Source organism: Syntrophomonas zehnderi OL-4, from assembly GCF_000983115.1.
In the GTDB taxonomy this organism is placed as follows: Bacteria; Bacillota; Syntrophomonadia; order Syntrophomonadales; family Syntrophomonadaceae; genus Syntrophomonas_B; species Syntrophomonas_B zehnderi.
Genome location: NZ_CGIH01000021.1, coordinates 1 through 42,087 on the forward strand (window position 1 = coordinate 1; position 42,087 = coordinate 42,087).

Here is a 42,087-nt window from a genome sequence, read left to right on the forward strand (position 1 = left end):
ATATCAGCAGCCTTTTTTATTTTTAAATATTATTTAAGTTATGCAAGGGTTTCGCTTTAGGCTCTGGCGGCCAGTGTTTCTGCCAGGGCCTGAAGTTTCATATTGTTTCTTTCGGCATCGTAGAATGTTTCGTCTACGAGATCTCCTTCAATAATAGTCACCGGTACATCCAACTGCTTTTGAACATGTTCCGCGATGTAGCGCATCGTGATGGAAAAGGGCTTGCAACTTTGGGCATAGGCAAATATCCCGCCTTCCAGTTCGTAATCCCGGAAGATCTTTTCGGTTGCTTTTGCTTTGTAGCTGGGATTATGATTTAAGATCATCGTGGCCACTCCTTCCGCCACACTATCCAAAGGTCGCTGGGCATCGAGGCGGTCAAAAGAAAACATATCAAAATAGCCGCTGGTTACTAGGCACAGCCCCAGGCTTTCCAATTTTTCCGACAGTTGCCGGATGGCAAACCAGTACGGGATACCATCCCAATAAATGCGATATTGTATGTTGGACATCGGAACGATCTTATCAGCGATGCGCTGATTTAATTCTTCAGTCATCAAACGATAATGCTCAGCCGCTTCAGGCAGGTAGCGCAGAGCTAAATTAGGAAAATTATGCCCCATGATATCGAAAAACGTAGCCGGTACAGGATTATGCTTGTTGGCTTCTAGCATAGCCATATAATATTGAGAACTGCGTTGGCCATTGGCGACTATTTCCTGCAAACGATCATAATCAAACTTCTTGCCGGTGAATTCTTCCAGATAAGTTATCAGATCCAAACACTGGCGCTTAACATTTTCTGTAAGGTCCTTTTCGTTGTAGGCGGGAATTACCAAGGGACAATCTATCGTGAATAGAGGAATTTGCCAAAGATGGCTGAGATGTTCCCACCATTTTGTTACCATAATGCAACTGCCGTTGGAAACCAAAAGAAAATCCGGCCTAGCCAGTTCTGTGTAGGTTGACATCCCTTCCAACTGAGCAATGGAAGCCCCCAGACTGTTGCGGCAGTATGTGCACAGATGATGTTCATAACCGCGTGTTTCAGTTATTTCACAGTGTCCATGGGCTATATGTCTGGCACCGCAGGTGGCGGCATAAGCCTCGGGGAATTGTACGCAAAAGTCCATTGCCCATAGAATCTCGGCCGGGGTTCCGGCCGATACCCAGGCAATCGGTTGGGATTTGGTTTTTTCTATCTCGAGTGCGCCTCCGTAATGAGCCGCTATCAATCCTGCCAGACGTTTCTGGCCTTCCAATCTTCGAACCAATTGGTATCCTGATTCTGCCATGCTTCTTGCCTCCTAACTTTTCATTACCTAAAAAACCTTAAGGCTTGCTGTCATGCTTATATTAAAAAATAATTGTCAATCTTGCAGTTTTCTGGCCAAAAGGGCTGCGCCCAGGGCCGTTACAATCTGGGGGTCATCTGGGACTGATATCGGGCGTCCCAGCATACGTTCCAATAATTGCACAATGGCCGCATTTTTAGCCACCCCTCCAGTCAAAACGACTTCAGCTTGCGGGTCGGGATTCACAGAGCTGATTAGTCCATATACACGGCTGACGATCGATTCATGCAGTCCGGCCGCGATGTCTTCCTTGTCGGTCTGGCGCGCAATCAAGGATACGATTTCAGTTTGGGCGAAAACCGTACAAATACTGCTTATGGTTACTTTGTTCTTTGATTGCATCGATATATCGCCTATTTCACTTACCGGCACGCCCAAAGTCTGGGCGGCTACTTCAAGAAACTTGCCGGTTCCGGCTGCACATTTATCATTCATGGCAAACTGCATAACCCGACCTTGGTCGTCTATTTTTATGACTTTGCTGTCCTGCCCTCCAATATCTACCACCAATGAGGCGTTGGGAAACAAATGATGAACCCCCGCAGCATTACATGTAATCTCGGTTATGGTAGTTGTTGCAAAAGGGATGCTGATCCGCCCATAGCCGGTTGCAACGATGCGGTCAAGATCTTCAATTTTCAAACCGGCTTTATCACATGCTTCCTTTAGAACCTGTCGGCTTATCGCGTTTATCTCAATCCCGGTAGACTGCAGGGCGTAAGAATAACTGTCTGTATCTCCTAGTATAACGGCTTTTGTTGTAGTAGAACCAATATCAATACCGGCAGTAATCATACTTGTCTCCTCCGTTACTTGTCTCCTTCGCTAAATAAAACGTAAGCTTTCTTCAAAAGCCTGAACTCTGGTGCGGATCGCTTCCAGAGGGCCAGAGCCATGTTCGGTAATTATTGATACGTAAGGGATCGCTTCTTCTTCAAAACGTTTTTTCATCAAAACGAATTCCATATCGTAAGGGTCGCAGTACATCTCTTTTAATACTACTATGCCTTTCGCCTGCCCCTGCCTCATTAAATCGATAACGTAATCGGCATAGGGCGAGAAACTCTTGCCAGTTTCAAGCCAGTTTTCAGGAAAGTGGTAGGTTGTACAAGGGATTGCGTTCATATAAAAATCAATAAACGCATCTATGGGGTCTCCGCTGGCCGAAACGTCTTTACTAAAATACCTGCCGCCGGTAAAGAAATCGTCATCAACCACAACCATGCCGTTAGCCTCGATCAAATCCAGGACTTCTGTTTCCGGCATTGAACAGGGATGTCCGATGGTAATGACCCGCAAGCTTTGGCTTGCCGCTGCATCGGACTGCTCTATCTGGGCTAACAGTTGTCCTAATAATTCGTTATGTTCCTCTCTGGGGATAAACATACTAGCCGCAACGATGCGCGCCATATCGGAAGCACTTACGATTCCCGGACGCGCTTTTCTTAAATCGTTTAATTTACGCATCATGGCCCGGGAATCATTATATACCTTAATACTTGCTCGCAGTTTTTCGTCAGTGATTTTATTCCCGGTGAATTCTTCCAGACTGGAAATCAGCCTTTCGAGTTCACTGCGGAAAAACACCTGGGTGGACTTGTCCAGTTTATAGGGACGCCACATCTGATGAAAGAATTCGACCGGGTAATCCAACTGCCAGACTTCCAAATAGAATCTTACCTGATCACATACATAGATCGCCGCTATCCCATCGAGAAAATCGTATTTTCCTTTTAATAGGCTGTCAAAAGAACTGCGTACCTGATCACACGCATTGGTCATCATATGACCATCTCCAAGGGTAATTGGTTCATCACTGCCGAATAAGGTTACCGGCAGTGCGCCAGCCGCATGGATAATCTCTTCCGGAAAATACATCGGCAGACATCCGATAATTTTTATGTTGCGGGTTGCTTTTAGTTGTGCAGCCCTTTCATAGGGGCGCTCACAATAGTCTTTAAACTTAGTGAGTATATCCTCCATCTTCATCCCTCCAAATTGGCATGTTCACGTTCAATGAATCGTTTTATCGCTGTAGGATTGCAATAACTTATTACTTACTTGCCCTATTGTCCAGCTACCTAAATGCTAGGTATTTGGGGTTGGGTTTATCTATACAAACCATAAAATCATTATACATCATTACTGATACCAACTACATCCCCTAAAGATTAATAATTTTCAGACAGCCTTGGGGGCGTTTGGCTGCCTCCAGCCGCCATGGTGTGAATCTGAAAAAGAAGATATAGGTGGTTTCCTATACTCCTCTTTATTTCAAGGTTCTATATTTTAGCATTATTTTTTCGGCTGTTTTAATACCATCGACTGCGGACGACATAATACCCCCGGCATAACCTGCTCCTTCCCCCAGCGGATATAAGCCTTGGATATTGGCTTGCGCATTTTCATATCGGTTTATTCTTACCGGGGCAGAACTTCTGGTTTCCACGCCGGTCAAAATACTATCCGGTATAGCAAAGCCTTTGATTCTGGTATCAAAATAGACCAGCGCTTCTTGTAGGGTTTCAACAACATAATGAGGCAGGCAATTTTTAAGTGGGGCGAATACCACTCCCGGTTGGTAGGTAGGCTCTACCCTACCCCACCGGGTACTGGGCAGATCAGCCAAAAAATCTCCGGTTAGTTGAGCCGGAGCCCGATAGCTTTCTCCGGCTATTTGATATGCCAGCCTTTCCCATTTCCTTTGAAATTCAATACCTGCCAGGGGATGGGGGCTATTAAAATCTGCCGGTTTTACACCTACCAGTATAGCTGCGTTAGCATTTTTCCCATCTCTTTTCGACTCGCTCATGCCATTGGTAACCACTCCTTGTTCTTCCGAAGCCGCAGCTACCACATAGCCACCGGGACACATACAAAAAGTATACGCTGATCTTCCCCTGGGAGAATGATAGACTAGCTTGTAATCAGCGGCTCCCAGGGCAGGATGTCCGGCCGCATCACCGTATTGGGCTTGGTCAATGAGTTTTTGGGGGTGCTCTATTCTAACCCCAATAGAAAAAGGTTTTGGGCTCATAGCAACGCCCCGGCGCAGAAGTACCTCGTAAGTATCGCGGGCACTGTGACCTATTGCCAGTAAGACAACCTGGCTGTAAAGTTCCTCACTGTCATTAATGATTAAGCCTTTTATATTTCCATCCTGTATGATAAAATCGGTTACTTTGGCTTTGAACCTCACTTCTCCGCCATGAGCCATAATCTCATGCCTTATGTTTTTAACTACTGTCTTGAGTATATCTGTTCCGACATGAGGTTTGCTTTTATATAATATTTCTGCCGGTGCGCCGGCTTTAATGAACTCCTCTAATACAGTACGACATCTTTTATCATTTATTAATGTGGTAAGTTTGCCGTCAGAAAATGTGCCCGCTCCACCTTCGCCAAACTGCACGTTGCTTTCAGGATCAAGCTCTCCTCTATGCCAGAAATTATTAACCTTTTTAGTTCTGGTTGCTACATCCTCGCCCCTATCGAGGATGATGGGATAATAACCATTCCTGGCCAGGAGCAGCCCGGCAAAAAGACCTGCCGGCCCCATACCTACAACCACTGGTCGAAAAGCCATATCTTCTGTTCCCACTGGCACACCTTTATAAGACAGATCAGGAGTCGAGATTATTCCTGAGGAACTATGTTTTCCCAGGATTCGCTTTTCATTGTAAACCTCTACATCTACCGTATATACGAAAAGTATCTTATCTTTTTTTCTGGCATCAATCGATTTTTTAAAAATATTAAAATCAATCAGTTCCTTAGGACTGATTTTGAGTTGGATTAATATTTCATTTCGTAAAGCCTGTCTTTCAGTTTCAGCATCGGCAGCTTTATCTATTCCTATCTTCAGATCAGAAAGCCTGAGCATGTTTCTACCTCCTGTTTATGCAACCTGTTTGCGAAACATCATAGAGCCGCACATTGTCCCGCTATATATCCGGACGACCAGGCCCATTGCAGATTAAAACCACCGCACTGCCCGTCAATATCTATAATCTCACCGGCAAAAAACAAGCCTTTAACCAATTTGGATTCCATAGTATCTTGATTAATTTCCCTGGTATCCACACCACCTGCGGTTACCTGGGCACTAGGCCAACTCTTGGTTCCTCTGATCCTAAACCGCCAATCGATCAAAAGATCGATTATCCTTTCCTGCTCTTTAGCTGATAAATTAGCCACCGGTCGCCCGACATCACTAATACCCGCTTCCATCAGCACCACCGGAATCAACCTTTTATTAATAAAACCCACCAGGCTAAAGTCGAGCGGTTTTGAGGAACTTATTTGCCAGCGTTTTTTTAATAATTTTCTTAACTCATCCTTGGACATCGTATCCATTATAGTTATTTTTAAAAACGGTTCCTGACCTGCCTTTAATAGTTCTCCCGCTTTCCGGCTGATCTGTAAAATAGGTGGACCAGATATTCCATAATCAGTGAACAGAATATCTCCCCGGTCTTTAGCCACAGATTTATTATTATGAATAATTTCAGCAGTCCCTACAAATTTAACTCCATCCAGGCGTTTTAAAAACGGACTTTCTAATTTTAATTGCACTAACGCCGGAAAAATGTCTACAATGGTATGCCCCAGCCGAGCCGCTAAATCATAGCCACTGCCATCGGAGCCGCTGGCAGGCATAGCTTTGCCGCCGGTAGTAATGATGACCCGATCCCCTTTGTATATTTTCCCACCTACCAAAGCGACTGAGAATTTATCGTTTTTTCTGATATCCTTTACTTGGGCATCACAAACAATATTAACCCCCAGTTCATTTAGTTCATACAAAAAAACGTCCAGAATACTTGAAGCCTGGTCAGACATAGGAAAGACCTTCCCAAATTCCTCTACTTTATGGGCAATACCTAATTTTTCAAAAAATAAAATAGTATCATCTGCGGTAAATTGTGATAAGGCACTGTATGTAAACTTAGGGTTGTTGCCATGATAATACCCTGCATCCGCATTTATATTGGTGAAATTGCAACGGCCATTTCCGGTAGCCAGGATTTTTTTGCCTATCCGTGGGTTTTTTTCCAGTATGGTAACATCAGCGCCCTGTCTGCGGGCGGATATAGCGGCTATCATACCTGCCGCTCCTCCGCCTACAACTATGACCTGCTTGTTTTTCTTCATAAATGTTTACTCCTGCACATTATTCAATCATCTTAACATCAGTTTACTCAAAAAGCCTGCAGTTGATAAGCAGATCGTGGTAGACCCAATGCAAAATAGTAGACCGGGAAAACCAATGGTATTCCCGGCCTATATGTATTTAATATATACAAGCATACCTGCTTCCTTAACCCAACCTGCTAGTTAAAGGTCAAATGTTAATTTCCCCTCTGCGTGGGGGGCGGGGTCCATAAAATTGGTAATAGTTGCACTGTATTCGGCCATTATACAGTTTACGCCGTCGGTCTGCCGGACGTCCCAACAGATTCTCGAATTTCTGATGGGCTGTAAGCACATAAATAGACCAGCTATCCAAATCTTTTATGACTTCGCCCATTTCCCGGTATATTTTTTCAACACTAATCTTATCCTCTAAGCGTTGACCATAAGGAGGATTGCAGATAATGCAGCCATATTTATCACTGCTGCGCAGATTCACAATAGGTGCCTGCTGAAAATGTATATGTTCGGCCACCCCTGCCTGGCGGGCATGATAACGAGCCAGGCTTAAAACCTCTTGGTCGATATCTGTGCCACGGATGCGCAGTTTTTGATCCCTTTTTATCAATTCCCGGGCTTCATCCCGCGCTGCTGACCATAGCCGGGAAGAAATTACAGGCCATTTTTCCGCGGCGAATTGGCGATTTATGCCCGGAGCCATATTAAGTCCAATCATGGCAGCTTCAATGGGAATAGTACCTGAACCGCAAAACGGGTCTATGAGAATCCTCTCACTATCCCAATAACTTAGTTCTATCAAGGCAGCCGCCAGGGTTTCCTTTAATGGAGCCGGAGCACTTAATTTTCGGTATCCTCGTTTATGCAGACCAGCACCGCTGGTGTCAATAGTCAGGGTAGCTATATCCTTAAGTAAGGCTACTTCTATTGTGTAACGGGAACCATTTTCAGGAAACCATTGTAGATGATATTCCTCCTTCATTTTCTCCACTATGGCCTTCTTAACGATAGCCTGGCAGTCAGATACGCTGAAGAGTTGTGATTGCACTGATTTACCTTCAACCGGAAAATTGGCATCCCGCGGTATCCAATCGGCCCAGGGCAAAGCGCGGGTTCCCTGAAATAATTCCTCAAAAGAGCGCGCCTCAAATTCACCTATCTTTAAAAGCAAACGGTCTGCGCACCTTAACCACAGGTTCAACCGCGGGATAGCTGCCAGGTCAGCCTTAAAGGTTACCTTGCCGTTTTCTACCGTGATATCATCATAACCCAGGCCTTTGATCTCCCGGGCAACGATAGCCTCCAGCCCAAAACCTGCCGTGGCAATAAGCTCAATTTCTTTTTGCATTCAATTCACCTGTCAAAATAAAATCAGTTTTATAACGTTAATTATAGCCAACGTTCTGCCGGTCGTTTATTTTGCAAATCATACCTGTATTGGCTTTAAACCAAAGTTCATATAGGCATATACTATGTCGATAACTTAATAAATAATAGATGCGGCAAATAATACTAATACGTCACTATTATGGCATAATTTAATTGTTTCTTTCAATCTCCTGCTTGACCCTTAAAAATAATTGCCCCAGTGCATAAGCAAACTTTTATCATTATCAGGTTGATAAGGTATCAATAACACATTGCCCAGGTCTTTCACTTGAATATAATGAGGAGGAAATTATATGCGCATTGCGTCTATCAATGGGGATCCCCGGTAAGGATTGAAAGAACCAAAAAGCGCAAATAGACTGCTTGCGTATAGACTTCTCGATCTTCAACATAAACGTTGTTGACAATCGTGGCTGGATTACTTATACTAGCGTAAATACATTATTTAATTTCACTTAGTCAGGCCAAATGGCCGGGCCTTAAAGGCAGCGGATTAAAGCCGTGGGACTACAATAACTTGTTATTGCAGTTCCGCGGCTTTTTTAGTATTACGTAAAGAGGTGGATAATTATGAATGCAGTGACCCGTTCCATTAGCGATTTCTTGATAAAAAGAACTATAAAAGACGTGGAAAATATTAATGAAGTAACCGATCCCAACCAACGTCGAGCCTTTGCCTATCTGGAGGCATGGTTGAGTATAATTGGCAATATTGTCTTAGCGATTATGAAGTTTGCATTTGGTTTCGTATTAAACAGCATTTCCTTGATTGCAGACGCTGTGCATACAGCGTCAGATGTGCTTACTTCTCTGGTGGTTATCTTCGGATTCAAACTTTCCAGTTTGCCTGCGGATGAAAAACATCCCCATGGTCACGGAAGGATCGAGTTTATTGCTACATTGATTATTGCCATTATGTTAATTTTCGTTGGAGTGAAGTTCGGATTTGATTCTTACGAAAGATTAAAAGCCAATACCCCGGTAAAGGGAAGCTATCTGGTGGTCGGCTTGATGCTTTTAGCCGCCTTGCTAAAAGAGCTTATGTCCCAAATATCAATTGATTTGGGCAACCGCATATCTTCGGGAACGCTTATCGCAGATGCATGGCACCATCGTACCGATGCCATTGCCTCTGTTTTAGTTGCAATCGCTATATTAGCCTCGGGCTTTGGCTACTATAAAGCCGATGCGATTTTAGGCTTTGGTGTCTCCGCTTTAATCATTTGGACCGGCATCGAGATTTTCAGAGATTCTTCCTCCAAGCTGATCGGGGAAACCGATTCGGCTGACATTGATACAGTGGAGCAATTGGCTTTATCCATTGCAGGTGTTCATAGCACCCATGATGTAGCCATTCATGATTATGGCAATACGAAACAAGTAGTCATCCATATTGAGGTGGATGAAAGTTTGACTATGATCAGGGCCCATGAAATTGCTGAGGAAGTAGAACAAATTGTTAACCAAAAGATGTTTGCCTCTACGACAGTCCATGTAGACCGCATAGAAGAATACGACCCGCTGTAAAAAGCCGGTTTTTGGTGAATCTTCTTCAGTTTTCCTATTAGGTTTAGTTTTCATCCCACCATTCCAATAAATAATCTCCCCGGCAGGGATTCCATTTGCGCCACCAACCCTGATCCATGGGGTCGAATATGGGAGGAGCTATACGACAAAGAACATCTTGCACCCCCAGGCCAGACGGTTACAGCTATTCTTCAATATTGCCGTGTCCTAACAAAGACCTGAGCAATTATTAATATCCTTCGTCCAGTTTGAAAATGATCTGGTGAATGCCCCCGAATATGTGCGGGGGCTTTTTTTCTGCATAATATATAACTAAAAGTTATTATTAATATTATTTTTACTATGTTATTATTAATACTATAAAGAGAGGAGTGTGGAAAATGTCCCAACCAAAAGTAGAAAGTTTTTTAAATATTAGGCCGGATAATATCGTAAAGATTAAGGAAGCTAAGGAAAATGGAACAAAAGTCGTAGGCATATACTGCACCTACTGTCCAGAGGAATTAATTTTAGCTGCCAAAGCTATTCCGGTAGGTCTGTGCGGTACTAAAGAAGAACCTATCGCGGCAGCTGAGGAAACATTACCTCGCAACTTATGTCCCCTAATTAAATCTTCTTACGGTTTTGCCATAGAAGATACTTGCCCCTTTTTCCATTTTTCTGATTTAGTAATAGGTGAAACCACTTGTGATGGAAAAAAGAAAATGTTTGAAATAATGGATGAGATAAAACCAGTCTACACTATGAAATTACCTAATGTGCAGGATTTAGATAGCGCCTTTGAATTATGGGTTAGCGAAATGAGGCGTTTGCGTACTCATCTGGAAGAAGCTTTAGATGTTACGATTACCGATGATGATATATGGGCGGCTATTAAAACTATAAATAATGAAAGAAAAGCAGCTAAAAATGTTGCCGATTTAAACCAACAAGACCCACCACCTTTAACAGGTACAGAACTTTTGACTGTAACCTGGTCAAGAAGCTTTGCGGCTGATAAAGTTGAACTTACAAATATGTTAAACGATTTTGCCGCCGAGGTTAAAAAAAGACCAATAATTGAAAACGGCGTGAAAAAGCCACGGGTATTATTAACTGGTTGTCCGGTAGGGCTGGGAACAGAAAAAATAATCAAAATAGTTGAGGATTTAGGCGGCAACGTAGTAGCGATGGAAAATTGTACTGGCTATAAGACTTTAGAATTACAAAGTGATGAAACATTATCTGATCCTATTGAAGCATTAGCTCGAAAATATATAAAAATCCCTTGTTCTTGTATGTCCCCTAATCCGTATCGTCTACAACTAGTAGAAAGAATGATACATGATTTTAAGGTAGATGCGGTTATAGATTTAACTTGGCAAGCCTGCCACACTTATAATATTGAAGCCTACACCATACAAAAATTGGTACGGAAAGCCGGGGTTCCATATTTACAATTAGAAACTGATTATTCTAATTCTGATATGGAGAGTTTAAAAGTGCGGATCGAAGCAGTAATGGAGATGGTGGAATAATGGCGACTTTAGGACTAGATATAGGTTCGGTGGCTGCAAAAGGCGTTTTGTTATATAAAGGTCAAAGGTATAACTCTGTTATACCTACTGGTTGGAGTCCCTTAGATTCGGGTAATGCTATTATTAATTCTTTATTAAATAAAGCCAATATAGAAAAAGAACAAATTGACAATATGGTAGTAACCGGTTATGGGAGAGCTGTCCATCAAGCTCACAATAAAACAGTGACGGAAATAAAATGTCATGCTCGGGGTGTAGCTGCACTATACCCCGAGGTAAGGACAATTATAGATATTGGCGGACAAGATAGTAAAGTTATTAAAGTAAATGATGAAGGCAAAGTATTAGATTTTGCTATGAATGATAAATGTGCTGCCGGTACAGGACGATTTTTACAAGTAATGGCTAATGCTTTAGGTATGGATGTTAGCCAGTTGAGTGAGGCCGAAGATTTAGAAGAAACGGTAAAAATTAATAGTATGTGTACAGTATTTGCCGAATCGGAAATGGTTAATCTTTTAGCCAAAGGTACTTCTAGGGGCGGCATAATAGCAGGCTTACATGATTCAGTCGGGCAAAGGGTAGGTGCTATGGTAAAAAGATTAGGTATCAGCGAGCAAGTGATATTTACAGGCGGTGTAGCGATTAATAAAGGAGTTAAAAGGGCGTTGGAAAAAGAGTTAAGTGTAAACTTGCTTGTTCCTGAAGAATGTCAATTTACAGGAGCCTTAGGAGCTGCTTTGATAGCCCAGGAATCAAATGATTAGATATATTTAGGCAGCTTGTATGGATTTTGCCAGCAAATAATTGAACTGGCAAACTGTAAATTTTAAAAAAATCCAACCTGCCCGGAACGTAGATAGTGATAGGACAATATTTTTTGCCCTTCGGGTATGATTTAGCTGGCCTTCATGGATAAAGCTACTTTCCCCCGCTCCCGGTCAACTGACAACACCTGTACTTCTACCACATCCCCTACAGCTACAATTTCCATAGGATGACGGATGAAGCGCTCTGTCATCTGGGATATATGCACCAGGCCATCGTTTTTTATTCCTATATCCACAAAGGCGCCGAAATCCACCACGTTTCGTACTGTTCCGGTCAGGGACATCCCGGGAGTAATGTCCTCGATGCTCAGCACATCGGTGCGAAATACTACCGGAGGCAGTTCTTCGCGCGGGTCACGGTGCGGTTTCAAAAGACAATCAATTACGTCTTGCACGGTAGGTTCCCCTGCGCCCAGACTCTGAGCCAGGGTTGCGGGATTAAGGGCGCCCAGTTTAGTTGCCAAGGCAGGTGAGCCTATTTCTTTCTGGGCGGCACCAGCAGTTTCCAGGATACTTAAAGCCAGTTCGTATGATTCCGGGTGAATAGCCGTGCTATCCAAGTGATTGTCCGCCTGGTATATGCGTAGGAATCCGGCGGCTTGCTGAAAGGTTTTGGGGCCTAACTTTGAAACTTTCAGCAGTTCCTGACGGTTTTTAAATTTGCCGTTCTGGTCACGGTACTCCACGATTTTATGGGCTACTGTGGAAGAAAGGCCGGACACGTATGTTAAAAGCGAAACAGAAGCAGTGTTAAGTTCTACTCCCACCTGATTAACCGCCGATTCGACTACGGTGTTCAGACTTTGATTAAGTTCCTTTTGGGGCAGGTCGTGTTGATATTGCCCTACTCCAATCGCCCGAGGTTCAATCTTAACCAGTTCCGCCAGGGGATCCTGCAGACGGCGGGCAATGGATACCGCACTGCGCTGAGCTACATCTAGATGTGGGAATTCCTGGGCTGCCAGCGGGGAAGCTGAGTAAACACTGGCTCCAGCCTCACTGACAATAGTATAGGGAATCTGCAACTGCTTATTTTTAATCATATCGGCTACAAACTGCTCCGTTTCCCGTGAGGCCGTACCATTGCCAATAGCGATAGCAGTAACGTTATATTTTGTAATTTGGCGGCTTAAAATTTCCTCGGCTTCAGTTATTTTTCTTTGGGGTGGCGTAGGGTAAACCACTCCCACCTCCAGCATTTTCCCGGTATCATCGACAATGGTCCATTTACAGCCGGTGCGGTATGCCGGATCCAAACCCAGGATAGTTTGCCCCTTGACCGGCGGCTGCATTAATAGGCTGCGCAGGTTTTTGGCAAATACCGTTATGGCTTGTTCTTCAGCTTTTTCGCTTAATTCACTGCGCAAATCCCTTTCGATGGATGGCTTAATCAGCCGACTATAGCTATCCTGAAGCGCCTGCTCAAGATATTGTGCAGTGACTCCGGGCTTAACGTAACGGCGGTTTAAATATTCTATTATTTTGTCAATCTCCACAATAACCGAAACCTTAAGAATCTCTTCCCGTTCACCGCGGTTTATAGCCAATATTCGGTGGGGAGGTATTTTGTTGACCGCCTCCTGGTATTCATAATACATGCGGTAGGTTGAATCCACATTCTTATCTTTAGCCGCTACTGCCAGTATTCCCTGTTTGCGGCTGTACTCCCGAATCCATCCCCGCGCGGACGCGTCTTCGGATACCTGTTCAGCTACAATATCCATAGCTCCCTTAAGAGCAGCTTCGATAGTCGTTATTTCGCCTGAAAGGTAACGGTCAGCTTCCTCTTCAGGTTTCCCCTGCTGCGGACAAGCCAGCAGAAAGTCGGCCAGAGGCTGCAGTCCTCGGGCACGTGCGGTTGAAGCCCGGGTCTTACGTTTAGGGCGGAAGGGCAGATAAATGTCGTCTATTTCCACCAGCTTACCAGCCTGCCGTATCCGGGTTTCCAACTCCGCAGTGAGTTTACCCTGTTCCTCTATCAAACGGATTACTTCTGCTTTTCTTTGTTCCAGATGGCGATAAAAATTCAGTCTTTCCTCGATTAAGCGGATTTTGTTTTCATCCAGACCCCCGGTTACCTCTTTACGGTAACGGGCGATAAAGGGCACCGTATTCTTATCATCCAGCAACTCCACTACAGCTTTTATTTGCCTGAGCGATATATGGGTTTCTTCCAAAATGTGATTTAGTATCTGTTCCATAATACTTACTCCTTTATCAACTATCCGGCTCAAAATGTATTCTATATACCAGAGTAATCTATCTATCCGATCCTCAATTATAATGCCACATTTAAATAACATACGATATCATTGTTTATCATTTTAATAATATACCGTATTAAACACCATATTTCCAACGTCAACATACAATTTCCAGTGAAAAACATCTCACTGCTTAGCCAAATTGACATTTGTGAAAAAAGTCATTACCATGAGATGGAAGCATCCGATTTGTGGCAATTTTTTTATAATATATTTTTCAAAATACGCATAGGGAGGCTGAAAGAAAAAATGACTGATAATAACTTGAAAAATACCTACCGACAAAAACTAATCTCATTTGAAGAAGCCGCTCAAAAAGTTAAATCCGGGGATTTCGTGGCAACTGCGCTGGGGCTGGGATCCTGTTCGATTGATTTCTTTGAAGCTGTTTTAGACCGATATGAAGAACTGCATGACGTTAAGTTGTCAGATTCAGTGCAATTGCGACCCTGCCGTCTATATGATCCGGTTTTTATGAATAATATTAAAGACCACATACAATATGTACCTGCTTTCGGTTTGGCCACTATTCGTGAAATATATGGCTCCAACTGTGATTATCTGGTTAACAATCTCAGCGACAGCGGAGCTAAAATGATTCAGCGCACCGATGTGTTTATCTGTCAGGTTACTCCTCCCGACAGCCGCGGCTATATGAACCTGGGACTGAGTAACGATTATTCTCTTGAAATGCTGGAAAACCGCCGGGTTGGCCCGTTGCGACTGGCGATAGGTGAAGTAAATGACCAAATGCCGGTGGTGTATGGCAAGAATTGGGTACATATAAGTGATTTTGATTATCTGATTGAACATTCCTCGGCTCCACCGACATTTAAACGCAATCCGCCTAGCGAGATTGAAACAACCATAGCCGCATATGTGTTGGAATTGATTAATGATGGCGATACGATTCAGATGGGCTTGGGCGGAATAACGGAATCAGTCTTTGCCGGGTTGGAGAATAAACGCGGACTGGGTGTTCATTCGGAGATGCTGCCGATGGGGTTACCGCGCATGGTGGAAGAAGGCATCATTGATAATAAAAACAAACCCTTTGACCGCGGCATCTCTGTGGGCACCTTTTGCCTGGGCGATGAGGAGATGTATGAATATGTCTCCGAAAATCCCGCTGTTGAGATTCATCCCGGCTACTATGTCAATAAAGCGCCCTTGATCGCTCGCATACCTAATATGCTGGCCGTAAACAACGCACTGATGATTGATTTCAGCGGCCAAATTACCGCCGAAGGGCTGGGTCATCGCATGATCAGTGGTTCCGGGGGACAATTAGACTTTGTTTTGGGCAGTTTTTGGTCAGAAGGCGGGAAATCGGTAACAGTGATGCGTTCAGCCCGTCAAGGAGCAGATGGACAACTAACATCATCCATTGTACCGGGATTACCCACCGGAACTCCGGTAACAGTTCCCCGTACCTTTGCCAATTATGTCGTCACTGAATATGGTATAACCGATTTGCGCAACAAAACCCGTCAGGAGCGTGCTCATGCGCTGATCAATATTGCGCATCCAGAACTTAGATCAGAACTGCGCTGGCAGCTACAAAAAGCTTTCTACTAATTGTCTGATACGAGGTACAAGGAAGTAATTATCCGTATTTCACTTTATATTTGACCATAATGATTGTAGTTTAATGGCCAGCCCCGCAAAATTTGGATGTTCTACAATATCTTCGTCCATACCGGAGGCAACCAAGGAGTATACACCATCATGCCAGGCAAAACACTCGAGGGTTCTTTCCTGGGGATCAACCAACCAATAATGGTGTACTTCGGCCTGTTTATAAATCTGCATTTTTTGCAACCGGTCTTTGCGGCGGCTGGAAGGTGATAAAATCTCTACAACCAGTTCAGGTGCCCCGTCGATACGGGCATCTTTTACTATTTGCGGCTGTTCACCCGATACGTAGAATATATCCGGCTGGACTACATTATAATCAAGCAGGGTAACATCCAAAGGTGCGTCAAATATCTCTCCTTCATAATCAACTCCCCAAAAATAATCCTCCAGTATCCTTTGCAGCCTGCGAGATACTCGCTGGTGCACAACATTGGGTGAAGGTTCTCTAATCAGCATCCCGTCAAGTATTTCGTAGCGATAGCCCGGCTCTTCCGGAATAACCAGGTAGTCTTGATAGGTGAGCTTTTTGGTCGGTTTGGTATCATAAGGAGCAAAATTTTCCCTGACGTCACCACGCAGGGCATTAATTACATCGTCCAGCTTATAGCGGTATTGCCTGCTGCCTAGTTCAACACACGGTATCTTGTTTTCACGGGTATATCTCCAAATTGTTTCCACAGAAAGATCCAAGGCTTCTGCCAATGCTTGAGCCGTAATTAACTCCTTGTCTACAGTCATAATATCCACCTCCCTCTCGATTATAATTAATCTTTAAACTATAATCAACTTAAATCAATTAAAATAGCTTATAATCAAGAGACGGATGCAATGACTTCCTAATAGCAAGGAGATTTTGGTACCTGTGTAAATTAGATTTATTTAAGCAGGGTTCTATATATCATCTGTTACTCTGCCATCACCGAAAACCGGGATGGGATCGCCAAGAAAAGTCGGTTCGGATTTTAAGAATTTGCTCAAACAGAAGTCCTTATTCCTTGCCAGGATTTCTCGAATTTCGTAATTAAACATAACTGATCCATAATTGTGCAGATCGGAACTTACCCCATAGGCTTCTATACCTAATTCCCGGGCAATAAATACCGCTCTTAACAGATGATATCGTTGGGTTACGATAATGACTTTCTTGACCTTAAATATATCACGGGCGCGGTAAATACTCTCATAGGTACTGAATCCGGCATGATCCATAAAAATATTCTGGGAAGGAATACCTTGATTCTTTAGATATGCCTTCATCGTATTTACTTCATCATAATCCTGGCGGCCATGATCGCCGCTTACCAAGATTTTAGGCGCTTTCCCCATTTGATAAAGCTCATATCCGACATCTATTCGATCCGCCAGCATGGGAGACATGGTTCCATCCGGAAATACATAGGCCCCCAACACCAAAATGGCATCCGCGGGAGGGAGTTTTTCCGAATCTACTATGTATGGTTTTGCAGTATACTTTACGTACCAGTTGACCGTCAAAACCGCGCTTAATATTAAAAATGCCGCCACAATTGCAATTTTTCCTGCCTTATTAATGCCTTTTATTTTCATTAGCCATTACCTCATTTAAATACTTCGCTATTAGCATTACACATTCACCAGACTAAGACAAGCAGGCACTGGTTAAAGCAAAAACAATATTACATATAGGAACTTGGCGCTTTTTTGCGAACACCGATATACTAAATATCTGAAAATCGATTAAAATTAAAACTATATTCAATTTAGCGGATCAGATCAGAAAGGAATTGGAATAAGGCATGACATTGGGGGTATTATTTTTAACTGCATTTGGGGTGGGATTATCCGGAGCCATGATGCCTGGGCCGTTACTCACCGCTACTATTGTGTCGACTGCCAGGTATGGATTCATGGCCGGTCCTTTAATTGTTCTGGGACATGCTCTCTTGGAACTCGCTCTGCTGATAGGCTTATTGGCAGGTTTTTCAACCATCCTGCTGCTGCCCCAGGTAGGTCAGACTGTGGCCGTAGTGGGTGGTTCTTTTCTGCTATATCTGGGATATTCCATGCTAAAAGATACTGTCCAAGGAAGGCTGATTTTGCCTGACGGTCAGCCAGACCAGGCATCTTCTGCCCCGCTCAGGCATCCGGCAGTGACAGGAGTCCTTTTGTCGGTTTCAAATCCCTATTGGATTTTATGGTGGGCGACTATTGGCCTCAGTTATCTGACTATTGCCTGGAAGAGTGGAAAAAGCGGTATAATATCCTTTTACAGTGGCCATATTTTGGCTGATCTGCTTTGGTACAGTTTAATAGCCCTCATAATCAGTACCGGAAGCCGCTGGTTAAATCCATTAATATACCGACTAATATTAATAGTAAGTGCCGTTTTTCTAGCGGTAATGGGCGGGTATTTCATTTACAGCGGATTTAGTAGCATTTAAAAAATCTCCTTGGTACCTTTTTATCCTGACACCCGCATATAGGCCAGTAAATTACTTGAATATAGCCAAACGTGTTGCTAAGTTGTTTATCTATAGATTTATTCATAGGCCAAGGGCTTAAGGTCAAATTTTGGATTAAGCCAAGCAATCAGGATGTTGGTCAGCAGGAGAACCAGAAAACCGGCCAAACCAGTCAACCCCACGGTTAAGTCATTTCCGCCCTGAATCATCAGGATTGCCAGGCCGGCGGTTCCATTCAGGGTGCCGTGCATTATGGCTGCGGCAATAACCGATTGCGCCTTGACCCGTATATATACAAAAATCGGGGTAAGCAGCATACACCATATTATCATCATTCCTACTCCGGCTACAGGGTGCTGGGGGTAATTGTGTCCCTGCAGAATTACTGGCGCGTGCCATAATCCCCAGATAAAGCCTATCAGTAGTGATGCCCGCCAAAATCCCAGTTCCCTAAATTCACGCAACAGAAATCCCCGCCAACCCAGTTCTTCCCCGAAAGCCGCTACCGCATTCACAGTAATACCAGCTATCAAACCTTGTATAAGGGCAATCCAAAAATAGGATATGGGTAGAGCTTCCATTTGAGCGCGCATCTGAGCTGCCTGCTCCGGGGACAGATTTTGACCAAAAATATCGAACATTCCGGTCAATTCAGGAGAGTAGTGCACTCCGGGCCAAAGTAAGCTAATCCCTAGAGCGCCTATAGCCAGCAGCGGCGGCAGGAGCCAGGCCGCCAGAAACCAGCGGTTTAGTTTAAAGGAAACCTGCAGAGGTTTTATTACTTTTTCATGCTTAATAAGCTTCTGCACCAAAATCGCTACCAGCATAGGTACAAACATATAGGCAACCAAAACAACCGGGGTAGCAGTCGAACCCCAGCCCTCCCCCAGGGCCAAAAACATCCCTATCAATAACCAATTAATTAAAAAGGTTAGGGCGATAAATATTAAGGCATAACGGTATTTTCGCAACATCTCTTCCCTCCTGTTAGATATACACATGTTGTGTTACCTTGATAAATCCTTAAAATTACCCTGCGGATATAGATACTGTTCCTGAAAATTTATAAAATGTTGCCGCGTCTTTTATCTATTAAAGTAAACGATATTTTCGAAACTCGAAAAATCTAATTCGCCCGTTGTATGCAAGTGGTAGAGATGGGACATAGCCTCGCCGGTGGCAAACAGTTTTTGTCCCCAGGGGAAATCCTGCCAGTCTTTATAGGACAAGTCCCATCTCATCTGGCTGGCAACTTGCGCTGCGTGCATAGTTTTATCCCCGATGATGTCCATTATGTTCTCTAGGCGTCTTAGATGGTGAGTCCTAAGTTCTTCAATGCGTCCCTGACAGTCAGTGAGCATATAACGATGCCCAGGCAGAACCGTATCAATATTTAGCCCGGCGATTTTATCGAGACTTTCCAGATATTGTCCTAGAACATCTTCCTCTGGCTTCCAAAGCGTTATATTAGGCGTTATTTTCCCCAATATATGATCCCCAGAGAGTAATATTTTTTGGGCGGGATCGTAAAGACACATATGACCTGGAGTATGCCCCGGAGTCCATATACATTGAAATGAATAATCCCCTACCTCAATAACGTCTCCTTCCTGAACAATGACGAAATCAGTAAATACTTCGGAAGCATATTTATATCCCGGGTGTTTTTTAAAGTCTTCTTCCAGGCCATCGGCAGCCAACCCGCTTAGGTGCACAAATTCGTTAAAAATAATCCAATGTGAGCTGGCGCGGCTTGCCGCCACAATTTCGGAATCATGTTGGCTCATCCATACGGTAGTTTCAGGTGTGGCCAGATATTTGGTCAAACCGGCATGATCAGAATGAAGGTGGGTTATGAATAAATCAGTGGTCTCCATTCGTATATTCAATTGCTTAATAGCTTCGTTAATGGCGTAACGAGACTCATCACAATTAAAGCCGTTATCAACCAGGAGATTTCTTTTATCACCGCGGATAAAATAAGCGTTGGTGGCTTTAAGTGGATTATTGGGCAAAGGAATTTCAATTCTATAAACGTCAGGTAAGACTTGTTCTATCATATTAGCTGGCTCCTTTTCGTCTGTTAATATTACCTTTCCTACCACAGTTGTTCCGTCTCACATCAGCTTTTTTCCTGGAATGGAAAGAACACATTTTGTAGGGTATATACTATATATACCCGTTTTAGGCTTGAATGGCAATTAAAATAACATCTTCACAACCCTGTAAAAGAGGCAGATGTTCCCGGCTTCGGAGAAATATTAACCGCAAGCTTTTTTGAGCAAACAAAATGCCATCCTCAAGATCCAAGGCAGTCTGAGGGTGGCATTTAACAGAATTCTTATCCAGGAAACGGTTGAGCATTTATTTGATTTTTACCTTGATTTTACCATCTTGATCTTCTGCGGCATATTCTCTCGGCCATGCGGCATCTGCGCCGTCTGCGTCTGTTTCTTATATCTTCACAATGAAAATCGCAGCGTCTCCTGCATCTCCTACGTTGCAGCTGATTCATGTAACCATCCCTTTCTTAATTGGATTATGTTACATACTATTCCATTTACTGCATAAAGGTTACGCTGGAGTCTGCGTAGCGGATATTGGACGGCGCTGTCGTAATTACTAACTCAATTCTGCAATTAAGGTTTTAAAACCGGGCAGAGCGTTTTCGATAGTTTTATAGGCAACGCAATAAGCGATGCGTATATAACCGGGGCAGCCAAAGGAACTGCCGGGTACGACCAGGATGTTCTTCTGCTTGGCTAGGCTGCAGAACTCAATATCATCTGCAATCGGGGTCTTGACAAATAGATAAAATGCCCCCTGAGGTTTGATGCATTCATATCCAAAGGAGGTCAAGGCATTATAGAGAAGTTCGCGATTTTGGTTGTATGCCGCCACTTCTACCTTGGCATTCAGGCATCTGGCAATAACCCGCTGAAACAAAGAAGGCGCATTAACAAAACCCAGAATTCGCGTGGCGATATTAGCGGCCGCTTTAACATCTTCAGAATCTGCCACTTCATTGGGAATCACCAGATAGCCGATTCTCTCTCCAGGCAGGGACAGTGATTTGCTAAAAGAGTAGCCGATAATCGTGTTCTCATAGTACTTAGTCAGATAAGGCACGTCAATATTATCATAGGCTAATTCCCGGTACGGCTCGTCAGAAATGAGGTAGATAGCAATACCAAATTCCTTTTGTTTTTCCCGCATAATGTGGGCCAGTTTAATAATCGTTTCCTCTGAATATACTACCCCGGTAGGATTGTTGGGGGAATTGATAATTACCGCTTTGGTACGGGGGGTGATCTGCTCACTAAACGCTGCCAGGTTGGGCTGAAAATCAGTCGTATTGGCAGGAACTATCACTAATACCCCTTCATAGTTGGCGACATAGTTGCGGTATTCTCCAAAGAAGGGTGCGAAAGTAATAACTTCGTCCCCAGGGTTTAGAAGGGTTTTAAAGATTACGTTCAAGCCGCCAGCTGCACCGACCGTCATTATAATGTTCTCATGATTAAACGCGGTAGCATACTTTTCATTAATCGATTTAGCAATTGCATCGCGAACCTCTTCATAGCCGGAATTATTCATATAGCCATGAATGCCAGCGGAATCTATAGTATCCAGTATTTCCAAAATGGCTTTTTTCACGTCTTCAGGAGTATCGACACTTGGATTTCCCAGGCTAAAATCATAAACATTTTCCGCTCCATAAACTTCCGCCAGTTTCTTTCCTTCCTCAAACATGGCGCGTATAACCGAACTGTTTTTTACCTGGATCTGCATTTTATCAGATATCAAAATAAATCAACCTTTCTGCTGGTTTACTATGTTTTGCAGTAAAAAGATGCGGCTTCGCTGCTGATCAGGGTGAGCGTTGGGATGATTAAATAGGTCCTGTCATCTTGACATGAGCCGAAGCAACGATGCCCATGGCTTCTATAATGATTTTATTTACCATTAATTATGATTATAGCTATCTTATATAATTACGTCCAATCAAAAACCCGCAGTGATTTAAGGTGAAATTGCGCTCCAGGATTCAGATTAAGGAAAAGATGTCCCACCGCAAACGTATAATTAAAGCCTGACCAGGAGTGTTTTTAACACTCCTGGTTATTGTTTGGCTGCTAATTGTTCAAATAGGCAATAATGCCATTGGCAATACCGGCGGCGACATTATTGATAAAATTATCGTTTTTAAGGAGTTCTTCTTCAGCGGGGTTGCTGATGAAAACCACTTCAACTAAGGCTGAAGGCATATTGGTTTTCCTTAAAACTGAGAAATTAGCTTCTTTGACCCCCAGGTTTTTTCTTTGAATCTGGTTTACCAGTGATGTTTGTATAGAGGCAGCCAGTCGCTGTCTTTCACTGCGCTGCGCATAAAGGTTTGGGTTCGATGCCGGGGCATAAAAATACGTTTCTGTTCCCGAGACAGATATGTTACTGCTGGCATTGTTATGGATAGAAACAAAAAGACCGGCATTTAAGTTATTGGCAATGGCACTGCGGTTATCCAGGCCTACATACTGATCCCCGGTGCGTGTATAGGCAACCGGTATACCTTTTTGCTTGAGCAGCTCCCCCACTTTTAAGGTTATTTTAAGATTAACATCCTTCTCTCTAAGCTCGTTTCCACTAGCCCCGGGTTCAGAACCCCCATGCCCGGCATCTAAAACCACCGTGCGTATTTGGGGCGCAGGAGTGGGATCTTGGTTTGTGGCTGTAACCAGCCAGGAAGCCAGCCATCCGGTTCGTCCCCTGCGGCTGACTTGAAACCAGCCGTCCTGTTCGCCCAGAACAGACAGCACTTCCCCGGAGCGCGCCTGATCAACCACTGCTGTTAAGGTGGAAGGTCCGCTGCGTATGTTGACCAGGTTAGGGTTAATCCTGACAGCCGGTGGTTTTGCCACCGAACCGTTGTTTATATAAATAGTTCTGGTATTATCTTCCCAGCTAACCCTGCCGCCAAAAGCCTCCCCTACAAAGCGCAGCGGTGCCAAGGTACGGTCGGCTGCTATCCTAGGCGGCACTTCCAGGGTAGTTGTTTTACCGTTAACTTTGGGGGCAGATGAGCCGATAGGCATAACTATGTTAATCGCCCCTTTACCGGCGGTGACCGTCCGAGTGGCCTCGTTCCAGCCAAGCTCAGCACCCATGGCCTCAAAGATTGTCCGTACCGGAACTAGTGTGCGACCATTTTCTATCACGGGGTTTACATCGAAATAAAGCTGTTGGCCATTTAAAATTATCCGCGGTGGATCACTGGCAGAAGCTGCGGCGGCAGGCGGAAAGCGCAGGCCGGTCAAGGCCAGGGCAATAAAAAAAACCAACCAGAATAGATGTCGTCTGCGAATACTACGTCTGAAATAACACATATCTTACTATCTTACTCCTTATATTTTTTGCTTTGATAATCAAAGCCGTATAACTACACTACGTTTAAAAGAAGCTATATCCTGCACTTTTTTAGCAGGAAAATGTTGGTTGTATTTGCAAGGATGGTTATTAATCCAGCGGAAACAGAACCTAAATGCCATTTAATAGCAATTGTCAATAACGGTTGCGATTTAGCATAGTAATATATATATGAATTTATAATAGTTTTCTAATATATCCAGTAAAACTGTAATAAATGCAAAATTTAACGAAATATTTACATAAAGTTCAAAATACTGCGAAAAACAACTTTCATTACATCCCTACTGCCGCAATCAGCATTACGGATTAACCGGCATTGTGATATGCTTTAAAATAGTAGAATATGTAAAGAAGGGAGATGGTGCTGGCTACATGAAAAGAGTTCTGAAATGGCTGGGAGTACTGGCTGTGGTTGGATTTGCTATGATGCTGATGATAAAGATTCCTGCTTTAGGCCTGTCAGAAGCTGCCTTTTGCGGAAAATGTCATGTAATGGAAGAGCAGGTTTTAACCTATCAGCACTCACCTCATGCGAGTGTAGCGAACTGCGGTGACTGCCATGATCCGCATGGACTGGTAACCGGCAGTGCGTTTGCAGCTTTCGTGGGAACCCGGGACGTTTACCGGGTTGTAACCAACACGGCTCCAGCCGAGATTCGTACTAAAGGGTTAAGTAAAAATGTGTTGCAAGCTAACTGTTTGAGGTGTCATAGTAATCTTTTATGCGAAGTCAAAGATACCCGCGAAAATAACGGGTCTTATTGTTTCCATTGTCATCAGGAAATAGTTCATAATAAAAAATAAATTTAGGAAGGTGATAATTTTGACGTCTGAGAGAGTCAGATCATTGCTTCTGATTACGGTGCCGATACTGATTGTACTCCTTGTAGCCGGCATTTTTTTCTTTAATCGCAATAATAATATCGCCATGGAAGGACCCTCGGGTGAGATTGCCTTAAATGAAACCAATTCCAAAGCCTGGGGAGCCTTTTATCCCAACCATTGGGACAGCTATCAAGCTAACCTAAAAAATACCGAGCATCCTTCCCATTTTGACAGTAAACCCTATATGAAGACGATTTACGCTGGATTCGGTTTTGCCGCTGAATACAATGAACCTCGCTCTCATTTATATACCATAACTGATATTCAAGCCATTGATACAGCCCGTAAAAAAGCCGGGGCACCATGTTTTACCTGTAAGTCATCCCAGGTTCCGCAGCTCATGAAAAAATACGGCGATCAATATTACCTCATGTCCTTTGATGAAATAAGTAAAGAAATAACTGAACCTATCGGATGCCTGGATTGTCATGATCCGAAAACCATGAATTTGAGGCTGAGCCGTCCGGCTTTAATTGAGGCATTACAAAGACAGGGTCGTGATATTGAGCAGATAAGCAATCAGGAAATGCGCAGTCTCGTCTGTGCCCAATGCCATGTTACCTATTATTTCATGCCGCAGACGAAAAAGATCACTTTCCCCTGGGATAAAGGGGTAAAAGCCGACCAAATCCTGGCCTACTACGATGAGAAGAACTTTAGTGAATGGGTTCACCCCATGGCTAAAACAGGTTTGGTTAAACCGCGTCATGCTGAATATGAAACCTTTATGGGAAGCACCCATCAATCAGCCGGATTGGCATGTGCCGATTGCCATATGTCTTTCACTAAAGTAGGCAACAAAAAGATCAGTTCGCATGAGTGGAGAAGCCCCATGGACAATATAGAACAAAACTGTACCACCTGTCATCGCAACGGAACAGAATGGCTGCGAGAACGGGTTAACCTGATTCAAAGCCAGTGCAAGCAGAGTCAGGATCTGGCCGCCTGGGCCGTTGTCGAAGCGATTAATGAACTGAAAATCAGTCACGAGACCGCGGGCGTCAATCAGGATAAACTTAAAGCGGCTATGGCTATGCACCGTAAGGCCCAATGGTATCTGGATTACGTGATGGTTACCAATGGGTACGGCTTCCACAATCCTACGGAAACCTTAACTAATCTTAATATTGCTATCGATACTGCCCATCAGGCCACGAAACTTGCCCGGGAAGCGCGGCTTTAAAACAGACTAAACAATTACAGCTGAGGTATGTAAGCTTGAGAGAAAGATTTAAAAAATGGTGGGAACAGTTTATCCGCATAATGGCTTCAATGAAAACCGCAATAACGCTTTTGATCGTTTTGGGTGTGGTAAGTGCCCTGGGAACCTTTATACCCCAGGGCCAGCCCCAGACGTTTTATTTCCATGCATACGGACATCTGACCGGATCCCTGATTACCCTCCTTTCCCTTAATCAACTCTATCAAACCTGGTGGTTTCAGTTGATAACAGGTATTTTGTCTTTAAGCATTTTAATCTGCGGTTATCAGCGTTTAAGACATGTTAATAATTTAAAATCAGCCGGTTCCCTGCTTCTGCATATAGCTGTCGTGGTTACCGTGATAGGTTCAGTCTGGTCTTTAGGCTATGCCAAAAGTTTTTATCTGGAAATACCGGTCGGTGAAAAGGTCGCTCTGGCTGAGCATGGTTTAAGAGACGGGAGACTTGGGCTTAAGGATTTTAAAGTTGATTATTATCCTGACTTTCAGCCGCGCCAGTATGCCAGCCAACTAAGTTTGAAGGGTTATAAGGGCAAAAATTACGAGGAGCGAATAGCTGTAAACCATCCCCTAAAGGCAAACAGCCTGAAAATATATCAAAGTTCCTGGGGATGGGTCATGAATTTAAGCCAGCTTACGCCTGATTCTGCTAAGACAATACAAATTAAAGATAAAAATACTTATAGATTGCAGGCAGGAATGGATGTCAGAGCCGTCTTCATTCCGGATTACGCAGAGGAAAGCGGAAACATTGAATCCCAAAGCCCGCTCCCCAATAGACCCCATGTTTGGCTGACCCTTTTGCAGGATGGAAAAATAATAGATATGACAGTTCTAGCTCCGGGAGAGGAAGCTCAACTGGGTTTATTTACGTTGCGTTTCGATAATTACTCATATTTTTCCGGTTTGCAAGTCAAGGAAGATCCGGGTGTATATCTGGTCTTTGCAGGGTTTATTCTCTTAATCCTAGGTATCCTGGCCCGCTACTGGCAGTTATTTTTCCCGCCCAAGGAGGTTTGATCCGTGGAAAACCAGCTTATGAACCTGACCTTTTTTCTGTTGTTACTCACAGTTGTAGCAAATCTGATACGACTGTGGCAACCTAAGGAAGTTTGGAACCGCCTAAGCCTGATAATAATGGGGCTGGCCCTGCTGTCTTTTTTGTCTGTACTGACAGTCCGGACAATTGCAGCTGGACGCCTCCCCTTTGCAAATATGTATGAATTCGTCCTGCTATGCTCCTGTGCGATATTGCTTTTAGCTCTGTTTATACGCAAAACCTTAAAGTCGCCATTATTTGATTTAATGGCGGGGGTTTTGGTAATCTTGCTGCTATCTCTCAGCAGTATCCTGCCTTCCGAACTGCGACCTCTAATGCCGGCTTTGCAAAGTAAGTGGTTATATGCTCATGTAGCCACTGCCGTCATTGCTTATGGTTTTTTTGGCCTGGCTTTTTGTTTGGGAATTTCCTATCTGGCTAAATCCCGAGATGATGCGGCCAATTTAGCGACCCTGGATGAGCGCATTTACCGCGTGGTAATAATGGGCTTTACTTTTTTAACGGTGGTAATTATTACTGGAGCGGTATGGGCCGAGGAAGTCTGGGGAACCTGGTGGAGCTGGGATCCTAAGGAAACCTGGTCGCTTATCACCTGGTTCGTTTATGCGGCTTACCTGCATGCCCGGCGTACTTATGAATGGAGGGGCTCTAAAAGCGCCTGGATGGTAGTAATCGGCTTTATGGTGGTTTTGTTTACCCTTTTTGGGGTCAGTATTCTGCTACCGGGTCTGCACAGTTATATGTGATGCTTATTCCTCCATACTACCACTCCCCTTGCACCTGGGGATAGCGGTGGTCAACTTTAAAGTCCGGTTTGTCAAAATAATTACCGGTTTGACCAAAGGTCGCATCAACATTAATCCAACGATCCTCTTCTGATGAGTATACCTGGTTCCAGGCATGATCCCCCCAATTAGAGCCGCTGTAGGCCAGCCCGGTTACCATGCGCACCTTAAGCCCGACCGCCCGGCACATGGATACATATAGACTGGCATAATCAAAGCATATCCCGGAACGGGTTTCAAAGGCAACGATCGATCCGGATTCCATGCCTGTGGTATCGGTGGCTATGCGGGCAGCTTTGTCATGATCATACGTCAGGTTTTGAGCAATCCATCTGTAGATAAGATAAGCTTTCCGAGTATCGTTTTTTTCCCGGCCGACAATCTGCCGGGCCATTTTGTCAATCTGTTCATTGGAAGTAACGGCGGTATCCAGTGTTACTCCGTTAAAATAGGTAATGACCCGTCCCTTCATTAATTCCCGCACAGATTCATCCAGATTATTAAGTTCTTCCTCATCAGGTACGTTAAGGCCGGTAGCTTGAGCAAAAGCATCATTTACTATTACAGGAATCTTTTTCGCCAGGTTGGAGTTAAGCAAGGGATAGAGGACATCTTCCGACAATGCCTGGTAAAGGCTGGATTCATTCATGCTGGCAGACAAGGCAGGCATCGGTGCATAATACACCATGAAATTCAGGCCCAGGCCCAGCAAGAGTACGGAAATAGCGGCTCTGGGTATCTGTACAACGGCCCCGGTAAAGCCTTTTAACAGCGGTCCCCCCAGCGATAGCAAACCATACAATGCATTCGCCAGAGGGAAAACGATAAAACGGTTAAATACTTTCGTTAAAGGCTGGATCAGCCCCCAAAAAAAAGCTAATAAAAGCGGTACCATCACCAAATAGATTATAACGTCCTGTCCAAGCAGGAGGGTCTGTAGGGAAGCGGGAATTAAGTCATATATTTGATGACCAATACGATTAGAAGGTTCGAAAAATACCTGCTTGGTCAGATAAATCGCTAGGAATATTAAGGCGATAAAGACCAGGTTGTCGAACAAGGATATAAGTGATTGTCGTACCCCTTCCCGGGAAAACTGCATAAATACACCTGAAATAATAGGCAGAGCAGCAATTATTAGCAAGAGTGCAGTTATTGGATTTATATCGGGCATGCTGATCATTCCTGTAAACGTAATTTGTTTTTTTTATTATGCCATTAAAATGTCTCCTGTCAAACGTAGAGGAACAACCTGACAACTATAATCCATAGATTGAGGTAAAATCTTGCTTTAAATCCTTTTGAAAATCAGGATGAGCAATATTTATCAGGGCCTTAGCTCTCTCCCGCAATGTCTTGCCCTTAAGGCGGGCAACCCCATATTCGGTAACCACGTAATCAATGTCGTTCCTGGAGGTGGTAACCGCCGATCCCGTTATTAAAGTTGGCACAATCCTGCTTTTGGCACCCTGGGCGGCGGTGGATGGCAAAGCAATGATAGACTTGCCTCCCCGGGAACGGGCTGCTCCCCGTATAAAATCAATCTGTCCTCCCACACCGCTGTATTGCAGCGGTCCTAATGAGTCAGCCGCAGCCTGGCCTAGCAGATCAACCTGCAGAGCAGAATTAATGGAAACCATTTTGTCATTTTGCATGATGACAAAGGGATCATTTACATAATCAACCGGATATAGTTCAAGATTGGGATTGTTATGGGCCCATTCATAAAGCGGACGGCTTCCGCCGATAAAACTGGCTACTATCTTGCCTTTATGCAGGGTTTTCTTACAGCCGTTTATAACCCCGCTATTTACCAGAGCTGGAATGCCATCGGATATCATCTCTGAATGCATACCCAGATCATGTTTATCAGCCAGGAACTCCAAAATGGCATCTGGAATCGTTCCCAATCCTATTTGCAAGGTAGAACCGTCTTCTACCAAGGGAGCGACCTGGCGACCGATTTCAAACTCTATTTCCCCAAAAGGGGGCATCGGTATTTCCCAGAGGGGGTCATGGCATTCAATAAAGTAATCAATCTCCTCGACTTTTATCCAGGTATCACCATAGGTACGGGGCATATGGGGATTGATTTCCGCTAATACAATCCGCGCTGATTTTATGGCCTGACGCGTATAATCAACCGAAATTCCAAGACTGCAAAACCCGTGGTCATCCGGCGGAGTCAGGGTTACCATAGCTATATCCACGGGAATAATCCCGTCTTTAAACAGCCTGGGAACTTCGGAGAAATAGCAGGGGATGTATTCCACCCGCCCTTCACTGTACGCCAGGCGGACGGAGCTGCCTACAAATAAACTCTTATGGATAAAATGACCCTGCATTTCCGGGAGGGTATAGAGGCCTTTTCCCCAAGAACCCATGTGATAGATGCTTACGTTTTGAAGCTCCTGGGCTCTTTTGACCATGGCTTCAGGCAATAGATGGGGCTCACCCAATCCGTGTCCAAAGACGATATTATCATTGCTTTTGATTAGTTGTACCGCCTCTTGGGCTGATATGATTCTATCCTGGTAATAATTTTTCCAGGGCGGCATCTAAAACACCTTCCTTTCGATTAATAAAACTAATTCTATATCTGTAAAGTAAAAACCTTCCATATTAGCCATAAAAGATGGGGCTGCTTACACAGCCCCCCATGCAAATGATTGTGATACGGATGGGTAAGCGTTGCTTCCCACCGGAAGCCAAAGCTTTCGTTACCCGGACAGATAATCGTAAGTTGTTTTGTTCCAATCTTCCCTGCTTAAGCTAGACCATCCGCTACGGCTATTTCGGTAAAAGCCCCTATTCCAAATTTCCGGGATGGGCGGGAAAATTCAGGTAACGTATCTCTCCGCACCTTTCTTCCCCAATTGCTATCTGGACATCAGGTTTGTAGTTATCCGCCCAGATATGACAAATCGGCTTGCAAAGCTGTCTGGCTTTGGCAACTATATTCGTGGTAATAGAGCTGTCTTTATCTTCATTACCGTCCCAGAGCGTAATGATGACATCACTGTTTTCAGCTATGAAATGACCGGCTTTCAGATAAGCAGACCTAATCGTTGCGGAAGGCGGCATCTCTATAATTTCAATAGTTTTATGGGCAAGCCAGTATTTTAACTCATTCTGTAATTCGATTTCCTGTGCATTTTCCAACCCACCCGGACTTTTTACGTACTGGCTTTCGGGTATCGGCAGAATTGCGATCAGTCGGGAAGCTTCTCGATTCAGCAAACGGCGTGCCACCAGGCGGTCGGCACCTGCTGCCAGGGGCGAGAAAACCGTCAGATAATGACGGGGATAACGTTTTTCAAGAAAGCAAATAACAGAATCAACGGCCTGCCCCAGTCTGTCAAGCTGTTCCGGATTCAGGCGGGTATGACCAATTATCCCAATACGCAGTGTTTTTCGATCTCCCATACTGGTTAGGGCATTAAATTCTTTTACATTTACGTGCATTTCGATAATATTATCAGGGGGTAGACTGGATAGTTCGAACTTGCGTTTATCAGCCAGACTGCTCATTTTGATCAGGTTTTCCATGGAACGAGCTCCATGGTAATACCTGTTAACCCGCAAAAAGGCATCCAAAACACCGTTTTCGATAACGTATTGTCCTTCATTCCTAATCTGCGGAGCATTGGTTTCCAGATACTGTCTTAATATAAATGCACGCCGTATCATATACAGGCGATCTTCAACCGAATTGGGATTACCGTTGATTCCCCGAATATTAATAAAGGCACGCAATCGACTGATAAAATCAGGTTTTTTAGCGTTTCTGGCTTCTGTATTATCACCTTTTTGAAAATCTTCAAAAGAATGATGGGTTGCTCCCGCAAAGACATAGATCCCCCCTCCCAAAGGATGGGATATTCCTTGATGACTAAAAACCCCATCTTGCATAGGGGCTAAAAAGTAACGCAGCCAACCCAAAACGTTGCCTTCACAAGGCGTATCAAATTCGTCCCAAAATACCAAGGGCATCTTGCCTTTTAGATTCAGATCCCGTATTTGATGAAAAGCTGCCTGCAGTTCCTGATAAGTTTCGAACTGGGATAGATTAAAAGTTAACTGAGCCTCTTTTCCAATATTTAATCCTCGGGCAATTTCGGTAACCACAAACGACTTGCCGGCTCCTGGAGGGCCAAATACGGCTACACACAAAGGCTTATCGGGATTTTTTAACTGCGCATAATCCCGCATGGCATTTTTCACGCTGCGAACCCCTTCAATCTCCTGCCGATCCGCACTTGACCAGGCGCCGATCGATTCTACCGGAATATCCGGCAAGGCAACCAGAGGTCCTTTCAGGACAATGTTGCGGGCACATTCATTAACTGCATCCTGTGGATCCCTCTGCTGATGTTTTTGTTTTTTGATGAGGTTTTCTTCCAGGATGGTCCAATTGTCCCCTTCCGTTTTATTCATAATCGTTTCATTATCCGCTTGGAAAAATCCCACGTCCCCTACTATATTAATAATTGGATAATCGCCGTTATCATCGTTTAGGTTTAATATCCGATAGTATTGCGTAATGGTTTGGTATGGCAAACGCAGGTATTTACTATGATTTTCTTCATAAACTTCAAAACCTAAAATATGCAGAATTCGAGCCAGCTTTAAGCCTATCATACTGGCTTTTGTCCAATCCAAACCGTTGGGGTTTTCAATCCAGGAGGTCGCCAGGGCACCTAGCAAACAAGCGTGGTTGCCCATAATTTGTCCGGGGTATTGACTGGCAAAATCGCCTTCCTGACAACTGCGGTCAAAAATAAGATCACATTTATCCTTGCCAACTATTATTATGCCGCTGGCCCCTAGGGTCACGATGATTTGTTTATACTTAATTTTATGGCCCAAGGATTCGACAAACGGACAATTTTTACTTAATACTGCCGCTACAACTTCTTCCAGCATTCTTTCCCAGGATAATGACATGCCTATTTTTACTGCGCAGGCACGTAAATCACTCAAAGACGATACGATGGTGGTTCGATCAGCCAGACCCATCTCATCGATCCGATTCAATAGCGGATTTTCGTGCCCGTCATTATACTGACCGAGTAAAATGATTATGTCGCGTGGATATTTGTCCTTAAAATCGGTTGTTAAGGCTTCCGGCCAGCCTTCCCGGCAAGTGCGAAAGCCCAGGTTGCTATCCTGAATCAGCAATAAATCAGGATATCCATATAGTTTAGCAGCTGGATAATCCCAGTTGCCAGGTTCAAATTCGTACCATTTTTCTAAACGGTATGAAGTATGGCTGAAACCAGGATTGGGAAATTCCCTCCATAAAGTCCAGGAAGTCGTAATATGCCTATCTTTGGGACGACTAAGCAGTGCTTCATCTAGGGTCGCCCCTTCCACCCGAGCCAGATCTGGGGGAATCATTTCTTTTAATAGTTGGGCAATCATAGCCGAACCGCCGGGTTTAGAACTTAGTCTTACCCTTGAATCATCATCGGTTTTAGTCCAGTAATATACCCCGCCCCTAACAATTATATCTTCATTATGTATACGAAACCAATCTACAGTCGGGTCACCGCATATCTGCACAAGGTGTTGCATCACTTTAGCCTCCTTTGTTTAAGAATTACGTAGCAAGCCAAGCTTCTCTAGTCCCGCAACACAGGCTAGCTATTTTCATAGGTGCTTGTGTCTTGCGGACACAACGGGTTAATTTATATTATCATAAATAATAACAGAAAATGGGATGTTTCCATTTTTGGCAGCTAATAAAATACTGTATACAGTATTCTGACTTGATTTAATAGACATCCTTTAATACCCTATTAATGAAGAACTTATAAATATGACAGAGGTGGATTTATGCAGAAATTTAAAGTTGCAGTTTTAGGTTATGGTAATATTGGCAAATTCGCAGTTGATGCTATACAGGCTTCTCCGGATATGCAGCTGGAGGGCATAGTGGAACCAGCTGCCGCATACTGGGAAGCTCGGCCATCTGCACTTCAGGATTATAATCTGGTTGAATCCCTGGAGCAGTTACCCAGGGTAGATGTGGCCTTGTTATGTATCCCTTCCCGGGCGGTTCCAGAAACAGCCGCCCAATTACTGGCTCAGGGTATTAATACGGTGGATAGCTATGATATACATGGACAGCTATCGGATCTGCGAATTAAGTTAGATCAGGTCGCGCGGCAGAACGATGCGGTGGGCATAATTTCTGCCGGCTGGGATCCAGGTACCGATTCCATAATTCGTTGTATGTTCGAATTCATGATGCCACGTGGTATTACCTATACCAACTTCGGCCCCGGTATGAGTATGGGTCATTCCGTAGCGGCCAAGGCCATTTCCGGAGTTAAAAATGCTCTTTCCATGACGATTCCTGTAGGTACAGGTGTGCACCGGCGGATGGTTTATGTCCAGCTTGAAGCAGGAGCTGATTTTAATAAAGTATCAGCAGACATAAAAAACGACCCTTATTTTGCTAACGATGAAACGATTGTAAACCAAGTGCAGGATGTTAATCAACTTATCGATATGGGACATGCAGTCAGCATAGAGCGCAAAGGTGTTTCTGGATTAACCCACAATCAATTAGCAGGCTATTCCATGAAGGTCAATAACCCGGCCCTGACTGCACAGATAATGGTTTCTGCTGCCAGAGCCGGCCTGAAGCAGAAACCAGGTGCCTACACCATAATTCAAATACCTCCTATTGATTTCCTGTATGGAGATAAGGAAGAAATCATCCGCAGATTAGTCTAGTTAGAAAATAGACGCGGAAACGAAGATTCCTAATCCATAGCCCGGCTTTTTCAAGGATGGCTCTGGCACGCAATGCTTAAGCCCTTGGCTTTATGAAAGTAATGGCGTGCAGGCAGCGTATTTAGTAATGAAATAAAAATTTAATATACTAAATAACGGAGGTAACTAATTATGAAGCAACTAAGAAAGTATGTATTGCTGGTTCTGGTTCTGGCATTATTTGTTTCCGTATCCGGCTGTAAAAACATCGGCGACAATAAAGGCAATGACAAACCTGCCCCAGAACCACCAGCTACCCCAAAAACCGAAATAGCTGTATATTACGTAAAAATGACTGATACCGACACTTTTCTGGTGAGAGAGGTGCATAAGATTGATAAAACTGCCGATATGCCAAAAGCTGCGGTTGAAGAATTAATCAAGGGCCAGCCTTCCACGCCGGATGCCTACCGGGTACTGCCACCTGAAACTAAGGTTTTGGGGGTCAACGTTAATCAAGAGGGTTTGGCTACTGTTAATTTTTCATCCGCGGTACTTAATGCTAATGTTGGTGCCAGCGGCGAAGAAATGGGTATCTTTAGTATCGTGAACACCCTTACGGAATTCCCGAACATCAAACAGGTATCTTTTATGGTTGACGGTCAAACCGACAAAGCCATGAATTGGTGGGGCCATGTAGGCCTGTCGGAACAACCCTTCAGCCGTAATCTGTCAGCAGTACATGAACCGGCAATATGGGTCACCTCCCCTACTCCCGGTCAGACCGTTAGCAATCCGGTTGAGATTAAGGGAACAGCCCGTGTTTTTGAGGCCACCATCAGTTATAGGATTGTAGATGATCAGGGCAAGGAGTTAGCCGAAGGATTTACGACCGCCAGCGCTGGTGCTCCCGACCGCGGAGAATTTAGTACCAAAGCAGGTTTTCAAACATCCGGCCCTGGTAAAGGTAAAATCGAAGTGTTTTGGCAAAGCATGAAAGATGGTTCTGTTCAGGATAAAGTAACCGTTCCGGTCGAGTGGAAGTAACTTAGCCAAAAAAAGGGGGACATCTTAAGCTTAGATAGTTAAGCCGAAAGAGTCCCCCTTGTTTACAGTATTATTTCTTTTCTAACGGGAAAATAAGACGAAAACGGTAGTTCCTTGGTCGTTGGATTTAATATCGATTTTGGCATGATGGCGGGATGCTATACCGTAACATACCGGCAAGCCTAAACCAACGCTTTGTTCTTTGGTGGTACGAAAAGGCATTCCTAATTCGGGCAGGATTTTAGGATCAATTCCATGTCCGTCATCCTGAACCGCTAAAACGACTTTTTTACCTGCCAGGTAGGTTCGAATCTTGACACTCCTGCCGGGTGGTATTGCTTCCAATCCGTTTTTAACCAGATTAAAAACGAGTTGGGAGATCTCTTTTTCATCCAGCATCAGATCGGGCAATTTATTCAGGATGAGGATCACCGCCTTGTCCTGAATCGTAGCATTGGCCTGCAGAAGCGGATGTATGTTTTTAATCAAGGTGTTTAAATTCGTTGGTTTTAGTTCCACTTTTTTAGTGCTAGCCAAGGCAATATATTCTGTGATGATGGAGTTGGCAGCATCCAGTTCTTCGATCATTAAGTCAAAACTCTCAACTTCCTGAGCAAATTTCTCATTGTATCTTAAAACCTGCAAATAACCACGCACCGTTGTCATTGGATTTCTTATTTCATGGGCTATACTGGCAGCCATTTCTCCTATTAAATTAAGACGATCCAGGCGCAATATTTCAAGTTCCAACTGTTTACGCTCGGTTTGGTCGGCAAACAAAAAAAGGGTACATTCTTCCCCATTGATATTTAATAGTTCAGCGGAGAATAACCCCAGCCTGCTTTTCCCGGAAGCAGTGCTAAACTCGACTTCCATTTCGGTGATTGAACCGTGTTCTGCAAGAATAGCTATTATCTCCTTTTGTTTATCTATGCTGACCAGGATACCGGTTTCTTCCAAGGTATGACCAATTATTCTTTCGCGTTGGGAATGGGTGATGCGGCAAAATCTCTCGTTGACATCAATTAAAATACCATCGGCAAAAGTGCTGATACACATAGGTATGGGACTAGAGTTAAAGGCTTTGGAAAAAGATTCCTCGGAAATACGCAGGGCTTCTTCAATATCTTTTAATCCAGTGATATCCTTGCAAAGATGCAGGAGGTATGGTTCACCTGATAAGAAGATAACCTCAACAGAGAGAAGAAAAGTAAATATCTCTCCCCATTTACTCTTGAATTTCGTTTCCATGGCCGAAACCCGGCCTTCTTCAAATAGCACTTTTAACATACGGTTTCGATCTTCATAATCTGCCCAGACCCCTAATTCCAAGGCAGTTTTTCCGATGGCTTCCGCGCGAGTGTAACCGGTCAATTCTTCATAAGCAGGATTTATCTCCACATAACGACCATCGGTTAACGTACTAATGGTTACGGGATCGGGAATATGCTGGAAAGCTTTTGATAAAATTTTCCCGGAGACAATCAATTCTTTCCGGACACGTATAGAATCGGCTTCCGGTTCCTCCAGCCCCTCGAGTTCGGCCAGCTGTTGACGCAGTTTATTTATTTCAAATATGATTTGTTGTTTGCTCATGGTTTCGTCCATCACGACAGGTTTACCTCCTAAGGAGTCATTTAAACTATATTAACTAAAATTCAGGATCCATTTATAGCATTCCGCGGTTTCAGGTTCTAAATAATTACCCTTCGGGTGCTGTTTATGCTCCCTGTTTTTTTAAATATTAAATACCCGGGGAGCAGTTGAGGCCACCGCGCAAATCCAGGTCTTAATATATAGGAAAGCGCACGAAAAATGTAGTTCCATCGGGGCCTGTTTCAAAATCTATTTTAGCATTGTGGCGGGCAGCTATGCCGTAACATACCGTCAGTCCAAGACCGGTACCCTGAGCCTTGGTGGTAAAAAATGGGGTTCCTAGATTTTCAAGAATTTTTTGGTCGATACCGTAACCATCATCCTGGATGGCTAAAACCACCTGATTATCCTGTTTGTATGTTCTTATCATTACGGCACTGCCTGCAGCAATCGACTCAAGCCCATTGTTAACCAGGTTAAATACTAGCTGGCGGATTTCCTTCTCATCTATCATAATGTCTGGTATCTCGTCCAGCATAAGGTTGATACCTCTGTCTTGCAGCCGGGCATTGGTTTGCAGAAGCGGGTATATGTTCCTCAAAATGGCATTAAGACTATGCGGCTTAAGTTCAACCGACTTGCCCTTAGCCAGGGAGAGGAATTCAGATATTATCGCATTAGCCCGATCCAGTTCCTCAATCATTAGATCAAAGTACACCCCTTCGTTAATGTATTTTAGATCATCTTTGAGCAATTGTAGATAACCCCGCACAGTCGTCATGGGATTTCTTATTTCATGGGCAATGCTGGCCGCCATTTCCCCAACCAGATTCAAGCGGTCGAGGCGGCTCATTTCAATTTCCATCTGCCTGCGTTCAGTTAAATCCGTAAACAGACTAAGCAAGCAGATCTGTCCATTAATATTAATTCTTTCGGCAGAATACTGTCCCCAGCGGACTTCTCCTGATTGGCGGCGAAACTGCACCTCCATTTCAGTAACTGATCTATTTTCCAAAACGGATTGTTTCATTTCTTCTCGTTGAGCGGGATTTACCCAGAAATCGATTTCAGCAGATGTCAGCCCAATTACTTCATTTTTAGAAACACCCAGGGTTCGACAAAAACTGTCATTTACATCCAGCAGCAATCCTTCTTCAAGGGTGGAAATGGTCATCGTAACAGGGCTGGAGTTAAATGCTTTAGAAAAGCGTTCCTCGGAAAGCCGCAGTTGTTCCACCATGCGTTTACGATCATTGATGTCTTTTACGACACAAATCAGGAATGGTTCACCGTCTACTTCAAATTTATCGATGGAAAGCAGGGTGGTCAGGAGTTCATTATATTTGTTGCGAAACTGCATTTCGAAATTTCGGATACTGCCGGTAACAAGGATTTGTTCTACAACCAAATCACGGTCTTCCAAATTAGCCCAAAGTCGCAATTCGCGGGCAGTATGCCCTATTACTTCAGAACGTGTATAACCCGTTATTTTTAAAAAAGCTTCATTTGCTTCAATATAACGTCCCTCATTTAAGGTGGTAACGGTGAGAATATCCGGGCAACAATGAAACGCCTGGGAAAACTTCTCCTGCGCTAACTTCAATGCTCTCATAGCTGGGCTCAGGTTGTTATATTTCTTTGATTCCTCGAGTGCCATTACTTTGCGGCGAAGTTCGTTCAACTCCAATAATAGTTGTGATTTAGACATGTTTGTATCCATCGAATCAGACGCCCCCCCTAAAAATAGTGGCAAAATTTCAGTATAATTGCTAATGTATATCTTATATAACGATGTAAAGCTTTAATCCCAACAATAAACATACTCTCCTACTATAAACTTTACCAAATAGACAAGCATACCTCCACCAAAAGATGCAAATAAATACTTATTAGAATTATTTTTTTAAAAATGAACGTTCCACCCGGATAAAGGATATGTAATTGTGACAATATGTAACAGCATATGACTCGACATGAATCTAAATGGCACACATACAACAAAATTTATTATAGAAAATTTTAGATACGCAGGATAGAAAAACAAAAAAGCTGAAGTCCGTAGAATAAACGGACTTCAGCTTATAAAACTACCGGGATTTTAGGGAACCATTGCCATTTCGCCGCCATCTACGTTAATGATCTGTCCCGATACAAAATCAGATGCAGCCGATGCTAGGAAAACCACGGCTCCCTTTAAGTCGTTTTCTCCGCCAAAACGGCCAAAAGGTACCCGGGGCAACAAGAAATCGACATTCTTCTCCAGTATCCATTCCGTCATATGGGTTGGAAAAAAGCCAGGTGCGATAGCATTAACGTAAATACCATAGCGCGCCCATTTGACTGCCAAATCCTTAGTAAGCGTATTTATGGCCCCTTTGCTGGCATTATAAGCCACAGCATCCATTTCTTCTGGTTTTGTGCCTCCATAACTGCCCAGAGAGGTAATATTTATTACTTTTCCCCTGCCCTGTTCTCTCATAATACGGCCAGCCATTTGGGTTAACTGGAAAAGTCCATGCAGATTAAGATCCATCACCTTATGCCAGTCCTTCATGGCAAATTTCATGGAATCACCACCCCAAGTAAGACCGGCATTATTAACCAGTATGTCCAGGGAACCAAATTCCTTGACGGTAGTATCAACGAGGTTCTGACAATCCTCGGCCTTGGTAACGTCACAGGCTACCCCCAGGGTTTTTACCCCCAGCGTCTCCAGTTGTTTTCCCAATTCCATACAGCGATCTACCTTGCGTGCTGCAATAACCACGTTGGCACCTGCTTCAGCCAGTCCGGTTGATAGCTGGGCGCCCAAACCGATGGATCCCCCGGTTACGACCGCTGTTTTCCCGTCCAATTTAAACATCTCTAATACGTTCATCATTCTGCCTCCCTTAATATCGAACTAAAATAGTTACTGGCCCGGCTGAATTTAATAAAACCTAACCGGCACACTTGTCTAATTAAGAATATATTAGCAAAAATCATGCCATTTTGACATGTTGAGTATGCTAAAAGAAATACTTGCCCATATCAATATAAAACGGTCAGTATCGACCACCTGCCAATACTGACCGACTTATTAATTAATAGACACTGCTACCCTTTAATGTTTAACTTGATTATCATTTTTGTTCTTTTTGCGCCTGATAAATTACCATACCCGGTAATCCGCCCAGGATAAAGGTAATAGCTGCCAGAACCCAAAATACAACCGGTAATTTTAAAAAGAAGATTCCTATCAGGGCGATGATAAACAAACCGGTTTGAGCAATAGCTGTATTGCGAAAAACCACCTTGGCAAAGGTGAGGTCTTTTTTAGCAAAATTGGCTGCATAAGCCAGCCCCAGAAAGAAGGGGGCTAAAGCCAAGAAGGCAAAGGGTTCCTGCATTCCGGTTAATGATGATAGCCAAAACGGGGAGAACAGCAAGATTAGTCCGACCAGACCCTGTGACTGACTTAAAAAGCCCAGTATTTTTTGTATCCTGGCTACCTTAGCCATTAATGCTTCCATAGCTTGCGGATCTGGTTGAGGGGCAGCGCCAAGTCCTGTATTTGTCATTTAACAAACCTCCTAACAAATATTATCAAGACCTTAATACCCAGCAAAACAAAGACCAGAGAAATGACTCAAATAATTCTTGCCATATCTGCTACAGTTATACTGATGGCCGCTAGTTCATTTAAAAAAGTAGCTTGTTATTCTATTTTATTTGTCCGCCGCCAGATTTTCCTTTCTTCAGCAGCTTTGACCAGATCATCACGGAAATCAGGATGGGCAATGGAGATAAGTTTTTCAGCTCTGTACCAGGTCGGGCAGGTTTTCAAGGATACAATTCCGAATTCAGTACAAACAAAGTTGACCATCTGACGGGTGACCGTTGTAATCGAGCCGATATCGAAATTAGGTACTATACGAGAAATCAAAGTGCCATCCTTTTTAGTATGAGTTGAAGGCAGACATATGAAGCTGCGTCCGCCCTTGGACCAATGGGATCCGAGAACAAAGTCAGACATGCCTCCGTTGCCGGAAATCTGTTTAAAACCAGAACTTTCCGCGTTTATCTGCCCGTATAAATCTACCTGCAGGGCCTGGTTAATAGAAACCAAATTATCTATTTGGGCAAGTTGTACCGGATGATTTACGTAACCTACACTGCAGGACGCGATGGCAGGATTTCTATCCATCCAGTTGTAGAGTTTTTTGCCTCCTAAGGCGAAGGTATAGTTGATTTTACCTACATCAATGTTTTTCTTGGCTCCGGTCATTCTGCCTGATTCCCACATATCCTGGTAAGCGTCTACAAGCATTTCCGTCCAGCCGCCCAGATCCTTAAGATCGGTTTGGCTGATCATTTTTCCTAGAATGTTGGGCATAGCTCCGATGCCTAACTGGATACATTGACCGTCTTGCAGATATTCTAAAACGTTGGCAGCGATTTTTCTATCTGTCTCCGTGGGTTCAATAACCGGTAGTTCAGCCAGAGGGGTGTTCTCTCCCTCAACTACATAGGTAACCTGAGAAATATGGATTCTTTCCCGGTTCCCTCCCAAGGCGTAAGGGATATTTTCATTAACTTCAACGATACAATGATCCGAAGTGGTCGCCATATTATAACAGGCAGAATTATGAAGCCCCCAGTTAAAATATCCATCTTTATCCATGGGAGCAACTTGAACCATAAAGAAATTCCGTGAAGGGGTTCCTATTTTAATTGGATCGATACGTCCATTGAGCAAATATTGATCTGACTCACCATATTGGGTAGGCTGGTAGAAAACCCCCTGGCACTGTTCCTGCATCATGCGCGTAAGCACGCTAAAATGCTGGTCATTGTAGGTAAAGACCTCTCCCTTGGGATCTTTCATAACTACTTCCGGTACTGGCGGAACCGTTACAGCTCCCATTATCTTGACATCGCTTAGTTCTGCCTTACGTGCTGCCAGAGCCCGATCACAGACCACCGGTTTACCATTAAACATTGCGTAGTCGATCCAATCACCTGATTTGACGATTTTAACAGCCTCTTCTGCGGTACGCAGTTTCTCTTGGTACAACTTTTGAAAACCATTCGCCATGCTACGTCCCCCCCAATTTATTTTATATATGTAAATAATTGTTATTTTAACATATAAAGTTAAAAAATGGAATATATAAAATTCATATAATACATTGGTATTATATAGATCTATAATTATGCCATAAAATAATTATTATATATCCGATTGTAAT

At 43.8% G+C, this 42,087-nt stretch carries 32 protein-coding genes; 11 read left to right on the forward strand and 21 right to left on the reverse strand.

The window, feature by feature from the left end; translation table 11 throughout:
• Nucleotides 1-56 precede the first annotated feature (56 nt).
• From AAV90_RS05770 to AAV90_RS05795, 6 genes are all read right to left on the reverse strand, one after another.
• On the reverse strand, nt 57-1,295 hold the full coding sequence (locus tag AAV90_RS05770; RefSeq protein WP_046496568.1) for a 2-hydroxyacyl-CoA dehydratase subunit D: 1,239 nt from the start codon (nt 1,293-1,295) through the stop codon (nt 57-59).
• Between the two features lie 75 nt (nt 1,296-1,370).
• Nucleotides 1,371-2,150, reverse strand: coding sequence for an acyl-CoA dehydratase activase (locus AAV90_RS05775; protein WP_046496570.1), 780 nt, complete (start codon nt 2,148-2,150; stop codon nt 1,371-1,373).
• A gap of 30 nt (nt 2,151-2,180) precedes the next feature.
• Nucleotides 2,181-3,338 carry a 2-hydroxyacyl-CoA dehydratase subunit D gene (locus AAV90_RS05780; protein ID WP_046496571.1) on the reverse strand — a complete coding sequence of 386 codons (1,158 nt, stop codon included), beginning with the start codon at nt 3,336-3,338 and terminating at the stop codon, nt 2,181-2,183.
• A 286-nt stretch (nt 3,339-3,624) separates the two neighbouring features.
• Nucleotides 3,625-5,238: an NAD(P)/FAD-dependent oxidoreductase gene (locus tag AAV90_RS05785; protein ID WP_046496573.1), complete on the reverse strand. Its 1,614-nt coding sequence runs from the start codon at nt 5,236-5,238 to the stop codon at nt 3,625-3,627.
• 38 nt (nt 5,239-5,276) lie between these two features.
• A complete protein-coding gene (locus AAV90_RS05790; RefSeq protein ID WP_046496575.1) occupies nt 5,277-6,509 on the reverse strand; it encodes a BaiN/RdsA family NAD(P)/FAD-dependent oxidoreductase in 1,233 nt (410 codons plus the stop codon).
• 190 nt (nt 6,510-6,699) lie between these two features.
• Nucleotides 6,700-7,854: a THUMP domain-containing class I SAM-dependent RNA methyltransferase gene (locus tag AAV90_RS05795; protein WP_046496577.1), complete on the reverse strand. Its 1,155-nt coding sequence runs from the start codon at nt 7,852-7,854 to the stop codon at nt 6,700-6,702.
• 611 nt (nt 7,855-8,465) lie between these two features.
• Here AAV90_RS05795 and AAV90_RS05800 point away from each other — a divergent pair.
• The 3 genes from AAV90_RS05800 (at nt 8,466) to AAV90_RS05810 (ending at nt 11,706) form a co-directional block, all read left to right on the forward strand.
• Nucleotides 8,466-9,422 (forward strand): cation diffusion facilitator family transporter, encoded by a 957-nt coding sequence (locus AAV90_RS05800; protein WP_052729624.1) that lies wholly within the window; start codon nt 8,466-8,468, stop codon nt 9,420-9,422.
• Nucleotides 9,423-9,802: 380 nt separating this feature from the next.
• A complete protein-coding gene (locus tag AAV90_RS05805) occupies nt 9,803-10,939 on the forward strand; it encodes a double-cubane-cluster-containing anaerobic reductase (protein WP_046496579.1) in 1,137 nt (378 codons plus the stop codon).
• Complete coding sequence (locus AAV90_RS05810) at nt 10,939-11,706, forward strand: acyl-CoA dehydratase activase (RefSeq protein WP_046496581.1); 768 nt, start codon at nt 10,939-10,941, stop codon at nt 11,704-11,706. Before AAV90_RS05805 ends, AAV90_RS05810 begins: the two co-directional genes overlap by 1 nt.
• A 131-nt stretch (nt 11,707-11,837) precedes the next feature.
• Here the strand turns inward: AAV90_RS05810 and AAV90_RS05815 are convergent, their stop codons facing one another.
• Complete coding sequence (locus tag AAV90_RS05815) at nt 11,838-13,970, reverse strand: Tex family protein (protein ID WP_046496583.1); 2,133 nt, start codon at nt 13,968-13,970, stop codon at nt 11,838-11,840.
• A 312-nt stretch (nt 13,971-14,282) separates the two neighbouring features.
• Here AAV90_RS05815 and AAV90_RS05820 point away from each other — a divergent pair, with 312 nt between their 5' ends.
• Entirely contained in the window at nt 14,283-15,611 is a 1,329-nt protein-coding gene (locus tag AAV90_RS05820) for an acetyl-CoA hydrolase/transferase family protein (protein WP_046496612.1), read from the forward strand.
• A gap of 39 nt (nt 15,612-15,650) precedes the next feature.
• On the opposite strand, the gene AAV90_RS05825 is transcribed toward AAV90_RS05820, so the two are convergent.
• On the reverse strand, nt 15,651-16,409 hold the full coding sequence (locus AAV90_RS05825; protein ID WP_046496585.1) for a Uma2 family endonuclease: 759 nt from the start codon (nt 16,407-16,409) through the stop codon (nt 15,651-15,653).
• A gap of 153 nt (nt 16,410-16,562) precedes the next feature.
• Nucleotides 16,563-17,237: a SanA/YdcF family protein gene (locus AAV90_RS05830; RefSeq protein WP_046496587.1), complete on the reverse strand. Its 675-nt coding sequence runs from the start codon at nt 17,235-17,237 to the stop codon at nt 16,563-16,565.
• A gap of 245 nt (nt 17,238-17,482) precedes the next feature.
• On the opposite strand from AAV90_RS05830, the gene AAV90_RS05835 reads away from it, so the two are divergent.
• Nucleotides 17,483-18,091, forward strand: coding sequence for a LysE family transporter (locus tag AAV90_RS05835; protein WP_242847493.1), 609 nt, complete (start codon nt 17,483-17,485; stop codon nt 18,089-18,091).
• Between the two features lie 98 nt (nt 18,092-18,189).
• Here the strand turns inward: AAV90_RS05835 and AAV90_RS05840 are convergent, their stop codons facing one another.
• The 4 genes from AAV90_RS05840 to AAV90_RS14045 form a co-directional block, all read right to left on the reverse strand.
• Nucleotides 18,190-19,086 (reverse strand): CPBP family intramembrane glutamic endopeptidase, encoded by an 897-nt coding sequence (locus tag AAV90_RS05840; RefSeq protein WP_084691491.1) that lies wholly within the window; start codon nt 19,084-19,086, stop codon nt 18,190-18,192.
• 111 nt (nt 19,087-19,197) lie between these two features.
• Nucleotides 19,198-20,172, reverse strand: a complete 975-nt coding sequence (locus AAV90_RS05845) for an MBL fold metallo-hydrolase (protein WP_046496591.1) — start codon at nt 20,170-20,172, stop codon at nt 19,198-19,200.
• A gap of 562 nt (nt 20,173-20,734) precedes the next feature.
• A complete protein-coding gene (locus AAV90_RS05855) occupies nt 20,735-21,919 on the reverse strand; it encodes a pyridoxal phosphate-dependent aminotransferase (RefSeq protein ID WP_046496595.1) in 1,185 nt (394 codons plus the stop codon).
• Nucleotides 21,920-22,248: 329 nt separating this feature from the next.
• Nucleotides 22,249-23,496, reverse strand: a complete 1,248-nt coding sequence (locus AAV90_RS14045; RefSeq protein WP_052729626.1) for an N-acetylmuramoyl-L-alanine amidase — start codon at nt 23,494-23,496, stop codon at nt 22,249-22,251.
• Nucleotides 23,497-23,911: 415 nt separating this feature from the next.
• Between AAV90_RS14045 and AAV90_RS05865 the strand changes: the two genes are divergently transcribed.
• The 4 genes from AAV90_RS05865 (at nt 23,912) to ccsA (ending at nt 27,451) form a co-directional block, all read left to right on the forward strand.
• The gene (locus AAV90_RS05865) at nt 23,912-24,343 is read left to right on the forward strand and encodes a cytochrome c3 family protein (RefSeq protein WP_046496597.1); all 432 of its coding nucleotides are present in this window, start codon (nt 23,912-23,914) and stop codon (nt 24,341-24,343) included.
• Between the two features lie 19 nt (nt 24,344-24,362).
• The gene (locus AAV90_RS05870) at nt 24,363-25,607 is read left to right on the forward strand and encodes an ammonia-forming cytochrome c nitrite reductase subunit c552 (protein WP_046496598.1); all 1,245 of its coding nucleotides are present in this window, start codon (nt 24,363-24,365) and stop codon (nt 25,605-25,607) included.
• Between the two features lie 89 nt (nt 25,608-25,696).
• The gene (locus tag AAV90_RS05875) at nt 25,697-26,665 is read left to right on the forward strand and encodes a cytochrome c biogenesis ResB family protein (RefSeq protein ID WP_207642046.1); all 969 of its coding nucleotides are present in this window, start codon (nt 25,697-25,699) and stop codon (nt 26,663-26,665) included.
• A 3-nt stretch (nt 26,666-26,668) separates the two neighbouring features.
• Nucleotides 26,669-27,451 carry a cytochrome c biogenesis protein CcsA gene (gene ccsA / locus AAV90_RS05880; protein WP_242847494.1) on the forward strand — a complete coding sequence of 261 codons (783 nt, stop codon included), beginning with the start codon at nt 26,669-26,671 and terminating at the stop codon, nt 27,449-27,451.
• Nucleotides 27,452-27,467: 16 nt separating this feature from the next.
• On the opposite strand, the gene AAV90_RS05885 is transcribed toward ccsA, so the two are convergent.
• From AAV90_RS05885 to AAV90_RS05895, 3 genes are all read right to left on the reverse strand, one after another.
• Nucleotides 27,468-28,664, reverse strand: a complete 1,197-nt coding sequence (locus AAV90_RS05885) for a transglutaminase-like domain-containing protein (RefSeq protein WP_046496600.1) — start codon at nt 28,662-28,664, stop codon at nt 27,468-27,470.
• Nucleotides 28,665-28,749: 85 nt separating this feature from the next.
• Complete coding sequence (locus AAV90_RS05890) at nt 28,750-30,048, reverse strand: acetyl-CoA hydrolase/transferase family protein (protein WP_046496601.1); 1,299 nt, start codon at nt 30,046-30,048, stop codon at nt 28,750-28,752.
• Between the two features lie 250 nt (nt 30,049-30,298).
• The gene (locus AAV90_RS05895; RefSeq protein ID WP_046496602.1) at nt 30,299-33,067 is read right to left on the reverse strand and encodes a P-loop NTPase family protein; all 2,769 of its coding nucleotides are present in this window, start codon (nt 33,065-33,067) and stop codon (nt 30,299-30,301) included.
• A 261-nt stretch (nt 33,068-33,328) separates the two neighbouring features.
• Here AAV90_RS05895 and AAV90_RS05900 point away from each other — a divergent pair, with 261 nt between their 5' ends.
• Nucleotides 33,329-34,234, forward strand: coding sequence for a diaminopimelate dehydrogenase (locus AAV90_RS05900; RefSeq protein ID WP_046496603.1), 906 nt, complete (start codon nt 33,329-33,331; stop codon nt 34,232-34,234).
• A gap of 171 nt (nt 34,235-34,405) precedes the next feature.
• A complete protein-coding gene (locus tag AAV90_RS05905; RefSeq protein WP_046496604.1) occupies nt 34,406-35,260 on the forward strand; it encodes a Gmad2 immunoglobulin-like domain-containing protein in 855 nt (284 codons plus the stop codon).
• Nucleotides 35,261-35,341: 81 nt separating this feature from the next.
• Here AAV90_RS05905 and AAV90_RS05910 read toward each other — a convergent pair whose 3' ends face one another.
• The 5 genes from AAV90_RS05910 to AAV90_RS05930 form a co-directional block, all read right to left on the reverse strand.
• The gene (locus tag AAV90_RS05910; RefSeq protein WP_242847496.1) at nt 35,342-36,868 is read right to left on the reverse strand and encodes a PAS domain S-box protein; all 1,527 of its coding nucleotides are present in this window, start codon (nt 36,866-36,868) and stop codon (nt 35,342-35,344) included.
• 181 nt (nt 36,869-37,049) lie between these two features.
• A complete protein-coding gene (locus AAV90_RS05915; RefSeq protein ID WP_052729628.1) occupies nt 37,050-38,576 on the reverse strand; it encodes a PAS domain-containing sensor histidine kinase in 1,527 nt (508 codons plus the stop codon).
• A gap of 378 nt (nt 38,577-38,954) precedes the next feature.
• Nucleotides 38,955-39,737: a glucose 1-dehydrogenase gene (locus AAV90_RS05920; RefSeq protein ID WP_242847495.1), complete on the reverse strand. Its 783-nt coding sequence runs from the start codon at nt 39,735-39,737 to the stop codon at nt 38,955-38,957.
• 241 nt (nt 39,738-39,978) lie between these two features.
• Nucleotides 39,979-40,416 (reverse strand): hypothetical protein, encoded by a 438-nt coding sequence (locus AAV90_RS05925; protein WP_046496606.1) that lies wholly within the window; start codon nt 40,414-40,416, stop codon nt 39,979-39,981.
• A gap of 137 nt (nt 40,417-40,553) precedes the next feature.
• The gene (locus AAV90_RS05930) at nt 40,554-41,933 is read right to left on the reverse strand and encodes an acetyl-CoA hydrolase/transferase family protein (protein ID WP_046496608.1); all 1,380 of its coding nucleotides are present in this window, start codon (nt 41,931-41,933) and stop codon (nt 40,554-40,556) included.
• Nucleotides 41,934-42,087 lie beyond the last annotated feature (154 nt).

What these genes read in the sequence shown, in the direction of transcription:
- AAV90_RS05770 (WP_046496568.1), bottom strand. Translation starts at nt 1,295, where the DNA reads ATGGCAGAATCAGGATACCAATTGGTTCGAAGATTGGAAGGCCAGAAA.
- AAV90_RS05775 (WP_046496570.1), bottom strand. Translation starts at nt 2,150, where the DNA reads ATGATTACTGCCGGTATTGATATTGGTTCTACTACAACAAAAGCCGTT.
- AAV90_RS05780 (WP_046496571.1), bottom strand. Translation starts at nt 3,338, where the DNA reads ATGGAGGATATACTCACTAAGTTTAAAGACTATTGTGAGCGCCCCTAT.
- AAV90_RS05785 (WP_046496573.1), bottom strand. Translation starts at nt 5,238, where the DNA reads ATGCTCAGGCTTTCTGATCTGAAGATAGGAATAGATAAAGCTGCCGAT.
- AAV90_RS05790 (WP_046496575.1), bottom strand. Translation starts at nt 6,509, where the DNA reads ATGAAGAAAAACAAGCAGGTCATAGTTGTAGGCGGAGGAGCGGCAGGT.
- AAV90_RS05795 (WP_046496577.1), bottom strand. Translation starts at nt 7,854, where the DNA reads ATGCAAAAAGAAATTGAGCTTATTGCCACGGCAGGTTTTGGGCTGGAG.
- AAV90_RS05800 (WP_052729624.1), top strand. Translation starts at nt 8,466, where the DNA reads ATGAATGCAGTGACCCGTTCCATTAGCGATTTCTTGATAAAAAGAACT.
- AAV90_RS05805 (WP_046496579.1), top strand. Translation starts at nt 9,803, where the DNA reads ATGTCCCAACCAAAAGTAGAAAGTTTTTTAAATATTAGGCCGGATAAT.
- AAV90_RS05810 (WP_046496581.1), top strand. Translation starts at nt 10,939, where the DNA reads ATGGCGACTTTAGGACTAGATATAGGTTCGGTGGCTGCAAAAGGCGTT.
- AAV90_RS05815 (WP_046496583.1), bottom strand. Translation starts at nt 13,970, where the DNA reads ATGGAACAGATACTAAATCACATTTTGGAAGAAACCCATATATCGCTC.
- AAV90_RS05820 (WP_046496612.1), top strand. Translation starts at nt 14,283, where the DNA reads ATGACTGATAATAACTTGAAAAATACCTACCGACAAAAACTAATCTCA.
- AAV90_RS05825 (WP_046496585.1), bottom strand. Translation starts at nt 16,409, where the DNA reads ATGACTGTAGACAAGGAGTTAATTACGGCTCAAGCATTGGCAGAAGCC.
- AAV90_RS05830 (WP_046496587.1), bottom strand. Translation starts at nt 17,237, where the DNA reads ATGAAAATAAAAGGCATTAATAAGGCAGGAAAAATTGCAATTGTGGCG.
- AAV90_RS05840 (WP_084691491.1), bottom strand. Translation starts at nt 19,086, where the DNA reads ATGTTGCGAAAATACCGTTATGCCTTAATATTTATCGCCCTAACCTTT.
- AAV90_RS05845 (WP_046496591.1), bottom strand. Translation starts at nt 20,172, where the DNA reads ATGATAGAACAAGTCTTACCTGACGTTTATAGAATTGAAATTCCTTTG.
- AAV90_RS14045 (WP_052729626.1), bottom strand. Translation starts at nt 23,496, where the DNA reads ATGTGTTATTTCAGACGTAGTATTCGCAGACGACATCTATTCTGGTTG.
- AAV90_RS05865 (WP_046496597.1), top strand. Translation starts at nt 23,912, where the DNA reads ATGAAAAGAGTTCTGAAATGGCTGGGAGTACTGGCTGTGGTTGGATTT.
- AAV90_RS05875 (WP_207642046.1), top strand. Translation starts at nt 25,697, where the DNA reads ATGAAAACCGCAATAACGCTTTTGATCGTTTTGGGTGTGGTAAGTGCC.
- AAV90_RS05885 (WP_046496600.1), bottom strand. Translation starts at nt 28,664, where the DNA reads ATGCCCGATATAAATCCAATAACTGCACTCTTGCTAATAATTGCTGCT.
- AAV90_RS05890 (WP_046496601.1), bottom strand. Translation starts at nt 30,048, where the DNA reads ATGCCGCCCTGGAAAAATTATTACCAGGATAGAATCATATCAGCCCAA.
- AAV90_RS05895 (WP_046496602.1), bottom strand. Translation starts at nt 33,067, where the DNA reads ATGCAACACCTTGTGCAGATATGCGGTGACCCGACTGTAGATTGGTTT.
- AAV90_RS05900 (WP_046496603.1), top strand. Translation starts at nt 33,329, where the DNA reads ATGCAGAAATTTAAAGTTGCAGTTTTAGGTTATGGTAATATTGGCAAA.
- AAV90_RS05905 (WP_046496604.1), top strand. Translation starts at nt 34,406, where the DNA reads ATGAAGCAACTAAGAAAGTATGTATTGCTGGTTCTGGTTCTGGCATTA.
- AAV90_RS05910 (WP_242847496.1), bottom strand. Translation starts at nt 36,868, where the DNA reads ATGGACGAAACCATGAGCAAACAACAAATCATATTTGAAATAAATAAA.
- AAV90_RS05915 (WP_052729628.1), bottom strand. Translation starts at nt 38,576, where the DNA reads ATGGATACAAACATGTCTAAATCACAACTATTATTGGAGTTGAACGAA.
- AAV90_RS05920 (WP_242847495.1), bottom strand. Translation starts at nt 39,737, where the DNA reads ATGATGAACGTATTAGAGATGTTTAAATTGGACGGGAAAACAGCGGTC.
- AAV90_RS05925 (WP_046496606.1), bottom strand. Translation starts at nt 40,416, where the DNA reads ATGACAAATACAGGACTTGGCGCTGCCCCTCAACCAGATCCGCAAGCT.
- AAV90_RS05930 (WP_046496608.1), bottom strand. Translation starts at nt 41,933, where the DNA reads ATGGCGAATGGTTTTCAAAAGTTGTACCAAGAGAAACTGCGTACCGCA.